The organism is Actinoplanes sp. NPDC023801, assembly GCF_040639655.1.
Taxonomy (GTDB): Bacteria; Actinomycetota; Actinomycetes; order Mycobacteriales; family Micromonosporaceae; genus Actinoplanes.
Map to the genome: position 1 here is coordinate 171,706 of NZ_JBFAAI010000010.1, position 56,674 is coordinate 228,379.

Here is a 56,674-nt window from a genome sequence, read left to right on the forward strand (position 1 = left end):
TTGATCAGCACGACGGCGAGCAGGGCCGCGGTGAGCGGTTCGAGCAGGGTGACCACCACGGCGACGCTGCCGGAGATGCGCCGCAGGCCGGTGTAGAACAGCGCATACGCCAGGGCCGTGGTGATCGCGCCCGCGTAGATCAGCAACGCGATCGGGCCGGCCTCGGGGGTGAAGGTCAGTCCTTCGGCGGCGGCGAGCGGCAGGATCGAGATCGCTCCGATGGTGCATGACAGGGTGGTCAGAGTCAGCGGCTCCACGCCCTGCATGGTGTGCCGGCTGATCGCGGTGGACGCGGCGTAGACGACACCCGAGCCGATGGCGGCGAGCAGGCCGAACCCGGCAGCGGTGGAGGCGCCGGGGTCCATGGTGGCGCCGGCGATCAGGATCAGCCCGAGGATCGCCGCAGCCGACGCGGCAAGGGTTGCGGTGCCGGGGCGCTGCCGGGTGCGCAAGGTTTCCCACGCGCTCAGCAGTACGGGTGCGACGCCGAGACTGACCACGGTGGCGATGCTGACGCCGCCCAGCCGGACCGCCACGAAATAGAGGCCCTGATAGGCGGCGAGGCCGACGCCCGCGGTGGTCACCGCGAGTGGTGCGGCCCGGAACGCCGCCCAGATCCGGCGGCGGGCCGGAAAACCGATGAGCAGCATGACGACGGCGGCGGCCGCGAGCCGGTAGAAGCCGATGGCCAGGGCTTCGAGCCCGGTCTGTTCGGCGACGACCTGGACGACGACGCCGGCGGTGCCCCAGAGGATCCCCGCGGCGGAAACCTGCAGCAGGCTGAGCCGTGCGCCGGACGCCGCCGAGGAGAAGGCGGACGAGAAGAAGGAAGTGAACACGTGCGCTCCGAAAGGAAGTGAGTCGTCAGAGAGCGGCGACGGAGCGCAAGGCGAAGCTGCCGATCAGCCGGAGCTGCATCGGCGCGGCGGCGCTCCGTTCAGGAGCGCGGCGGCGGCAGAACGCCGGGAAAGGGACTCACGCCGGGCAGCATAACCGCCCACCGGCGCAGGCCCATCGGCGAAGCGGCCCGGATCACACCCGTCCACCAGCCGGAAGACGACCCCACCGGTACGCCTGAGGGCGCCCGGCCGGTCGCGTGCGGGTTCAGGTGGGTAGGGCAAGCGCGGGGCCAGCCGGGCGTGCGGGTTCAGGGGCAAGGCAAGCGCGGGGCTCGCCGGGTGTGCGGGTTCAGGTCGGGCAGGGCAAGCGCGGGGCCAGCCGGGCGTGCGGGTGGGGGCCGGCCGGGCACGCGGGGTGGCACGTGCCCGGCCGGAGACGGAGCGGACGGTCAAGCAGCCGGGCCCGGCGGTGGGTCAGGCGGCTGGGGAAGCGGTGGTGGCCCACATGGCGGTGAAGGCGGCCGCTTCACCGGCGAGCCAGCTCTCGACGTCACCCGGGCGGGCGGACGGGTCCATGCGGTGGGTGATGCCCCGGCGGAGGTCGACCAGGACCGGCTCGGCGTTGGGCAGGATCTGGTCCATGTGGCGGGCCATCAGGTGGAGCATCGCGGTGGCGGCCTCGGGGCTCGGCGGTTCCTCGTCGAAGTGGATGCGGACGGCCTCGCGGCGGCCGTCCTCGTAGCGCAGGCCGAAATGCGGGTTGATCTTCACGGCCAGTGGGCCGACCGTGGCGATGGCGTCGCGGGTCTGCGCCAGGTTGACCTGCTCGGGGTTGCCGAGCGAGGTCAGATAGGCGCGGGCGCCGGCACTCAGCGCCTCGTAGAGCGGCTTCCAGCGGTCCTTCACCACATCGACCACGCCGCCGAGGTAGCTGCCGCCGGTGCGGAACGCGATGTCGGCCTTGAGCGCCTTCACCAGCTGACCGTGCGGGTTGAAGCCGCTGCGCCGTTCCCGCTGCCGGCGCAGTCCGCCGACGAACGTGGCCTTCGCCGGGCCGGTGCGGGAAACGTACCGGGTGAAGCCGAGCATCGTCGCGTACGGAGGGATCACGGGCACGGGGGTGGTGGTCGAGATCGTCACGTCGTCTCCTCGCTCGCACTGCGGAAATCGGGCCGCAAAGGGCCTCATGAGACCCGAAGATCCGCAGCTCAGGTCCCCTCTTTCGTACATACATTCTAATCGACGGGTACGACATTCCCAATGCGACGGACGTGGATGCGACGACTTCCTAGACTCGCCGGCATGTCGATCTCACCGCCTGTCGTCCGGGAACTCGGCGACGAGCTGCGGAACCTCGGCTGGGTCACCGATCTGATGGTCGCGGGGTCCCTGGCCACCGGTGACTATCTGCCCGGCGTCAGCGACCTCGACCTCGTCGCACTCACCGACGGACCGGTCGGCGAGAGCCGGCAGGCCGCGCTCGTGGCGATCCATCGTCGTCTCGACAGCGGGACCGGGGCGGGCCTCGATCTGGGCTGTGTGTACGTCGACGGCGCGACCGTGCCGGACATCGAGGCCCGGCATCCGACCTGGACCCACGGGCAGCTCGTGCACCGGATCCTCTCCGGGATAACCAGGGCCGAACTCGTGCGGTACGGATTCGCGGTCCTGGGCCGCGCGCCGGGTGACGTCTTCCCCGCGGTCTCCGGTGACGACATCCGCGCGTCGGCCCGCGACGAACTGACCGGTTACTGGGCCTGGGCCGCCCGGCGCCCGTGGTTGTGGCTGGATCCGGTGATCGCCGACCTCGGTCTGACCTCGATGGCCCGGGCCCGTCACGCGCTCGAGCACGGTGAACTGCTCACCAAGACACGGGCCATCGAGCGGGCGCACACCCCGGATCGGCTGATCGCCCAGCTCGCCGCCCGGCGCCGCGGTGAGGCCGTCACCTCGCCCCGGATCCGGACGGCTTTCGTCGCCTGGCGCGACGCGCGCCGGACGGTCGCCTACGCGAAACAAACTCACTGAGGCGGCATGCTGGCGGAATGGGGACGACAGAGCAGGATCGGGTACGAGACGTCCGCCGCCGCCTGGCACAGGACGGGCCGCCGTGGACGCGTGGGCCGGAGCTGGACTTCGAGACGGTCACGCTGCCGGAGCGGGACTGCGATCTGCTGCGTGACCTGCTGATCGCGGAGGGCGCCGGTACGGTCGTCGAGGTGGGGCTGGCCTACGGCAGTTCGGCGCTGGCGATCGGCGAGGCGGTTCTGAGCCGGCCCGGGCCCCGGCACGTGGTGATCGACCCGTTCCAGCGGGAGGCCTACCACGACGTGGGCTGGGATCTGCTTGCCGAGGCCGGTCTGGATGGGGTCGCCGAGCTGATCCGCGAGCCGTCGTCGCTGGCCCTGCCCCGGCTGCTGGCCGACGGCCTGGTCGCCGATGCGGCGTTCGTCGACGGCAGTCACCGGTTCCACGAGGTGTTCGTGGATCTCTACTTCCTCCGCAAGATCGTCAAACCGGGCGGCCTGATCGTCCTGGACGACGACTGGGCGCCGTCGATCCGGACCGCGGTCCGCTACTTCGAGCGGAACCTGGGCTGGACGGTCCTTCCGGAGGCGTTCGCGGCGGGCAGCCGGATCGCCGAGGGCACGAAAGCGGGCGAGCAGGTGCGGCGATCGAGCGGGGAGGCCGGTACGCCACGCTGCCGTGCCGTCCGTCTCCCGGCGGAGCTGGTCGAACCGGCCTTCGACGACTTCCGTCCGTTCGGCGCGGGTGAACCGCCGGCCGGCGACCGATGAGGCGGAGAATACGGCCATGGCATTGATCCGGTGTGACTTCTACTCCGAGGCGCTGGAGATGGGCACCTCGATGACGGTGATCCTGCCGGGCGGGGACGCCGCGGATCCACCGCCGGTCGTCTACCTGCTGCACGGGCTGACCGACGACGACACGGCCTGGACCCGGTTCAGCTCGGCCGAGCGATATGCCGAGGAGCTCGGCCTGGCGGTGGTCATGCCGCAGGTGCACCGCAGTTTCTACGCCAACGAGGCGTACGGCATGAGGTTCTGGGATTTCCTCTCGGCCGAACTGCCGGAACTGGTCGGGCGATTCTTCCGGGTGTCCGGGCGCCGTGAGGACACCTTCGTGGCCGGGTTGTCGATGGGCGGGTACGGCGCGATCAAGTGGGCGCTGCGGGAGCCGGAGCGGTTCGCCGCCGCGGCGACCCTGTCCGGGGCGCTCGATCTGGCGTACATCCAGGAGCACGATCTTCGCCCGCACATCCGTTCCCTGGTCGCAAGGGTGTTCGCCGACCGGATCGTCGCCGGTGGCGACGAGGACCTGATGCATCTGATCCGAACCTCGGACCCGTCCTCGCTGCCGCGGCTGATGCTGCGCTGCGGCAGCGACGATCACCTGGTGGCGCAGAACCGCCGGTTCGTGGCCGCGTGCAGCACCGCCGGGGTCGCACTGGACGCGGCGTTCGAGCCGGGCGAGCACACCTGGGATTACTGGGACCGGCAGCTTCCGGCCGTACTGGAGTGGCTGGTCAAGAAGCGAGGGTGACGGGGACCGGCAGGCCCTGGGTCACGTCGAGGACGGTGCGTTCGCCGAGTGGCCGGGCCAGTTCGGCGACGGCCGTGCGGTGGAAGCCGATGGCGGTGCAGGCCTCGTTGTCGGCGTGGCGTTTCTCGATCAGGTAGACGACGACGGCGTTACCGGATTCGACGACCTTGGCGGTGTAGTCGATGCCGCACGGCTCGGAAGCCGGCTGTGGTGCGCCGGTGAACCCGACCGTCAGCTGCCGGCCGCCGGTGCTGCCGGAGGCGGAGTCGATCGCCAGGCCGGCCGGGGTGTTGTACGGATCCCAGGACGGCGGTGCCACCTGGACCGTCCCGGCGCCGTCGGCGGCCAGCCGGGTCACCCGTACAGCCGAGCCCTTGATCGAGAATTCCCAGGCCGGCGCGGTGGCGGGGCCGCGCGTGGTCGACACCCGCATGGTGCCGAGGCGGGCGCCGGTCACCTCCAGGGCGACGCACTCCGGGCACTCGGCCCGGTTGGCGGTGATCCGGCCGAGCGCGTCCTCGGCGGAGAGCAGCCCGACCCTTTCGCGGTCGCCGTTCGGCCAGATCACCTCGCCGTCACCGGCCGGCGCGTCCGGCATCGCGCCGGTGACGACCAGATGCCCGTTGCCGAGGGCCGCCTTGGCGTTGTCGGCCAGGGCGGCCTCCCAGGCGCCGGTCTGCCCGGTGAGCTCACCGACCGGTACGAACCGTGGTCTGCCGCCGGCCGCGGCCACCGCCCGGTCGTAGCGTTCCAGAGCGGCCTCGGCCTGAGCCAGCAGGCGCGGTGCCTCGTCCGTCCGCGGCGCGGCCGGACCGGTCGGCGCGTCGGGGCCGGGCCCGCATCCACCGAGCAGCAGGGCCAGCACGATCCACATTCCCCGTCGTGTCATGCGGCTTGGACGTGGCCGGCCGGCCCCGAGTTCCGTCAGCCGTCGTCGCGGCTCTGTTCGGCCAGGAAGCGCTCGAGTTCGGCACCGAGCTCCTCGGCGGTGGGCAGCGGTGCGTCCGAGCCGGCGAGCAGGTTGCCCTGGCGGCCGCGTACGAACGCGTCGTACTGCGCCTCCAGCGAGGTGACCAGACGACCGGCCTGCTCGTCGTCGGCGACCTGCTTGTCGACCTCCTCGCGCACCTGCCTGGCCGACTCGCGCAGGGTCCCGGTGGGCAGAGCCAGGCCGGTGTTGGCCGACACCGAGTCGAGCAGCAGTTCGGCGGCCGCCGGGTAGGCGGTCTGCGCCAGGTAGTGCGGGACGTGTGCGGCGTACCCGAGGGCGTCGCGTCCGGACTGGCCGAGCCGGAACTCGAGCAGGTTGCCGACGCTGGCCGGCACCTGGACCCGCTGCAGCCACGGCTCGTGGTCGCCGAGCAGCCGCTTGTCGGTGGCGTGCGCGGTGACGCCGACCGGGCGGGTGTGCGGCACGGCCATCGGGATGGCGTTGAGGCCGACGGTCACCCGGACACCGAGCCGGTCGATCAGCCCGGTCACCGCCACGATGAACCGTTCCCACTGCAGGTCGGGCTCGGGCCCGGCGAGAAGCAGGAACGGTGTGCCCAGCTGGTCCTTGACCAGGTGCAGGCTGAGGTGCGGTTCCTCGTAGCTCTCGAAGTGGTCGGCCACGAAGATCATCGGGGGCCGGCGGGAGCGGTAGTCGAGCAGCTGGTCGAGGTCGAACGTGGCGACGACCTCGCTCTCCAGGTTCTCCAGCAGATTCTCCCGGGCCAGCTGGATCGCGCTGCCCGCGTCGACGAAACCGGTGAGCGCCTGGACGAGCACCGGGCTGTCCAGAGCCGGCAGGTCACCGGTCACCTCGTAGAGCCCGTGAGGGTCGAGCACGCTGAGAACCTCCATGCGAAGCGGCTTCTTTCCGGCGGTAACAGCCGGCCGCCGGCGTTCATTCCGGCACCCCCATCATCCCGCACCGGAACGCGAGGACGGTGACGTGCACGCACCCCGCACAATGGGTTTCAGATCCACTTCCCCGGCCCTCTCGGAGTGATCTTTGAAGCAACAGGATTCAGCAGAGACCACCGCCCCTCCCGGCACGCTGTGGGACCGGATGAAAGCCGACCCGCAGTACGCCCCCGAACACCTCGCGCTCGAAGCGGTGCGCCGCCTCGGCCCGGAAGCGGCCGCCTGGCACACCCGGATCCGCGAGGAACGCCCCGAACTCGACCCGGACGGCGTGGCGAACCTCGCCGTGAAGCACTTCACCACCCTGGCCCGGGTCTCCGGTGCCGTCTCGGGTGCGGCCGGTCTCCCCGGTGCCGTTCTCGACGTCGGTGTCCTGGCCTGGACCCAGGCCCGCATGGTGCTGCACGTCGCGGCCGCCTACGGCACCGACCCGGCCGCGCAGGAACGGGCCACCGACCTTCTCGTACTCCAGCGGGTGCACCGGGTGGCGGAGACCGCGCGGACGGCTCTCGGGGTGGCCGCCGGCCGCGAACGGGCCAGCCGGATCTTCACCGGCGACTCCGGGCGGCCGCTCGCCGGCGTACTCATGAAGGTCGGGTTGAAGCTGGCTCAGATGGCCGGTGTGCGGGCCGCCAAACGCGTGTTCGCCAAGATGGTGCCGGGCGCCGGCATCATCCTCGGCACCTGGGCCAACTCGGCGGCCACCAAGGATCTGGCGCAACGGGCCCGGGAGCATTACCGCAACGCCTAAGATCCTGCTCCCGCGACCCGATCCACCAGTCGTGCTGGGATATCGGAAGTCCGCCGTCGCCCTGTCCGCCGCCGTCCTGCCGTTGCTGCTCACCGGTTGTTCCTCCTCCTCGCCGTCCGGTCCGGCCGGGGAGGAGACGGCCGCCGCGGGCCGCGACTGGATCGTGGTGGACGAGGGCCGGGCGAGCGCGTCCCCGCAGGTCACGTTCGGTACGGCGGCGCCGGTCCCGTCGGAGACGCTGCCTCCGCTGCCCACCGGCAGCGTCCCGCCGCGCGCCACGCCGAGCAGCACCTGCACGCCGATGCAGCGAATCAAGACGATCAACGGGCTGGCCGTGGACCCGGGCAGCACCGACGCGCTGGTGACCTGGTACCACCCGGGCGGCAGCGACATCGTCGAGTACCGGATCACGGCGGTCAGCCAGAACCTGGTGGTCGGGCTGCAGAAGGAGTCCGGCTGGACCCGCAGCGCGCCGGACAAGTGCGGTGACGTCAGCGCCACCGTCGTCGGGCTGGACCCGAAGACGCCGTACATCTTCTCGGTCGACGTGGTGCTGAAGCGGGCCAACTTCAGCCTGGAGGGCACCTACGCCCAGACGATCGCCCGTTCCGGCGTGGTCAGCACCACGTAGGGGACTGTCACCGGGAGTCTCTAAGCTTCCCGGCATGGAGACGATCGCCGACACTGTCATCCTTGTGGCGATCGCCGTCGTCGGTGCGGCCCTGGCCCGCCGGCTCGGATTCGTCGCACCCCTGGTTCTGCTGGTCGCGGGCCTCGGGCTGTCCTTCGTGCCCGGGTTCCCGGAGGCGCAGCTCGATCACGAGCTGGTGCTGATCGGCATCCTGCCGCCGTTGCTCTACGTGGCCGCGCTGCAGACCTCGGTGCCGGCGTTCCGGCTCGCGCTGCGGCCCATCCTGCTGCTCGCGGTGGGCCTCGTGGTGCTCACCGCGCTGGTGGTGGGCTCCCTCGTACATTTCATGCTGCCCGAGGTGCCGCTCGCGGCGTGTGTGGCGCTCGGCGCGATCGTCGCGCCGCCGGACGCGGTCTCCGCGACCGCGATCGCCCGCCGGGTGGGGCTGCCCCGCCGCGTGGTGACGATCCTCGAGGGCGAGAGCCTGCTCAACGACGCGACCGCCCTGGTCATGGTGCGGGTGGCGATCGGTGCGCTGACCGGGTCGGCGATCGGGTTCATGGACATCTCGCTGCGGGTCGTGCAGACGGCCGGTGGTGGTCTGCTGCTCGGACTGGCGTTCGCGGCCGGCGCGGCCTGGCTGCACCGGAAGATCGACGACCCGCTGCTCGACGACGCGGTGGCGCTGCTCACCCCGTTCGTCGTGGTGATCGTCGCGGAGAAGCTGCACACCTCCAGCGTGGTGGCCGTGGTCGTGGCCGGGCTCTACCTGGGTCACCGCATCCCCTACCTGCTGTCGCCGACCTCCCGGCTGCAGATGGACGCGGTCTGGCGGTTGATCAACTTCCTGCTGGAGGGGGTGGTCTTCCTCCTGGTCGGTCTGCAGATGCGGCACGTGATCGAGAGCATCGAGACCAGCTGGGCGACGACCGCGCAGGTCACCGCCGTGGTGTTCGGGGCGCTGCTGGCCATCCGGTTCGTGTGGATGTACCCGGCGACCTATCTGGCCCGGCTCGTTCCACGGATCCGCAACCGGGAGCCACGGCCACCGGTCACCGTGCCGACCGTGATCGCCTGGGCCGGTATGCGCGGCGTCGTCACGCTCGCCGCCGCGCAGACGCTGCCGCCGCCCGGTGCCGACAACGCCCCGGACTACCCACGTGACCTGCTGATCTTCGTTGCGTTCGCGATCATCGTGCTGACCCTGCTGGTGCAGGGCACCACGCTGCCCTGGCTGGCCCGCCGCCTCGGCGTCCGCGAGGACAACAGCGCCCAGGACGCGCTGGCCGAGGCCGGGGTGCAGCACGCGGCCGGGCGGGCGGCGCTCGAGGCACTGGAGAAACACGCCGACGGGGCGCCCCCGACGGTGGTCGACCGGCTGCGGAGCCTGGTCGAGAGCCGCGGCAATAACGCCTGGGAACGGCTCGGCAGCCAGGACCGGGAAACCCCGTCGGCGGCGTACGGCCGCCTGCGGCGCGAGATGATCAGAGCGGAACGGCACGTCTTCAAGATTGCGCGGAACGAGGGGCGGATCCCCGAAGAGGTACTGGTCCGCGCTCAGCGTGAGTTGGACCTCGAAGAATCCCAGCTGCAACGGAGTGACGATTGACCTGTCAGCATCTCAAGGAGACGACCGAGCCGACGCCGCTGACGGCGTATGCGGAAGGCTGCCCACAGTGCCTCGCCGTGGGCAACCACGACTGGGTGCACCTGCGCCTCTGCATGGCCTGCGGACTGGTCGCCTGCTGTGACTCGTCGCCGAACCGGCACATGTCGGCGCACCACGCGGCCGAGAGCCATCCGGTGATGCGCTCGTTCGAGCCGGGCGAGACCTGGCTCTGGTGCTACGACGACGAGCAGCTCGGATGAGGATCCTGGTGGCCGGTGCCGGCGCGACCGGCGGCTACTTCGGCGGGCGGCTGGCCCAGGCGGGCCGGGACGTCACGTTCCTGGTCCGGCCGGGCCGCGCCGCCCACCTGGCCGAGCGTGGCCTGCGGATCAGAAGCCCGGAGGGCGAGACCGTCCTGCGGCCACGGCTGATCACCGCCGTCGACGGCCACTATGACGTCGTGCTCGTGGCGGTCAAGAGCTACTCGCTGGAGGTCGCGCTCAGCGACGTGACCCCCGCGCTGGGACCGCGAACCGTGGTGATCCCGCTGCTCAACGGCATCCGGCACATCGAGTCGCTGGTCCGCAGGTTCGGCATGGACCGCGCCTGGGGCGGAGTCTGCATGATCCACGCGACGCTCGACGAGAACGGTGACGTGGCCCAGATGAGCGGCCTGCATCGGCTCGCCTTCGGGCCGCTCGACGGCGGCGACGACGAGCGTCTGGAGGCGGTCACCGCGGCACTCACCGGTGCCGGTTTCGACGCGCGGGCCTCGTACACGATCGTGCAGGAACTCTGGGACAAATGGGTGCTGCTCGCCACGCTGGGAGCGGCCACCACACTGCTGCGCGGCTCGATCGGGGCGATCAACAAGGCACCCGGCGGCCGTGAGTTCCTGCACGCGCTCGCCGCCGAGGCCTCCGCGGTGGCCGCCGCGGCCGGACATCCGATCGAGGGCAAGGCGTCGGCCATGCTGGAGGCGACCATCGCCACCACCGAGCCGGCCACCTCGTCGATGTACCGCGACCTGATCCAGGGCCTGCCGGTCGAGGCCGACGCGATCGTCGGCGACATGGTCACCGAGGCCGCGAAACACCAGGTCAGCGTGCCGTTGCTGTCCGCTGCCCACACCGGCTTGGCGGTCTACCAGGCAAATCTTTGATCGTACGGCTACGCGAACCCCGGCTGTGCGGCCCGCGACGCACGCGGCACATCGGTCCTTGACGCGACCGCCGGGCGTATGCGGTGGTCCCGGTTACCTCTCAGGATGTGCGCTACCGCTGTCTCAGCGAAGCTGAGGCAGCGGTAGGTGGCGGCTGGAGTTCGTCAGCTGTTCGGGTGCGCCGTGCTGGGCGAGGGGATGCGGGACAGCACGTGCTCGGCCTCCCGCGAGACCCGGCCGGCGTCGGCGGCCCGCGCCCGGTCGTACACGGCAGCGGTCTGTGCGGCGATCGCCGGCCAGGCGAAGTCCGCGTGGACCCGCTCGCGGGCCCGCAGCGCCAGCGACCTGGCGAAGTCGCGATCGCCGAGCACCCGGCCGGTCACGTCGGCCAGGCCGGCCGGGTTCCCGGAGGGGAACTTCACCCCGGTCACCCCGTGCTCGACGATCTCGGCGAGGCCACCGGTGTCGGCGACGGCGATCGGCGTCCCGGCGGCCGCCGCCTCCAGCGCGACCATGCCGAACGGCTCGTAGATGCTCGGCACCACGTAGCAGTCCGAGGCGCCCATCAACGCGGTCAGTTCGTGCCCACCCAGGAAACCGGTGAAGGTGACCGCCGGATCGCCGGCGGCGAGGGCCTCCAGCTCGGGCCGGTGCGGTCCGTCACCGGCGATGACCACACGCAGTCCCGGCCGGCGTTCCCGGAGCAGCGGCACGGCGGCGATCAGGTCCTGGACGCCCTTCTCGTAGACGAGCCGCCCGGCATAGCTGACCAGAGGTCCTTCCCCGGCGTAGCGGGCACGGGCGGCGGCGACGGCGCGGGGCCGGGCTCGCCAGCGCAGCGCGTCGACCCCGTTGCGGACCACGTCGGCCCGCTCGGCGGGTACACCGAACAGCCGGCCCACCTCGTCGCGCATGTAGCCGGAGCACACGATCACCCGTACCGCCTCGCCGGTCAGCCAGCGTTCGACGTCGTCGATGGTGCGGTTGTGGGCGCCCGGAAGGTAGCCCTGGTGGCGGCCGGACTCGGTGGCGTGGATGGTGGCGACGAGCGGCACGTCCAGGTGTTCGCGCAGGGTGACCGCGGTGTGCGCGACGAGCCAGTCGTGGGCGTGCACCACGTCGAAGCCGCCGGTCCGGCAGGCGCGCAGGGCGGCCCGGGTGAGCGTGTGGTTGAACGCGACGGTCCAGGCCAGCAGGTCGCCACCGGTGACCGGGAACACGGGCGGGTCGTCGGGGGCCCGGATCACCCGGACGCCTTCGGTGTACTCCTCGAGCATCGCGCCCGGGACGTGCCGGGTGACGACGGTGACCTCGTGGCCGGCCTGGACGAGCGTGGTGGCGAGCGCGTGTACGTGCCGGCCGAGCCCGCCCACGAGCAGCGGCGGGTACTCCCAGCTCAGCATCAGGATGCGGCTCATCGCAGGTACCTCTGTCTGATCCGTAGGACCTCGGCGACGGAGCGGGCCGAGAACGGGACACCGGTCGCCCGGTGCGGGGCGTCACCGTCGGCGGTCTCGGAGATCGAGCCGACGCCGTACTCGGCCAGGTGTGCGTCGAGGGCGTCGAGCAGGCCGTCGAGGGGCCGGCCGGCGGCGGCGCAGGCGTCCGCGTACGGGCCGATCAGCCAGGTCCAGACCGGCCCCTGGTGGTGCGCCATGTCGAGACCGGCCGGGCGGTGCGGCTGGTAGCCGTACTCGCCGGGCGCCAGGGTGCGCGGGCCGAGCGGGGTGAGCAGGGACTCGCCCGCCGCATGGACGCCACCGGCGGGCCGGCCGCGCATCGGGCCGTGCGGCAGTGACCAGGCGAGCAGCTGGTAGGGCCGCAGGGACGGGTCGTCGTGGTGGGCGCCGGCCCCGAGCGGATACGCGGCGGCCGGCCCTTCGACGACGTCGTAGAGCCAGCCCTCGGGTGCCGGGAAGCGGGACAGGAACGACGCGTGGGCCTGCGCGTGCCGGGTCCGTGGCTCGGTGTCGTCGAGTCCGGCCTCGGCGAGCAGGTCGCACATCGCGGCCAGGGCGTTCACCCAGAGCGCGTTGATCTCCACGGGTTTGCCGACGCGCGGCGTGTCGGGCACCGGTACGGCCAGGCGCAGCAGTCCGTCGGCGGGATCGACGGTGAGCGGCCCGGAGCCGCCGAGCTGGTGCCGGAGCAGGCGGCCGAGCGGCGCGGCGAGTTTGGCGGCCAGGGCGCTGTCACCGGTCCGCGAGACGTGCCGGTCGACCGCGTGCACCAGCCACAGCGGGGCGTCCAGTGCGTCGTGCCGCAGCCAGGGTCCGTCCGGGGTCCGTAACTGACGAGCAGCGGCGCGGGTCCGGGCGATCAGCAGCTCGCGACCCTCGTCGGCCCGGCCGGTGTCCAGGAACAGTCCCTCGTAGGCGGCCATCGTGTCACCGGTCCAGCGGCCCTGCCCCGGATATCCGGCCACCACGTCGGGGCCGTCCGCGGTCCGGACGATGAACCGGTCCGCGGCGAGGACGAGCGTTTCGGCGTACCCCTCCGTCTTGGAGAGGGTGACCAGCCGGTGAGTGCGCTCGCGCTCCGCGGCGATGACCACCTGCGGCGGTGGCGGGGTCTCGCCGAGCGTGCCGGCCCACGCCGAGATCTCGAGGGTGCCGCCGGGGCCCACCTGCCGGAAGAAGGTGCCGGCGTGCCAGAGGTCCTCGACCTGACCGGCGGTACGCACGTCCAGATGCCACAGCCCGGCCGGCTGCCAGCCGGGACCGTGCAGGCGGTAGGCGCCGTCGATGACCACACCGCCGGAGACGGGTTCGACGACGAGGCCGGGACCGGAGGCGCGGCGGGTGGTGTGCGCGGTCCGCCAGGTGCACATCGCGGCGACGGCGAGCCCGACCGGCCCGGGCGCACTGATCACCCGGTGGACGACGGCGAGTGACGGGTGGCCGTGCCGCATCGCGAGTTCGCGTTCGACCACGACGTCGCCGATCCGCCACCGCCACCGCGGCAGACCCTGGTCGAGGGTGAAGGTCTGCAGGTGGTGGTGCCCGGCCGGTGCGATGGAGCCGGATGCCCATTCGTGCGTGCAGAGGGGCACCTTGGCGCCGGACGGCAGGGTGACTGTCAGGTCCAATGAGGCCAGCGCGACGTGGTCGAAGACGGTCAGCAAGGCGTGTTCGCGGCGGGTGCGCAGCCCGCTGACCGTACCGCTGGCATATCCGCCGAGTCCGTCGGTGACCAGCCATTCCCGACCCCGGCCCCCGTCGGCGGTGAGAGAACCGCAGACTTGCGGACCGAAGGTCATCTGATCAGAACGCGGCACGGTGCCTCAAATGCTCACTTATGAACGCGCTAAACCCCCGGACGGGGAGATATCAGCGACTAACCGGACAGTCGGGCCGACGGTAGCAGTGAAGTCCGAAAGAATGACCGCTGACGCGGCCGCTGGAGGGTTAGCCCGTCCTACGGACGGGAATAGGAAGCCCCCGTCGGTCTCGATCACAGGGACGACCGAGGGTAGGAGCACGGTATGCAGGTCTGGCCTGGTCACCGGTACCCGTTGGGTGCCACTTACGACGGGACGGGCACGAACTTCGCGATCTTCTCCGAGGTGGCCGAGGCGGTCGAACTGTGCTTGTTCGATCCGTCCGGCAACGAGCGGAAGGTGCTGCTGCACGAGCAGGACGCATTCGTCTGGCACGCGTACCTGCCGGGGGTGGAACCCGGCCAGCGGTACGGCTATCGCGTATACGGACCGTACGAGCCGCACCGGGGGCTCCGGTGCAATCCGCACAAGCTGCTGCTCGACCCGTACGCACGGGCCGTCGACTCGGACATCGACTGGCACCCGTCGCTGTACGCCTACGACTTCAGCAACCCGGACCAGATGTCGGATCTGGACTCCGCCCGGTACATGCCCAAGGGCGTCGTGGTGAACCCTTACTTCGACTGGGGCAACGATCGCCGGCCGGACATCCCGTACCACCACTCGGTGATCTACGAGACGCACGTGAAGGGCCTGACCCAGCGGCACCCGGAGATCCCGCGGGACATGCGCGGCACCTATTCGGCGATCGGTCACCCCGCGATCATCGAGCACCTGAAGAGCCTCGGCGTGACCGCGGTCGAGCTGATGCCGGTGCACTCGTTCGTGCACGACAACCGGCTGCACGACCTGGGGCTGCGCAACTACTGGGGTTACAACACGCTCAGCTTCTTCGCGCCGTACCACGGTTACTCGTCGACCGGCACGCTCGGCCAGCAGACCCAGGAGTTCCGGGGCATGGTCAAGGCGCTGCACGCGGCCGGCATGGAGGTCATCCTCGATGTGGTCTACAACCACACGGCCGAGGGCAACCACCTGGGTCCGACGCTGTCGCTGAAGGGCATCGACAACCGGACCTACTACCGGCTGGTGGACGATCAGCCGCAGTTCTACATGGATTACACGGGTACGGGTAACAGCCTGAACGTGCGCAGCCCGCAGAGCCTCCAGCTGATCATGGACTCGCTGCGTTACTGGGTGACCGAGATGCACGTCGACGGTTTCCGATTCGACCTGGCGTCGACGCTCGCCCGCGAGTTCTACGACGTGGACCGCCTGTCGACGTTCTTCGAGGTGGTGCAGCAGGACCCGGTGGTCGGCCAGGTGAAGCTGATCGCCGAGCCGTGGGACGTCGGGCCGGGCGGTTACCAGGTGGGCAACTTCCCGCCGAACTGGACCGAGTGGAACGGCAAGTACCGCGACACGGTCCGCGACTTCTGGCGCGGGGAGCCGGCGACGCTCGCCGAGTTCGCGTCCCGGATCACCGGCTCGGCCGACCTCTACCAGGACGACGGCCGCAAGCCCTTCCACTCGATCAACTTCGTGACCGCGCACGACGGGTTCACGCTCAACGACCTGGTCAGCTACAACGACAAGCACAACGATGCCAACGGTGAGGAGAACCGGGACGGCGAGAGCCACAACCGGTCCTGGAACTGTGGCATCGAAGGGCCGGCCACCGACCCGAAGGTGCTCGAGCTGCGGGCCCGCCAGCGGCGGAACTTCCTGGCGACGCTGATGCTCAGCCAGGGCGTGCCGATGATCTCGCACGGAGACGAGCTGGGCCGGACCCAGCAGGGCAACAACAACGCCTACTGCCAGGACAACGAGATCTCCTGGATCGACTGGGACAACGCCGACGAGCAGCTGCTCGATTTCGCCCGCAAGCTGACCGCGTTCCGCCACCGGCACCAGGTCTTCCAGCGCCGCCGGTTCTTCACCGGCCTGCCGGTGACCGCCCGTGGCGGCGGCGACCCGCTGCCCGACCTGGAGTGGTTCACCCCGGACGGACGGCCGATGGCCGGCGACGACTGGGGGAACGACTTCGGCCGGGCCGTCGCGCTGTTCGTCAACGGCGAGGGCATCCGCGAGCGCGGCCAGTACGGCCAGCGGCACGTGGACAGCTCGTTCCTGCTGTTCTTCAACGCGCACGACGCGCCGCTCGAGTTCTCCACGCCTCCCGCCGAGTACGGGGAGAAGTGGGAGATGGTCATCGAAACCGCCGAGCCGTCCCCGGATCGCCCGTCCGTCGTGGAGGCTGGACACAAGATCTGGGTGCCGGATCGGTCACTCATCGTGCTGGACAGGACGGTCTGATGCCCGCATCCAACCACCCCGCCGCCGCCCGTAAAAAGGAAGAGAACCCTCCTTCCGGTACTTATCGAGTTCAGGTCCGACCCGAGTTCCCCTTGAGCGCCACCGCCGAGATAGCCGACTATCTGGCCGATCTCGGGGTGAGCCATCTCTACTCGGCGCCATTGCTCACCGCGGCGCCGGGGTCCGAGCACGGCTACGACGTGGTCAATCATTCGCAGGTCAACCCGGCTCTGGGCGGCCCCGAAGGACTGAACCGGCTGCACGCCGCCCTGCAGTCCGCGAACCTCGGCCTTGTCGTGGACATCGTTCCCAACCACGCCGGGGTGGCGGTCCCGCACACCAACCCCACGTGGTGGGACGTGCTGAAGAACGGGCAGAAGTCGGAGTTCGCGGCGTTCTACGACATCGACTGGACGCGAGGGCGGGTCCTGCTGCCGGTCCTCGCCGACAGCCCCGACGCGCTCGACGACCTGCGCGTGGAGGACGGCGAGCTCCGATACTTCGACAAGCGCTACCCGATCGCCGACGGAACCGGGGAGGGTACGCCGCGCGAGGTCCACGACCGGCAGCACTACGAGCTGGTGAACTGGACCCGCGGCGACTCCGAGATCAACTACCGGCGGTTCTTCGCGATCACCGACCTGGCCGGGCTGCGCGTCGAGGACCCGGACGTCTTCGCCGCCACTCACGCCGAGATCCTGCGCTGGTACAACGAGGGCATCGTGCAGGGCATCCGGGTCGACCACCCGGACGGCCTGCGCAACCCCGACGAGTACTTCAACCGGCTCCGCGACGCCGCACCCGACGCGTGGATCGTGGTCGAGAAGATCCTCGAACCGGGCGAGAAGATGCCCGCCTGGCCGGTCGCCGGGACCACCGGTTACGACGCGATGGCCGAGATCAACGGTGTCTTCGTGGACACCGGCACGGAAGCCTTCTTCGACACCCTCGACCACCACCTGACCGGCGCCACCACCTCCTGGCAGGACCTGGTCCACGATGCGAAGCTGCAGGTCGCCACGCAGGTGCTCGCGGCCGAGCTGGGGCGGCTCGCGCGGCTCGTACCCGAGATCGAGGCCGCTCCGAGGGCCCTGGCCGAGCTGGCCGCGTGTTTCCCGGTCTACCGCTCGTACCTGCCGGCCGGCAGTCGCGACCTGGCGACCGCGCGGGCCGAGGCGGGCCGGCGCCGGCCGCAGCTGATCCCCGTGCTCGACCAGGTCACCGGCCGTCTGCGCAACGCGAGCGACGAGCTGGCGATCCGGTTCCAGCAGTTCACCGGCGCGGTGATGGCCAAAGGTGTCGAGGACAACGCGTTCTACCGGTGGACCCGGTTCGTGGCGCGCAACGAGGTCGGCAACGATCCGGCCAAGTTCGGTGTCACCGCCGACGAGTTCCACCTCTACGCCGAGCAGCGGGTCCTCGACTGGCCGTTCACCATGACTTCGCTGGCGACCCACGACACCAAGCGCGGCGAGGACGTGCGGGCCCGCCTCGCGGTGCTGGCCGAGGTGCCCGGCGACTGGACCGAGGTGGTGCGCCGGTGGGGCCGGTTCGCTCCGCTCCCGGATCCGGCGCTGGCCCATCTCATCTGGCAGGTCGCGGTGGGCGCATGGCCCATCTCCCGGGAACGACTTCAGGCGTACGCCCAGAAGGCGGCCCGGGAGGCCGGGACCGGAACCTCGTGGCTCAGCCCCGACGAGGGTTTCGAGAACGAGTTGCGGCAGATGGTCGACCGGATCTACGACGACCCGGCCCTGCACCGTGAGATCGCCGACTTCGCCGCCTCGATCACGCCGCCGGGCTGGTCGAACTCACTCGGACAGAAACTGGTGCAACTGGCCATGCCCGGGGTGCCGGACGTCTACCAGGGCACCGAGCTGTGGGACCACTCGCTTGTCGACCCGGACAACCGCCGCCCGGTCGACTTCGGTACCCGCCGCGAACTGCTCGGGCGTCTCGACGACGGATGGCTGCCCCCGGTCGACGAGACCGGTGCCGCCAAGCTGCTGATCACCAGCCGGATCCTGCGCCTGCGCCGGGAACGGCCGGAACTGTTCGCCGGATACCGCCCCGTCTACGCCGACGGCCGGGTTCCCGAGCACGTGCTCGCCTTCGACCGCGGCGGTGTGGTGGCGGTCGCCACCAGGCTGCCGGTGGGATTGTCACGCCACGGCGGCTGGGGAGACACCACGTTGTCATTGGACGGCCACAATTGGACGGAATTGTTCACCAACACCAGCTACGGTGGGAGTCGTCTGACGGTCGCTGAGCTGCTGCACACCTATCCCGTCGCTCTCCTGGTGAAAGAATGACTACCTTCTCGGTCTGGGCGCCGGACAAGCCCGTGAAACTCCGCCTGGGCGACCGCGACTACGAGATGGAGCCCGGCGAGGACGGCTGGTGGCACGCCGACGTGGCGTCCGACGCCGTCGACTACGGGTTCCTGCTGCCCGGCCAGGAGAAACCGCTGCCGGACCCGCGTTCGCCGTGGCAGCCCGAGGGCGTGCACGGCCCGAGCCGGGTCTACGACCACTCCGCGTTCGCCTGGACCGATCAGCAGTGGACCGGCCGGCAGTTGCCCGGTTCGGTCCTCTACGAGCTGCACATCGGTACGTTCACCGCGGAGGGCACCTTCGACGCGGCGATCGAACGGCTCGACCACCTCGTCGACCTCGGTGTCGACCTGGTCGAGCTGCTGCCGGTGAACGCGTTCAACGGCACCTACAACTGGGGTTACGACGGCGTCTGCTGGTTCGCCCCGCACGAGGCCTACGGCGGGCCGGACGGGCTCAAGCGGTTCGTCGACGCCGCCCACGCCAAGGGCCTCGGCGTGGTGCTCGACGTGGTCTACAACCATTTCGGGCCGAGCGGGGCGTACGCGCCGATGTTCGCCCCCTACCTCAGCAGCGGCAGCAACGCCTGGGGCAGCTCGGTCAACCTGGACGGACCCGGCTCCGGCGAGGTGCGGCGCTACATCGTCGACAGTGTCCTGATGTGGCTGCGCGACTACCACGTCGACGGGCTGCGGCTGGACGCGGTCCACGCCCTGCACGACGAGGGTGCCGTCCACCTGCTCGAGCAGATGGCCGTCGAGGTGGAAACGCTCTCCACCCGGCTGCGCCGTCCGCTGTCGCTGATCGCCGAGTCCGACCTCAACGACCCCAAGCTGATCACCCCGCGTGAGGCCGGCGGGTACGGCCTGCACGCCCAGTGGGACGACGACGTCCACCACGCGCTGCACACCATGCTCACCGGCGAGCGGCAGGGCTACTACGGCGACTTCGGGTCCCTGGACTGCCTGGCCACGGTGCTGAAGGGCGCGTTCTTCCACGCCGGGACCTGGTCGTCGTTCCGTGGGCGCAGGCACGGCCGCCCGGTCGACCGGCAGCGCACCCCCGGCCACCGGTTCGTCACCTTCCTGCAGAACCACGATCAGATCGGCAACCGAGCGGTCGGTGACCGGCTGACCGCCACCCTGTCGCCCGGCCTGCTGAAGGTCGGTGCCACCCTGCTGCTCACCTCCCCGTTCACCCCGATGCTGTTCATGGGCGAGGAGTGGGCGGCCAGCAGCCCCTGGCAGTACTTCACCTCCCACCCCGAGCCGGACCTGGCCGACGCCGTGAAGAACGGGCGGCGCAAGGAGTTCGCCTCGCACGGGTGGGACGAGTCCGAGGTCCCCGACCCGCAGGACCCGGCCACCTTCGAGCGCTCCAAGCTCGACTGGTCCGAACTGGGCAAACCGGGGCACGCCGAGGTGTACGACCTGCACCGCAGGCTCATCGCGCTGCGCCGGAGCACGCCCGGACTCAGCGATCCGTGGCTGCACGAGGTCGAGGTGTGGCACGGCGACCAGCACGTGGTGATCCGGCGGGGTCCCACCGTGGTCGCCGCCAACCTGGCCGGTACGGCCCAGACGGTGAGCGTCCGGGCCCTGCCCAGGTCGGTGCTGCTCGCCACCTCACCCGGTGTGGTCGTCGAACGGGACCGGCTCGTGCTGCCCCCGGAGAGCGCCGCGGTGGTCTCGGTCCGCTGACGTGCGGGCTTCCGCCATCATGTGTTCATGCATGTGGGTAAGTCGCGGAAGCGCAAGGGGAAGTCGTCGAAGTCGGACAGTTGCGGCAACGCCTGTGAATGCGGTGACCTCGGATGTGACTGTTTCTCACTCAGCCTCGTGCTGCGGTTGTTCGCGGCGCTGAGCCGTACACCAGGAAGCAGCCGTGCCGAACGAGCGGTGACCGGCGCCATCCGTGGCTACCGGAAGGTGTCGCCGAAACTGCCGACCCGGTGCCGGTACCAGCCCACCTGCAGCGCGTACGCGCTGATCGCCATCGAGAGGCACGGTCTCCGGGCCGGCCTGCGGCTGACCGCCGCACGTCTCGCGCGATGCCGTCCAGGTGTCCCGTTCGGGACCGGGGATCCCGTTCCCTGACGATGTCGTGCACCATGACTCGTCGGGGGACGAAAGGACGGGTCCATGGCTGACACCGACAACGGCGACGACGCGGCGGTGCCGCGCCCGGAACCGGCGCCGGACGAGCGTGGGCTGTGGGGTCTGTTGCAGCAGCTCACGCCGAAGCAGATGGCCCTGCTCCGCCGGTTCCAGACCGCCGCGGTCCCGCCGCCGCCCCCGCCGACCGTCGAGGAGATCGCCTCGAGCGACCTCGCCCAGCAGGCGGTGATCGAGCAGGCCCGGGCGGAGGCCGAGCACGCGGCGATCACCCGGCGCGACAACCGGTTCAAGGTGTGGCGGCTCGCCGGCCTCGGCCTGCTCATCGTGCTGACGCTCGCGATCTCGCTCGGCCGGCTGCTGATCGGCGGTCCGCCGTCGGTCGCCGAGCTCCGCGCCGACGCCGGCGTCGACGACTGGGACACACTGGCCATCGGGGTGAAGGACGACCAGTACGGGACGGCCTACTACGACCCGGGCACCAGGATCTGGTCGGGCTTCGACATCGACATCGCGTACATGATCGCCGCCGATCTCGGGTTCCGGCGCGAGGACGTGCGCTTCTACGGCTTGGAGAGTGAGGACCGGGCCCGGATGCAGGCCGCCGACCCGGCTACCGGCAAGCGGGTGCCGGTCCAGCTGGTGATCGCCAGTTACAGCATCACCGACAAGCGGAAGGAGGACGGCGTGCACTTCTCCCACCCGTACCTCTACACCGAGCAGTCGGTGATCACTCTCGCCGGCCACACCCCCGTTGTCGCTTTGAAGGATCTCGAGGGCCAGCGGGTCTGCAGCCTCTCCACCTCGACGAGCGCGACCACTCTGACCGATGCCAAGGCGATCGTGACCCAGAAGAACCGGGTGCGGGAGTGCTTCGAGGCGCTCGACAAGAAACAGGTCGAGGCCGTGAGCACCGACGCCGCCATTCTGGCCGGCTGGAAGCACCGGTTCCCGGCCAAGTACGAGCACTGGGACCTGGGTCTGGAGTCCACCGAGCGCTGGGGCGTCAACGTGGGGGAGAACCCGGCCCTGGAGAAACTCGTCAACCTCACGCTCTACCGTTCGTACGCCGATCCCGAGGACGACCGCTGGGAGACGGCGTACGAGAGCAATCTGCAGATCCAGATCGACCCCGCGAAGCAGACCCCGATCGCGGTCGGTCAGCAGCCGCCGGCACAACGACCGGACATCGGCTGGCAGCCCTGGGAGGATCCACTCGGATGAACGACGATCCGATGATCCGCACCGGCGCTGTCAGCAAGGAGCAGCGCATCCTGTCCCGGCCCGGCTACCGCGCCGAGCTCAACTGGCTGCTCGCCGTGCTGCCCGGGTTCCCGCTGCTGCTGCTCGTGCTGCGGCTGTGGTACCTGAGCCGGCAGGACCTGCCGACGATGCTGCTGCTGGTCCAGTACATCAACCCGCTCGGCATGATCGGCGCGCTCTTCATCACGCTGAGCTGGACCGTGCCGGCCGCCATCCTGCTGGTCCGGGTCCTCGGCGGCATCTCGCTCGTCAGTTCCCCGGGGCAGACCGCGACCTCGTTCCTGGCCGTCGCGGCGTTCCGGATGCCCGGCTGGGTCGTCGTGATCGCCGTCGGGATCGCCGCGTTCACCTGGCAGCTGCGCATGCTGCCGCTGCTGATGATGCTGGTCGTGGCGATCCTCGGACTGACCGCGGTGCAGGGCGAACCGGGCGAGCCGTGGCTGATGCGGTGGATCACGATCGGCGTGCCGGTTCTCGTCGCGATCCTCGTGTGGATCTTCGTGTGGCCGGGAGTGGTCGCCGCGATCCGAGCCGGAGACGTGGTGACCGCCGCTCTCCTGGCCCTCCCACCACTGTTCGGGCCGGTGCTCACCGGGTCCGTCCCGGAACGCTGGGCCCGGATCGCCACCCACTGGCCGGCCGTCGCGGTCGCCTTCGCCATGCCGTTCATGGTCGGGGTCGCCTTCCTGCGAGCGCCCGTCCTGCCGGACAGCGCCATCGAGGTCGCGACCGAGGGTGAGGCGGTCCGGGTGGTACGCGGGCAGCTGATCGCCGTCGACGACACGTCCACCACGATGGTCGAGGCCACCGGCGCGGTCACCTTCATCCCCAACGGCGAGGTCAAGTCCAAGACCCTCTGCCCGCAGGCGGCCGGCAACCCGGACAGCGGCCTCACCGTACGCGGATGGCCGGTCGAGGCGCCGGCACTGGAATGGATCGCGCCGACACGTACCGTGACCGAGATCGATCCACGATGCCTCGGCCGGGTCCTGAACCGCGGTTAGGGCCGGTTTTCCCTGACGACATGTGCGACATGCCGCCTACCACGTGCAGACAGGCTGGCGCCGACCTGGCAGGCTGCACGCCATGACCTTGCACCTCCGGTGGGCGGCCGTCACCGACCAAGGACACGTCCGCAGCAACAACGAGGACAGTCACTTCGCCAGTGATCGAGTCCTCGTTGTCGCGGACGGCATGGGCGGCATGGCCGCCGGCGATCTGGCGAGCCGGATCGCCATCGAAGCCATGGTCTCGCTGGACATCCTGATCCCCACCGAGCACCAGATGGACGCCCTGCACCGGGCACTCGAAATCGCCAACGGCCGGATCGCCGAAGTCGTGGCCACCGACCCCACGCTGGCCGGCATGGGCACCACGCTGACGGCGGTGCTCTTCAACGGCGATCGGGCCGCGATGGCCCACGTCGGTGACTCCCGGGCCTACCTGCTGCGCGACGGCCGGCTCAACCAGCTCACCAAGGACGACACCTACGTCCAGATGCTCGTCGACCAGGGCCTGATCAAGCCCGAGGAGGCGGCCGCCCATCCGCGGCGGGCCGTCGTCACCCGGGTCCTGCAGGGTGAACCGGTCACCCCGGCGTACGTGATCGTCGAGCCCCAGCGTGGCGACCGCTGGCTGCTCTGCAGCGACGGCCTCACCGGTGTCGTACCCGACCCGGTCCTCGAAGAGGAACTGCGTACGATCGCCGACCCGAAGTCCTGCGCGGAGAGACTCATCGATCTCGCACTGCGCGGCGGCGGGCCCGACAACATCACGGTGATCGTCGCCGACGTGACCGCAGGGGACTGAGCGGGTATTTTACTCCGGCCGCGATGTCCGCGGCCCGGACTCTGGTGGTGATCACGACGGCGCGACTGCTCGGCACGCTGGCGCTCACCCTGGGTGTGGTCGCCTTCGGCGAACTCGTCCTCGGCACGCCCCGCCTCTACACCGACACGGCGCAACTGGTCGCCGGTGTCATCGCGGCCACCGTCTGCCTGACGGTGGGCCGTGACCGCGCCGGCGTCCCGCGCCGCTGGCGGATGTTCGCCGCCTGCGGACTGGTCGTCTGGTCACTCAACCGGCTCTGGTGGGTGGTCCAGGATCTCGCCGGCGCCGACCGCGACCCGCCGCAGCAACTCACCGCCGCCGGGCTGTTCGTGCTGCCCGTCTGCATGCTCGTCGGCCTGCTCGGGGCCGTGCACACCCGGCCCCGCCCGGCGCCCACGTCACCGCTGCGCGACCAGCTCGCCCTCGTCATCGACAGCGTGCTCATCACCGGCTCGGTCGTCGCCCTCGTCTGGTCGCTGCTGCCGGTCGCGCCCGCGTTCCGCGGCCTGACCGTCTTCTACCTGATTTACCTGATCGGCGACCTGGTCCTCTTCACCATGGTGATGCTGCTGCTCACCACCCGGCCCGACTCCCCGGCCGGGCGGCGCCCGCTGCGGCTCGTCGGGTCGGCGCTGCTCTGCTTCGGCGTTGCCGACACCGTCCGGCTCCTGGGCAGCGGGCCGGCCTGGCTCGAAGGACTCGGCCACCTGCTCGGTCCCGCGTTCATCGCCATGGCGGCACTCAGCCCCGCCCGCCCCGCCCCGCAACAGCCCGACCCGGAAGTCCTCGAACGAGACTGGTTCCGGCTGCTGCTGCCGTACGGCCCGGTACTCGTCACCGGGGTGGTGCTCGTCGTCCGGACGGTCGCCGAGGGCGGGCTGACCCCGTTCGAGGCCTACCTCGGCTGGCTCGGCCTGGCACTCGTCGTCACCCGGCAAATGATCACCATCGTCGACAACACGGTCCTGTTCGACCGGGTCGCCACCGCCCAGCGGCGCCTGCACCATCAGGCCTACCACGATCCGCTGACCGGGCTCGCCAACCGGGCGCTCTTCCGGGAACGGCTCGTCCGCGCCATCGAGGCCCATCAGAAACGTGGCACGCCGGTGGCCGTACTCTTCGCCGACCTCGACGACTTCAAACTGATCAACGACACGTTCGGGCACGCCATCGGTGACCGTGTTTTGCAGGCCGTCAGTGAACGGATGCGCGCCGGCGTCCGCTCGCAGGACCTCGTGGCCCGGCTAGGCGGCGACGAGTTCGCCATCGTGCTGGATCAGGGCGGGGTCGCCGTTCCGGCACCCCGGCGCCGGAGGTCCTGGCGGCGCGGTGCCGAGGGAGGGTTGCGGCAGCGTCGATACGTGCTGTCCGCCGCGGGCGTACGGGTTTCCGAGGCGGCCTTCGCGGGAGGCGCCACGGTGTCACCGTCGTGGGACCTCCGCGACGAGAGCGGCCTCGCCACGCACGTTTCCGCCGTCCCGGATCCCGCCGTCCCGGATCCCGCCCTTCCGGATCCCGCTCTTCCGGATCCCGGCGACCCGGGTTTCGCCCCGCCGGCCGTCCGCGCTGCGGAGGCCTTCTCTTCAGGTTCCTTCACGCCTCCCTTCCCGTCGGATCCGGTCTCTTCGGCTGGGTCGGCGTCTTCCTCTGCTTTTGTTGGGCTGGGAGCTTCGGCCGGGTCGGCGTCTTCGTCTGCTTCCGCCGGTCCGGCGGCCTCGTCCGGTTCCGCAGGGCTCGGGTCGCCGGGCGGTCACGCTGCTCCCACCGGTACCGCCCCGCCGGCCGGGTTCGACCCGCTGTGGGCCGCGGAGGCCGAGGCCATCGGGCAGCGGGTGCTCGCCACCCTCCGCGAGCCCTACATGATCGACGGCCGCTCGGTCGGTGTCGGCGTCAGCATCGGCCTGGTCACCGCGGAACCCGGCGACAAGCTGACCGCCGACCTGCTGCTGCGCCGGGCAGACGCCGCCATGTATGCGGTGAAACGCCGTGGCAAGGGCGAACTGATCCGCTACACCGGTCCGCGGGACTCCGGCCCGCACGCCGAACTGCCGCAACTGCTTGCCGGCGCGCTGTCCGGCGGAAGCCCTGCCGCAGCTGGCTTCGACGTCCACTACCAGCCGATCGTCCGGCTCAGTGACGGCGCCACCGTAGCCGTCGAAGCCCTGGCCCGCTGGACCGACCCGGTCGCCGGTCCGGTCCACCCGGACGTCTTCGTCACGATGGCCGAGCGCACCGGCCTGGTGGCGGCCATCGACGACTTCGTCCTGGATCGAGCCTGCGCCGACGTCCCGAAACTCGCCGAGCGATACGGCCGGCCGATCGACGTCCACGTGAACGTCTCCGCGGGCCGCCTGGCCGGGCAGGGCCTGGAAGACGCTGTCCGGGCCGCACTTGCCCGGCACCGGCTGGATCCGGCCCGTCTGATCATCGAGATCACCGAGACGCTGCGGATCCCTGACCTGCCCTGCGCGGCCGGGCTCGTCGAGCGATTGCGGGCCCTGGGCGTACGGGTGGCGCTGGACGACTTCGGCAGCGGCTTCAACGCGCTGGCGCAGCTGCACGCCATCCCGGTCGACATCGTCAAGCTCGACTCCAGCCTGACCGACGTGGACGCCTCACCGGAACGGGCCGGTGCCCTGTGCCGCTCGGTGCTGGCCATCTGTGCCGAGCTCGGCATCACGGTCGTGGCCGAAGGGCTGGAGACCGAGGAGCGCGCCGGGGCCATGGCCGCCCTCGGCTGCCCCCTCGGCCAGGGCTACCTCTACGGAGCCCCGGCGCCGCTAACCCGCTGACCCGCTGCGTTGAGCCCGGAGCCCGGAGCCCGGAGCCCGGAGCCCGCAGCTCGGAGCCCGGAGCCCGCTCTGTGCTCGCCGCCCGCTGCGTCGGCCCGTAGTCTGCTGATCCGCTGATCGAGCCGGTCGGCATGGTCGCCGTGCCGGATCAGTGATGTCGTCGGCCAGGCCGCCGGGCCCGTTCAGCGGGATCGTGGGTTGACCCGGCGGGTCGGCTCCGCGGTTGTCGGGTCCTCCGGCCAGGGATGACGTGGGTATCGGCCGCGCATCTCGGCACGCACCTGTGGATAGCCCTGCACCCAGAAGGAGCCGAGATCCCGGGTCACCGCGACCGGCCGCCCAGCCGGTGACAACAGATGCAGAAGCACCGGCACCCGGCCGTCGGCCAGTCGTGGCGCCTCCCGCCAGCCGAATGCCTCCTGCACCTTCACCGCCAGCACCGGCGCGGCCGGGTCGCCGTAGTCCACCCGCACCTGCGAACCGCTCGGCACCGGCAGGCGCTCCGGGGCGACCTCGTCCAGCCGGCCCGCCACCGACCAGGGCACCAGCCGTCGCAGGCCACCGGCCACGTCGACGCGGGCCAGGTCGGCGCGGCGCCGGGCCGCACCGAGATCCAGCCAGTCCTCCGGGTTCTCCAGCAGCGCGGCGTCGGACACGTCCGGCCACGGTGCACCGAGCGCCGTGTGGGCGAACGCCAGCCTGCGCCGCAGGTCCTCGGCGTTCCGGCTCCACGTCAGCAGGCCCAGGCCCTCCCGGCGGAGACCGGTGACCAGGGCCGCCCTCAACAGTGACGGGTCGGGGTCGGACAACCGGGCCGAGACGAGAGTGATCGCGCCGAGCCGCTGCACACGCCGGGCGACCACGTCGCCGTCGGCCCAGCCGATCTCGGTCTCCTCGGCCAGCAGTGGCGCGGCCACCGAACGTGCGGTCCCCTCGTCCAGCGGCGCGGCGCTGCGGATCCGGGCGACCGGCGTCCCGGCCGGCCGGTCCGCGTTCGCCACGGCGATCCACTGCACGCCGGTCAGCGGGCTGCCGGCGGGCAGTTCGGCGGCGGTGCCCCCGGCCATCAGGTAGTCACGGCCGCCGGGCTCCCGGGCGCGCGCCACCCGTTCCGGATACGCCAGACCGGCCACCAGTCCCGCCGCCACGTCGTCGGTGAGCGGGCCCGTGGTGGAGCCGCCGATCCGAATTCCGCCGTGCCGGTTCATGCCGGCCGGCCCGGCCTCGGCGGAATCCCCGCCGCCGGTGCCGGAGCCGGTGGCCCGGTCGAGGGAGCGGGTGAGCCGCCGGACCTCGGCCCGCCAGGCCGGGTCGTTGCGGGCGGCGCGCCAGACCGTCACCACGTCGCCGGAGGTGGTGCGATCGTCGTCGAGGACGGCGACGATCTCGGCGGCCCGGGCGGCACCCAGCGTGGCCGCACCGTCGAGCAGGGCGCGAGCCAGACGGGGGTGCAGGCCCGCGCCGGCGAGGGCCCGGCCGCGTGGGGTGATCCGGCCGTCGTCGTCCACGGCGCCGAGATCGTGCAGCGTGGCGACGGCCGCCCGCAGCGCGCCGGGCGGTGGTGGGTCGGGCAGGGCCAGCCCGTCGCCGCCGGGATGTCCCCACAACGCCAGGTCGAGTGCGAATCCGGTCAGGTCGGCGGCGGCGATCTCCGGCTCCGGCTGAGCCGGCAACCGGTCGTGCAGCGCCGGGGACCAGCAGCGGTAGACCCGGCCCGGGGCCTCTCGCCCGGCTCGCCCGGCGCGCTGCTCGGCCGACGAGCGGGACACCGGCACCGTGGCCAGAGCGCCGAGGCCGCGGGCGTGGTCCATCCGGGGCACCCGGCTGAGCCCGGCGTCGACCACCGCGCGGACGCCCGGAACGGTCAGGCTGCTCTCCGCGACCGCGGTGGCCAGCACCACCCGCCGGCCCGGACCGGCGTTGAGCGCCGCGTCCTGGGCGGCACCGGACTGCCGGCCGTGCAGCGTGACGATCTCGGCGCCGGCACCGCCGAGGCGGGCCGCGACAGTCTCGATCTCGCGGGCGCCGGGCAGGAAGACCAGCACGTCGCCGTCGCCCTCGGCCAGCGCGCGCCGGGTGGTCGCGGCCACGTGGCCGAGCAGGCGTGGGTCGACCCGCAAACCGTGCGGCGGGGTGATCGTTCCGGGCGGTGGTGCCCAGATCACCTCCACCGGATAGGTCCGGGCGTGCGCGGTCAGCACCGGGGCCGGGAGGCCGGGACCACCCAGGACGGCGGCCAGCCGGTCGGCGTCGGCCGTAGCCGAGGTCGCCAGGAGCCGCAGGTCGGGGCGTAGCGCCGATCGCACCTCGACCAGGAAGGCGAGGGCCAGGTCGGAGTCGAGATGCCGCTCGTGGCACTCGTCGAGGATCACCGTGGTCTCCCCGGCCATCTCGGGGTCGGCCTGCAGACGCCGGACCAGCAGGCCGGTCGTGACCACCTCGACGACGGTCTCGCGGGAGACCCGGCGTTCCCCGCGCACCGCGAAGCCGACCCGGCGGCCGACCGGCTCGCCGAGCAGACCGGCCATCCGGCGGGCGGCGGCGCGCGCGGCGACGCGGCGTGGCTCCGCGACGATCACCCGGCTGCCCGGTGCGGCCAGCGCGAGGGGGACGAGCGTGGTCTTGCCCGTGCCGGGTGGCGCGACCAGGACCGCGGCCCCGGCATCGGCCAGGGTGGCGGCCACCTCGGGCAGCACGGGACGGACCGGGAGGTCGGGCAGGGAACCGGCGGGGATGAGCACGCGCCAAGTCTGGCCCATGCCTCCGACAGTTCTCGCGGTTGTCCACAGCGGCGTTCAGCCGGAATTCAGGTCACCGGCGCATCACGACCCGGTCGCGGCCCGGTCGCGGGGCGGAAAGCCCCGGTCAGCGTCCTCCGGAGCGTCGCCGGAGAGGTACGCGCAGCGTGCACCGGTTATCCACAGGCCTGGACGAGGGCGAGATTTCCGGCGGCCATCCGTGGCAGGGTGGCCTCACGAGCGAGCCTTGTTAATTCTTCGGTTCGCCGGTGCCCGTCCCGGTTGCGGGCTGCTTGACTGATCGACATCGACGAGGGGGTGACCGATGGGTGTGGTGGAGGCGTTCAACGCTCTGCCTGCTGAGCGGTTGGAAGCCGAGCTGCTCGCCTGTTGCGCGGCGCCGGCCTGGGCCGCTGCGGTCGCCGCGAAACGGCCGTTCGCCGACCGTGCCGGGGTGCTCGCCGCGGCCGACGCCGCCAGTCAGGGCCTGACCTGGCCGGAGGTGTTGCAAGGGCTGTCCGCGCATCCACGGATCGGCGAGCGGGCAGCCGGCGACTCCCGCGAGGCGGCCTGGTCGCGGGCCGAGCAGTCGGCCGCCGCGGGCACCGCTGACGACACGACCGCTGCGGAGCTGCTCGCGGCCAACCATGCCTACGAGAAGCGGTTCGGCCACGTCTTCCTGATCTTTGCGAGCGGCCGGTCGCAGGCCGAGATCCTCGCCGCGGCGCGGGAGCGGCTCGGCAACGACGAGGCGACCGAACGCACGGTGGTGACCGGTGAGCTGGGCCGCATCGCCCGGCTACGGCTTGAGCGGGTGCTCGATGCCCTCTGACGGTCTGGCGTCCGAGTTCCATGCCCGGATCTCGACGCACATCCTGGACACGGTGACCGGCGAGCCGGCCCGTGACGTCTATGTGCGGCTCGAGCGCCGCGACTCCGACGGCTGGTGCACGATCGCCGAGGGCCGCACCGACGACGACGGCCGCCTGCGTTACCAGGTGCGGCTGCACGAGTGGCAGGCCGGCGGTTATCGCCTGTTCTTCTATGTGGAGCCATATCTGGGTGGGGACTGCTTCTTCCCGGAGATCACGGTCGCTTTCCACGTGCACGACCCGAATCGGCACTACCACGTGCCGCTGCTGCTGAGCCGGTACGGCTACACCACCTATCGAGGGAGCTGACGAGAAGTTGGGGATCGCGCTCGGACCGAACCGCTACGGCAAGGCGGAGACACGCCTGGTGCGGGTGCACCGTGACGGTGACACGCACGGGCTGGTGGACCTCAACGTCAGCATCGCGCTCTCCGGCGACCTGACGGCGACGCACCTGACCGGCGACAACTCCGGTGTCCTGCCGACCGACACGATGAAGAACACGGTGTATGCGTTCGCCAGGGAGCACGGTGTCGGCGAGCCGGAGTCGTTCGCCCTGCTGCTGGCACGGCACTTCGTGGGCACCCGGTCGCAGGTGCACACGGCGAAGGTGTCGATCGAGTCGTTCGGCTGGGACCGGCTGGGCCCGCACTCGTTCCGCAGACGCGGCGACCACGTCCGTACGACCGTGGTGTCGGTGACCGGCGAGTCGACGCGGGTGGTGTCCGGAGTGACCGGCCTGGTCCTGCTGAATGCGACGGATTCGGAATTCCACGGTTTCGTCGAGGACGGCTGGACGACGCTGAAGCCGACCACGGAGCGCATCCTGGCGACGGCCGTGGACGCCCGCTGGCGGCACGCCGGTGACGACACGGACTGGGCGGCGTCGTTCGCCGGGGCGCTGGAGGCCCTGACAGCGGCGTTCGTGGGCACCTACAGCTATTCGCTGCAGCAGACCCTCTACGCGATGGGTGCCCGCCTGCTCGAGGAGCGTGCCGAGGTGGCCGAGGTGCGGCTGGCCCTGCCGAACAAGCATCACTACCTGGCCGATCTGTCCCCGTTCGGCCTGGACAATCCGAACGAGGTGTTCATCGCCGGTGACCGGCCCTACGGGCTGATCGAGGGCACGGTGACCCGTGACGACGCGCCCGCGCTGACCGAGGAGTGGTGGCTGTGATCATCATCGAGAACGTCGCCGTCGCGACGGTCGACGCGGACGGCACCGAGTTCCCCGACGGGCACGTGGTGGTCGGCGACGACGGCCGGATCGCCGCGGTGGGCGCGGGCCGGTCGGAGCTGGCCGGCGAGCGGGTGAACGGTGCCGGCTGCCTGGTCACGCCCGGTCTGGTGAACACGCATCACCACCTCTACCAGTGGGCGACCCGGGGACTCGCGCTGGACGAGACGCTGTTCGGCTGGCTCACCACGCTGTACCCGATCTGGGGCCGGCTGGACGCGGAGATCGTCGGCGCCGCGGCGGGCGCCGGACTCGGCTGGCTGGCGCTGTCCGGATGCACCACGAGCATGGATCACCACTACGTCTTCCCCCGTGACGGCGGTGACGTGCTGGCTGCCGAGATCGAGGCGGCCCGCTCCATCGGGATCCGGTTCCATCCGACGCGCGGGTCGATGGACCTGAGCCGCAAGGACGGCGGCCTGCCTCCGGACCACCTGGTCGAGGACACCGACGAGGCTCTGGCGGCCACCGAGGCGGCCATCGACCGCTGGCACGACCCCGCGCCGGATTCGATGCTGCGGATCGCAGTGGCCCCGTGCTCGCCGTTCTCGGTCACCACCCGGCTCATGGAGGAGGCCGCGGTGCTGGCCCGGCGCAAGGGCGTGCGGCTGCACACCCACCTGGCCGAGACCGACGACGAGGAGGAGTTCTGCCTCAAACAGTTCGGCTGCACCCCGGTGGAGTACGCGGAACGTGTCGGCTGGCTCGGCGACGACGTCTGGCTGGCTCACGGCGTGCACCTGGACGACGCGGCGATCGTCAAGCTGGGCACGACCGGCACCGGTGTGGCGCACTGCCCGAGCTCGAACGCGCGGCTCGGCACCGGTGCGGCCCGGGTGCGTGAGCTGGTGGACCACCGCGTACCGGTGGGGCTCGGGGTGGACGGCGCGGCCTCGCAGGAGGTCTCGCACCTCGGTGCCGAGCTGCGGCAGGCGCTCTACACCGCACGCCAGCGCGGCGGGCCGAAGGCGATGGACGCCCGGGAGGCGCTGCGTCTGGGCACCATCGGCGGGGCCCGGTGCCTGGGCCGCCAGGACGACATCGGTTCGATCGAGCCGGGCAAACTCGCTGACCTGGTGATGTGGCGGCTCGACGGACTGGGTCACGACGGGATCGACGACAGGGTTGCGGCGCTGGTCTTCGGCCCACCGGCCCGGGTCGATCTCGCCCTGGTCGGAGGACGCCGGATCGTGGAACGCGGCGAGCTCGTGAACGCCGACGCCGACACCTTGACGGCGAACGCCCGGCGGGCTCACCGGCGTCTCCTGGATGTTTCATAGAGAAGAACACCACAGGATCCGGGTAGTGGTAGGCGGGCCGGGAGCATGAATAATGCTCGATTACGGTACGGGGGAGTAACCACACTGAGAGGAATCGTCAACGATGACCGAGATCCTGTCCGACGAGGCTGTGGCGTTCGTCGCCGACCTGAACCGGCGCTTCCGGCCTCGCCGTAACGAGCTCCTCCAGGCTCGGGCCACGCGTCGCGCGGAGATCGCGGCCGGCGCCACGCTGGGTTTCCTGGCCGAGACGGCGGACATCCGCGCGGCCGAGTGGTCCGCCCCGCCCGCCCCGGCGGACCTGCAGGACCGGCGGGTGGAGATCACCGGTCCGACCGAGCGGAAGATGACGATCAACGCGCTCAACTCGGGTGCCAAGGTGTGGCTGGCCGACCTGGAGGACGCGAACACCCCGCACTGGTCCAACGTGGTCGACGGCCAGCAGAACCTCTACGACGCCATCCGGCGCACGATCAGGCTCGAGACCGAGAAGAAGACGTACGAACTGAACGGCGGCCCGTACCCGACGATCGTGATGCGCCCGCGCGGCTGGCACCTCGACGAGCGGCACCTGCCGGTGGACGGCGAGTCGGCCGTGGGAGCCCTGGTCGACTTCGGGCTCTACTTCTTCCACAACGCCAAGGAGCTGCTGGAACGCGGCTCCGGCCCGTACTTCTACCTGCCGAAGATGGAGTCCCACAAAGAGGCCGCCCTCTGGAACGACGTCTTCACGTACGCGCAGGAGGCATTGGGTGTTCCGGTCGGCACCATCCGCGCGACCGTGCTGATCGAGACCATTCCGGCCGCGTTCGAGATGGAGGAGATCCTGCATGCGCTGCGCCCGCACATCTCCGGGCTCAACGCCGGCCGCTGGGACTACCTGTTCAGCATCATCAAGTACTTCCGGGACAACCCGAACATGATCCTCCCGGACCGGGCGTCGGTGACGATGACGGCGCCGTTCATGCGGGCCTACTCGGAGCTGCTCGTCTCCACCTGCCACAAGCGTGGCGCGTTCGCGATGGGCGGCATGGCCGCGTTCATCCCGAGCCGCCGTGACCCGGCGGTCAACGAGGTGGCCCTGACCAAGGTTCGTGAGGACAAGGAACGCGAGGCCGGTGACGGTTTCGACGGCTCATGGGTGGCCCACCCCGACCTGGTGCCGGTCTGCAAGGAGATCTTCGACCGGGTGCTCGGCGACAAGCCGAACCAGCTCGCCAAGAAGCGGCCCGATGTCGCGGTGGACGCGGCCGATCTGCTCGACGTGGCCGGCACCGGCGGCGCGGTGACCCGCGCCGGGCTGCACAACAACGTCAACGTCGCCCTGCAGTACCTGGAGGCGTGGCTGCGCGGGAACGGCGCGGTCGCGATCCACAACCTGATGGAGGATGCCGCCACCGCGGAGATCTCCCGCTCCCAGGTGTGGCAGTGGATCCACAACGGCGTGAAGCTCGAGGACGGCACCCCGATCACCGCCGACCTGGTTGGCCGGATCGAGGACGAGGAACTCGCGAAGATCCGCGATGCGGTCGGTGACGAGGCGTGGACGGCAGGGCGTTACGACGACGCCCGCAAGCTGTTCGAGCGGGTCGCCCTGGCCGACGACTTCGCCGACTTCCTGACCAGCGCCGCGTACGACTCCATCGATTGATCGACCGGTGCGGCCGGACCGATGGCCGGCCGCACCACCCACAGGGGAAGGGCTACCGGGTGCGCCTGAACGAGACCGACTACGACGAGATCGACGCGAGTCTCGCCGCGCACGACGCCTTTCTGCAGGCCCGCTATCCGGGGGACCGCCCGGGCCGGCAGCCGGTGCACACCGTCTACGTCCCGGCCGACCGTCTGGACGACTTCCGCGACTGGGGCACCCTCGCCCTCGAGGCGATGGACCGGCACGATTTCCCCTGGCCGGACCCCACGGTCCGGGCCAAGCTCGCCCGCGAGCCGATCGAGGACCTGCGCGTCGACTTCGAGGACGGCTACGGCGTCCGCGACGACGACCAGGAGGACGCGGCCGTCCGGAAGGCGGCGGCGATCCTGGCCGGCGGCCCGCGGCCACCGTTCCTCGGCATCCGGGTCAAGTCCCTGGAGGCGTCCACCCGGCACCGCTCCCTGCGCACGCTGGATCTCTTCCTCGACAGCTACCAGGACCTCTTCACCATCACATTGCCCAAGGTCAGCGGTCCCGGCCAGGTGTCGGCGATGGTCGCCGTCTGCGAGAAACTCGAGCGATCGTACGGCCTGAGCACCGGCGCTCTGAGCTTCGAGATCCAGGTCGAACTACCCTCCGCGGTGCTCGCCGCCGACGGGACCGCCGCGGTGGCCACGCTGATCACCGCGGCGGCCGGCCGATGCACGGGTCTGCACTACGGAACGTACGACTACAGTGCCGCCGCCGGGGTGGCCGCCGCCTACCAGTCGATGGAGCATCCGGCCGCCGACTACGCCAAGGCGGTGATGCAGGCCGCGGCCGCGCAGACCGGGGTCCGTCTGTCCGACGGCTCGACGAACATTCTCCCGGTCGGTGACACCGCGCAGGTGCACGCCGCCTGGGAACTGCATCGCCGGCTGGTCCGCCGCTCCCTGGAACGCGGCTTCTACCAGGGGTGGGACCTGCACCCGGCACAGTTGCCGACCCGGTACGCGGCGACCTACGAGTTCTTCCGCGACGGCCGGGACACGGCGGTCACCAGACTGCACCGCTATCTTGACCGGCAGGACAGCGGTATCGCCGACGAACCGGCCACCGCACGGGCGCTCGGCGGCTATCTGCTGCGCGGCCTGGACTGCGGTGCGCTCGGCGACGCGGGATTTTCCCGTACCCGATTGACCGCCCTGACCGGACAAGACGAGGCCTGAAGGAGACGGCAGTGGGTTACCACACCGATTTCGCCGGGCAGGTGGCGATCGTTCCGCCGCTGAATCCGCACGAGGTGGAATACCTCGACCGGTTCGCCGAGACACGCCATGAGTCCCGCGCGGCGGGCCCCTATGCGGTGAGCGGGAACGGTCTCGATGCCGCCGACATGTACGGCGGTGCGGGACCACCGCCGGAGTTGCCCGGTTACTGGTGTCAATGGGTGCCGACGGCTTCCGGTGACGCGTTGATCTGGAACGGCGAGGAGAAGTTCTACGCGGCGGAATTCTGGCTCGCCTACCTGATCGACACGTTCCTCCGGCCGGGTGCGGCGATCCGTGCCGAGCCGGTACCCGGCTGGTTCCGGCCGTCCGCGTTCGAGCACTTCACCTGCGATCACGTGCTGAACGGCGTGGTCGCCGCGGAGGGCGAGGAGGAGGGCGACCGGTGGCGTATCGAGGTGCGCGACAACGTCGTCCACGTGATCCGTCTGGTGGATTGGCCGGCGCCCGCGGAAATCGATCCGCGTGATCCGGGCGACTGGGAGCAGGCTCAGTGGGACGAATTCGCGGCCCGGGCCCGGCACAACCAGGTTTCCGTGATCAGCGGATCCGGGCAGAAAATCGATCTCGGCCCGGCCGCCGAGCACGGTTTCGCGCCGATCGAACCGACGGGCTGACCATTCAGACCTTCGAGAAGAACGGGACGATCAGTAACGCGCAAAGGGTGAGCCAGGTGGCGAACTGCTCGTGCCCCCGGTTGCCCTCACGGATGGCCTTGTAGAGCAGCGCCGCTATCAGCGCGGCAAGGCCGGAGCCAGCCATGATCGACGGAGTGCCGGGTTCGGCGAACCACTCGGGCGCGAGGCTGACCAGCGACGCGGGATCAATGACCGCCAGTCCGGCGAAGGCGATCACGGCGACCGCGAGGATCGCCACGGCGAGACCGCGCAGCAGGATATTGGGGCCCACTTCCATCGAGGGCTTCGGGTTCGTCACGCCGGTTGCCTTCCGTGATGGTCCTCATCGGTTGGACCACCTTAGCGGCCTTGGCAAATCCGGTTTGGATCGAACCTTTCCAGGCTGTGGCGAGTACTACCGGGTGGGACGGCGCGAGATCCCGGAGGAGACGTTGCGGTGACGCAAAGTAACGCCGAGCATGTGTGTGAGCGACCATCGTGGCAGTGCCGGGCCTGCGGTGAGCCCTGGCCGTGCCCGCCGGCGCGGGCCTCACTGGCGGACGGGGCCGATCGCGTCATGCTGACCATGTACATGTGGGGCCATCTGGACCGGGCCATGACCGATCTGCCCCCGGGGCCGCCGGCGGAGCTCTTCGACCGCTTCCTGCGCTGGACCGACGGCCGTCTGGTCCAGGCCTGACCCACCCAGCTGTCGCGCACCGCTGTCTCAGCGCACCTGAGGCAGCGGCGGTGTCCAGCCGTGAAGTCCGGGCTGGCGTGCACCGTTGTCTCAGCGCACCTGATACAGCGGTGGTGTCTAGCCGCGAAGTCCCCGGCTGGCGTGCACCGTGGTCTCGGCGCAGCTGAGGCAGCGGTGGTGTGCGGCTGGGGGTGGGGTTCAGGCGGGGACGATCTGGTCGCGTACCCAGGACGGGTCCGGATTGACGTGGCCCTGGCCGCCGATCACCACGGTCGGCACGGTCTCGTCGCCGCCGGTGATCTCGCGGACCGTGGCGGCCGCCGCCGGGTCCTTCCAGATGTCCACCCAGCGCAGCCGGTCCGCGTCGGCACCGAGCCGGGCCCGCAGCCGCAGGCAGAAGACGCACCCGGGCCGCCAGTAGACGACCGGCCGGTCGTCGGCCGCGGCAGCCGTGGCGCGCGGGAACGCCAGCGGCGACAGCACGAAGCCGAGCACCAGGAATCCGGCCATCAGGAGGGCGGCGGTGCCGGGGGCGCCGTCGCTGATCTTGGCAGCGGCGATCAGCACTCCACAGATGGCTGTCAGAACCGCCGCGCTCCACCGTCGCAACATGGAGCGGCACGGTACTCCGCTACGGCCCGTGACGATATCCCCGACCGGCCTGATGCGCGCCGGTGCGAAACAAACCGCCGATAGGGTCGATCCATGGCTGATCTTGTAGTGCGTTCGTCGCGTGCCGTGACGCCGGAGGGCGAGCGGCCGGCGGCGGTGGTGGTGGAGAACGGGAAGATCGCCGCGGTGCTGCCGTACGACGCCGAGGTGACCGCCGCGACCGAGGTCGATCTCGGCGCGACCGCTCTGCTGCCGGGCCTGGTCGACACGCATGTGCACGTCAACGAGCCGGGCCGGACCGAGTGGGAGGGTTTCGCCACGGCGACCCGGGCGGCGGCGGCGGGCGGGGTCACCACGATCATCGACATGCCGCTGAACAGCCTGCCGCCGACGGTGAACCGGGACGCGCTGAAAGTCAAGCAGGCGGCCGCGGCCGGTCAGTGCCACGTCGACGTGGGCTTCTGGGGCGGCGCGATCCCGGGCAACGCCGCTGACCTGCCCGGCCTGCACGCCGACGGGGTCTTCGGTTTCAAGGCCTTCCTCGCCGATTCGGGGGTGCCCGAGTTCCCGCCGGTCGACGCCGGTCAGCTGGCCGCCGCCATGAACGCCGTCGACGCGCTGTTCGTGGTGCACGCCGAGGATCCGGAGCGTCTGCGCGATGCGGCGAGCTCGGCCGCGTACGCCGATTTCCTGGCCTCCCGCCCGCAGGACGCCGAGCATGCCGCGGTCGCCACCGCCGTCGCGGGGGCCCGGGCCGCGGACCGCCGCGTGCACATCCTGCATCTGTCCGCGGCCTCCGCACTGCCGTTGATCGCGCGGGCCAGAGCCGAGGGCGTACGGGTGACCGCCGAGACCTGCCCGCACTATCTGACGCTCGACGCGGCCGGCATCCCGGACGGCGCCACCGAGTTCAAGTGCTGCCCGCCGATCCGGGACGCGGCGAACGCCGACCGTCTGTGGGAGGCGCTGGCCGACGGCCTGATCACCTGCGTGGTCAGCGACCACTCGCCGTGCACGCCCCACCTGAAGCGGCGGGACACCGGCGATTTCGCGGCCGCCTGGGGCGGGATCGCGTCGGTGCAGCTCGGTCTTCCGGTGATCTGGACCGCGGCTGCCGGGCGCGGGCATACCCTCGCGGACGTGGTGAAGTGGATGGCGCGCCGCCCCGCCGATCTGGTGGGATTGCGGAACAAGGGCCGGATCGCCTCCGGCGCGGACGCGGATCTGGTGGCGTTCGAGCCCGACGCCGAGTTCGTCGTCGACGCGTCCGCCCTGCATCATCGCCATCCCGTCACGCCGTACGCGGGAAAGGCCCTGCGGGGTGTGGTCCGGACGACCTGGCTGCGTGGCCGTGAGGTGACGGGCGCGGTGGCCGGCGGCATGTTCCTGAGCAACAGCAAGGAGACCTGATGGACTTCACCGCACTTCCCGATCTGGCGTCGCGGGCCTTCGGCGGGGGAGTCGTGCACGTCAACGACGAGTTCTTCGCCACGGCCGACCATCTGGTGCTGCCGGAGCCGCCGAGGCACGCGCCGAGGACCTTCGATCACAAGGGACAGGTGTACGACGGCTGGGAGACGCGCCGCCGCCGCGAGCCGGGCCACGACTTCGCGGTGCTCCGGCTCGGTGCTCCCGGCGTCATCCACGGCGTCGACGTCGACACCGCGTTCTTCACCGGCAACTATCCGCCGTTCGCGTCGGTGGAGGCCGTCGAGCTGCCCGGCTATCCGGGACCGGCCGAGCTCGGGGCCGCCGACTGGATCGAGGTGCTGCCGAAATCGCCGTTGAAGGGCGACGGGCGCAACCTGTACCCGGTGGAGGACCGCCGCCGGTTCACGCACGTGCGGCTCAACATCTTCCCGGACGGCGGGGTGGCCCGGCTGCGGGTGCACGGTGAGGTGGTGCCCGACCCGGAGCTGCTGCCGAAGGTGTTCGACGTGGCCGCCGCCGAGTACGGCGCGACCGTCGTGGACTGCAGCAACATGTTCTACGGCAATCCGCAGCGGATGCTGATGCCCGGCCTGGCCCGCAACATGGGCGACGGCTGGGAGACGTCCCGGCGCCGCGACGACGGCAACGACTGGGTGCTGGTACGGCTGGCGGCCCCGGCCGTGCTCAAGTTCGCCGACCTGGACACCAGCCACTTCAAGGGCAACGCCCCCGGCTGGGCCACCCTGACCGGTTTCGACCGCGAGGGCGTCGCCGTCCAGCTGCTGCCACGGGTGGCGCTGCGGCCGGACACCCGGCACCGGTTCCCGCTGGTCAAGGGTCCCGAGGTGGTTCAGGTACGGCTGGACGTCTTCCCGGACGGCGGCATGGCCCGGCTACGCCTGCTGGGGCGTGCCGACCGTGAACACCTCCGTGCAAGACTCGGCCGGTGACTCGCACCGTCTCTCTGATCCTCGTCGATCCGGCCGGCGAACTGCTGGGCCGGCTGCCACCGTTCACCGTCGAGGTGCCCTGGTGGCAGGAGGTGTCCGATGTGGTGGCGGCCGCGGGCGTCGACGTCACCGTGCTGCGTCTGCTGCACGGCGACCGGCCGTCGCCACCCGGCGGGCATGTCACCTACCTGGCGATGACCCCGGAACGCCCGGAGGGGCTGCTCCCGGCCGGTACCGACCTGGCGCCGCATCCGCTGCGGGCGGCGTACGCCGAGCCGGCCGGTGCGGCAGCGTCCCTGGCGTGGGCGGCCGGCGCGCTGGACCGGATCGGACTGTCCGGGACGATTGCCCGGCAGCAGCGCACCTGGAACCTGTCGGCGATCTGGCGGTTCGACCGTCCGGACGGGCAGCCGGTGGCCTGGCTCAAGCAGGTGCCGCCGTTCTTCGCGCACGAGGCGGCCGTCTGCCGGCTGGTCGACGCCGTCTTCCCGGGCCTGGCACCCTACGTTCTTGCCGCCGGTGACGAGGGCCGTGCCCTGCTGACGCATGTACCCGGCGCGGATCAGTACGACGCCGCCCCCGAGTTCCGGCGGCGGGTGCTGACGGCCTTCCACCCGGTGCAGGAACATTTCGCCGGCCGGGTGGACGAGTTGCGGGCCGCCGGTGTCCCCGAGCTGTCCCTCGAGACGATCGTCAAGGTCGCGGAACCGCACCTCGCCGGCATCGCCGGGCTGGGTGAGCTGCTCGACGGCCTGCCGCGCCGGCTCGCGGACGTGGACGCCTGCGGCCTGCCCGACACTCTGGTCCACGGTGACCTGCACATGGGCAACGTGGTGAGCGACGGCGAGTCGCTGACCATCGTGGACTGGGGCGACTCGGTGATCGGCAATGCGGCATACGACGTGCTGCGGCTGCCCGGCGATCCGGGCCTGCTGGCCGGGTGGGCGCAACTCTGGCCGGGCCGCGAAGCGCTGCGGGCCGCCGAGCTGCTGCGGCCGGTGGAGTCGCTGCGCCAGGCGGTCGTCTACGCCGGGTTCCTGGAGAGCATCGAGCCGTCCGAGTGGCCCTACCACGCGGGTGACGTCGAGCGATGCCTGCGGGCGGCTGTCGAGCGGGCCGGCGGACATTCATAGACCTCACCGTGCCGGCGATATCTTCCGTACCGTGTCAGGCATGGAGGATGCCCGCCGGCGCTATCTCGATCTGATCCGCCGCGACGGTGCCGAACTCTCGCCCGCCCTGGCCGAGGCGTTCGCGACGGTGCCGCGCGAGGTTTTCGTCCCGGACGGTTTCCACCGGCGCGACGGGCGGCGTGTCCTGCCCGCCGACCCGGAGTTCCTGCCGACCGTCTACAGCGACGACGTGCTGGTCACCAAGTTGAACGGGGAGGTCCCGGTCAGCTCGTCCAGCCAGCCGTCGCTGATGGCCACCATGATCGAGGCGCTGGACGTGCGGCCCGGCCTGCGGGTCCTGGAGATCGGTGCGGGCACCGGCTACAACGCGGCGCTTCTCGCTTCGCTCGGCGCGACCGTGACCACCGTGGACGTTCAGCCCGACGTCGCGGCACGGGCCAGATCCGCGCTGGCCAGGGCAGGGATTGCGGGCGTACGGGTGGAAGCCGCCGACGGCTGGACCGGGGGCCCACCGGAACGCTACGACCGGATCATCGTGACCGTCGGCGTCACCGGGATCTCCCCGCACTGGCTGGACCGGCTGGAGCCGGACGGCCGGATCGTCGTCCCGGTCGCGCACGGAGGTATCCATCCGGTCCTCGACGTCCGCCACGGCCCGGCAGCGACCGTGGTGTGCTCGGCCGGGTTCATGGGCGCGGCCGGCCCGCTCGGCGCCCGGCATCCGCGCAGTCATCCGCCCGCGGCCACGGCGCTGGAGGATCTGACCGAGCGATCCCCGGCCCGCTGGCGACCGCCGCTCGACCCGGACGCGTACCGCAGTCTCTGGTATGCGGCCGCGGCCTGGCACTATCGGGTCAGCCACGCGTCGATTCCCGGCCGGGAGCAGAGTTACCTGGCGCTGCTCGACGACACGGGCCGGGCCGGTGCGGTCGTGCTGGCGGACGGTGCGATCCTGGCCTCGGGTGCGGAGGCGGACCGCTGGACCGCCGTCGGTATCGCCCTCGCCGACCGATGGCAGGCGCTGGACCGGCCGCCGATGCGTGCCTGGCGGACCACGTTCGCGCTGGCCGGCGACCCGGCCGCACCGATCTGGGCCCCGTCCCGGTGGACGTTGTCAGCGAGCACGTAGGTAGGTGAGCACCGCCATCACCCGGCGGTTCGTGTCGTCGGTCGGCGGCAGCCCCAGTTTGGCGAGGATGTTGCCGACGTGCTTGCCGACCGCGGGATCGCTGATGAACAGTTCCGCCGCGATGGCCGAGTTTGACCGGCCCTCGGCGATCAGGGCGAGCACCTCGCGCTCCCGGGCGGAGAGCCCGCCGAGCGGGTCCTGCGGCCGGCTGATCAGGCGGCGGACCACGTCCGGGTCGACCACGGTGCCGCCGGCGACCACGGTCCGCAGCGCCGCCACGAACTCGGCGATGTCGGCGACCCGGTCCTTGAGCAGGTAACCGACACCGTCGCCGGTCCCGATCAGGTCGGCCGCGTAGTCGTGCTGCACGTACTGGCTGAGGACCACGACCGGCAGGCCGGGGCGGTCGCGCCGGAGGCGTACCGCGGCCCGGAGCCCTTCGTCGGAGAAGGACGGCGGCATCTTGATGTCGGTGATCACCAGGCCGGGGTCGTGCTCCTGCACCGCGGCCACCAGCTCGTCGGCGTCCCCGACCGCGGCGACCACCTCGAACCCGAACCGGACCAGCACCCCGACCAGGCCCTCGCGGAGCAGGACGCCGTCCTCGGCGAGCACCACCCGGGTCACAGCTCGACCCGCAGCAGCGTCGGGCCACCGGCCGGGCTGGCCAGCAGCAGTTTCCCGCCGGCCGCGGCCACCCGGTCGGCGAGACCGGTCAGCCCGGTGCCGCGTGCCGGGTCGGCACCGCCCCGCCCGTCGTCGTGGATCTCCAGCGCGATCCCGTCACCGGCCCTGATCAGGCGGAGCTGGACCGTCGTGGCGCGGGCGTGCTTGGCGACGTTGGTGAGCGCCTCCGCCGCCACGAAGTACGTGGTCGTCTCGATCCGTTCCGGAAGCCGGCCGGTGATCTCGGCGGTGTCGACCGCCACCGGGATCGGCGAGTTGCCGGCCAGCTCGCGGAGCGCGGCCGGCAGCCCCAGGTCGCCGAGCGTCTGCGGCCGGATGCCGTGCACCAGGTCGCGCAGCACGACCATCAGCTCCTTGGCTTGGCGGTGGGCCCGGCCCAGCGGCTCCGCGGCCGGCGAGTCGCCGGGCAGGTCGAGCCGGGCCATGCCCAGCTGCAGGGTGAGGCTGGTGAGCCGGTGCTGGGCGCCGTCGTGCAGGTCGCGTTCGATCCGGCGCCGTTCGGCGTCGAACGCGTCGGCCAGCCGGGCCCGTGACTGCGCCACCTCGGTGAGCCGGTCGCGCAACCCGTCGCCGCCGCCGAGCAGCCGCCGGGCCAGAGCGCCGTGCCCGGCCGCCATCGCACCGGCCAGGTAGAGCACGGCCGGCAGCAGGACGATCCCGAGCAGTACGAACGGCACCGACCCGATGCCGCCGTTGATGACGTAGGTGCCGAACTGCCACTCGGCCAGCCCCGGGCTCAGCAGCAGCACCAGCTCGAAGACGATCAGCAGGGTCACGCCGAGGTACAGCGGGGGAGCGGCCAGCCCGAGCAGCGCGGCGTAGAGGACGGCCCGCCACGTGCTCTCCTCCTGATACCGCGCGACAAGCCAGGTGACCGGGCTGGCGGCGAGCGGGCGGTGGGGTCCGGGCAGCGGCCGCCGGTCGATCAGGTTGAGCCGGCGGCGTTCCAGGGCGGCCAGTGGCAGGGCCACCATCGGACCGCCGACGACGAGCAGGACGACCGCCACGAGCATGAGGACGAGGACCGCGGGCTGTGGGCCGCGTCCCTCGCTGATGTCCCGCACGGCCACCACCCAGGGCAGCAGCAGCATCCACACGACGGCGGCGACCGGGGCGGCGACCACCGCGGTGACCGTCAGGTGCAGGAGGGACCGCCACGGCCAGGAGGTGAACAGGTATCGGCGATCTTTCAGGGCACTGGTAAGCACGGGCTCACGGTAGTCAGCCGGTCACGGCCCGGCCCAGCCGTCGAGGGACACCATCCGGGGTATGGCTGGGTATACCTTTCTGCGGATGAGGGCTGCTTACGATGAGATCGCGGACTGGTACGAGACCGAGTTCCTGCCGTCGACGACACCGGGCGACCCGCTCGGCATCCGGCGGGCGATCACCGAGCATCTCGGCACCGGAACGGGCCGCTGCCTGGAGATCGGCTGTGGCACCGGGGTCCACGCGGCCCAGGTGCGGGAGCTCGGCTTGACGCCGTTCGGCGCAGACCTGTCGGCCGGGATGCTGGGCCACGCGTCCAGCCGTTTGCCGGTCACCCGCGCCGACGCGAGCCGGCTGCCGTTCGCCGACGCCTCGTTCGACGCGGCGATCACCGTGGTGGCGCACACCGACATGCCGGCCTACCCCGCCGTGCTGCGCGAGGCCCGCCGGGTGCTGCGCCCCGGCGGGCGGTTCGTCCACATCGGTGTGCACCCGGCCTTCTGCGGTGGATTCGCCGATCGCAGCGATCCGGCCGCGGTGGTCATCCGGCCCGGTTATCTGGACGGTCACTGGACGAAGGACTCATGGACTTCCAACGGTGTACGGGACAAGGTAGGCGCCAGTCACTGGCCCCTGCCCGGGCTGCTGAACGCCTTCCTCGCCGCGGGCCTCGTGTTCGAGGGCTTCAGCGAGGGCGGCGCACCGGTGCCGACGGTGTTCTCGATCAGGACATCAGCAGTATCGCGGTAGCTCCCATCAGCACCAGTAGCAGGACCGCGATGAGCAGGCCCTTCTCGGCGGAGTCGGTGGCTTCGGAGACCGTGGTCGTGGTCATGGGCTCACTGCTCATGCGTCTCGCTCCTCCGCGGGGGGATGGCGGTCGCCACTACCGGATGCGAGCGGCGGCCGGGAGGCTTACCGTGAGGGCGTCGTCGACCTCGAAGGGGCTGCAGTGCCGCCGCAGGAATGGCTTCTCTCCGCTGCCGAACGCGGCAACCCGGACACCTCCATACCCATATGGAACACCGGAAACACGGTCGAGCCACTCATTCACGGGCAAAGTTACTTCGATCGGTTGGTTGCCGAGGTCGAGGCGCTCGAGTCCGGGGATCACCTGTTCTTCACCGACTGGCGTGGTGACCCCGACGAACGCACCAGCGACAACGGTCCGACCGTTGCGGAGCTGTTCTCCTCGGCCGCCAAACGCGGAGTGATCGTCAAAGGCCTGCTCTGGCGCTCACACGTCGACAAGCTCGCCTACAGCGAGGAGGAGAACCGGACGCTCAGCGACGACATCGAGGCGGCCGGCGGCGAGGTCCTCCTCGACCAGCGGGTCCGGCGCGGCGGGTCGCATCATCAGAAGCTCGTGGTGCTGCGCCACCCGGGCCGGCCGGAACTCGACATCGCGTTCGCCGGCGGCATCGACCTGTGCCACAGCCGCCGCGACGACGCGGACCACCACGGTGACCCGCAGGCGGTGCGGATGGCGAAGGCGTACGGCCCGAACCCGCCGTGGCACGACGTGCAGCTGGCCCTGCGTGGTCCGGTCGTCGGCACGCTCGACCAGTCGTTCCGCGAGCGCTGGTGCGACCGGGTGCCGCTCGACCAGGACAGCCCGATCGCCACGATCACCGACAAGCTGCGGCACGAGGACATGAGCCCCGATCCGCTGCCCGAGCAGCCGCCCGACCCGCCCGCCCGCGGTCCGCACACCGTGCAGGTGCTGCGGACATATCCGGCGATGCGACCGCGGTACGGCTTCGCCAAGCTGGGCGAGCGCAGCGTGGCCCGCGGTTACACCAAGGCGATCAAGCGGGCCCGCCGGCTGATCTACGTCGAGGATCAGTACCTGTGGTCCAAGGAGGTCGCCCAGCTGTTCGCCGAGGCGATGAGCGACAACCCCGACCTGCACCTGGTAGCCGTCGTGCCCCGGCACCCGGACGTGGACGGCGGGTTCGCCCTGCCGCCCAACCAGGTCGGCCGCGAGCAGGCCATCGACCTGTGCAAGCGGGTCGACGCCGGCCGTGTGCACGTCTTCGACCTGGAGAACCACGCCGGTACGCCGATCTACGTGCACGCCAAGATCTGCGTGATCGACGACGTGTGGTGCAGCATCGGCAGCGACAACTTCAACCGTCGCTCGTGGACCCACGACAGCGAACTCTCCTGCGCGGTCCTCGACGACACCCGTGACGACCGGGCCCCGGCGGACCCGGCCGGGCTCGGCGACGGCGCCCGTAAGCTGGCCCGTGACCTGCGTCTGACCCTTCTCCGGGAGCACCTGGACCGGGCCGACGGCGACGACGCCGACCTGCTCGACCCGGAGAGCGCGGTCGCGGTGATGACCGAGGCCGCCGACCGCCTGCGCGACTGGCGTGACGGCGGCCGGACCGGCCCGCGCCCGCCCGGCCGGCTGATCCCGCACGAGACCGAACGGCTCCCGTGGCATCAGCGGCTGTGGGCGCTGCCCGCGTACCGGCTCGTCTACGACCCGGACGGCCGGCCCTGGCGGGCTCGCCGGGCCGGCTCCTGGTGAGTGCTCAGAGCACCCACTCGTCGTTGCGGATGATCTCGATGGTGCCCTTCGGGCCGGTGCCGGTGACCGTGATGCCGTCGCCGCCGATCACCACGTCGGTGTGCACGGCCGAGGTGTTCAGTCCCCGCTCCTCGCGCTCCGCCACGCTCATCCCCGGTCCGCCCGGCACGGCGAACGGGAAGCTCGAACCCCAGGCGACGTGACAGCCCGCGTTCTCGTCGAACAGCGTGTTGTGGAAGACGATGCCGGCCTTGGCGATCCGGCTCTCCGAGTCGACGAGCGACACCTCGCCCAGCGACCGCGCGCCCGGATCGGTCTCCAGCTGGGCGCGCACCGCCTCCACGCCGGAGTCGGCCGACACGTCGACGATCCGGCCGCCCGCGAACTCGGCCCGCAGCCCGCGCACCAGCTGCCCGTTCAGCACCAGGGGCTTCGTCAGCCGGATCACCCCGTCCGCGCGGCGACGGTCGGGGCTGGTGAACACCTCCTCGGTCGGGATGTTCGGCATGTACGGGATTCCCGCCGAGTCGATCAGGCCACCGCCCGTCCAGCGGCAGCCCGGGATCAGCCCCACGGTGAGGTCGGTGCCGTCACCCACGTACCGCACCGAGGTCAGCTCCAGCGCGTCGAGCCGGGACCCGCGGTCGGCCAGTGTCGCGGCCCGCTCCCGCCACGCGGCGGCCGGGTCCTCGGCGTCCAGGCGCATCGCGGTCGACACGGCATCCCACAGCCGATCGGTGTCCGGCTCGCCGAAGATCTGATGGGCCCAGCCCGGGTTGGGCGCACCCACCACGGTCCAGCGGAGCCGGCCCAGCACGTTCTCCCGCATCGAGCGCATCTCCTCGATCGGGAACGCCGCGGCCCGCACCGGATCGGCGCCGTCGAGCACGTGCGGATCGGCGTCACCGATCAGCGCGATCGAGGCGACCCCCTGCTCCGACCACTCCCGGATGCGCTGCAGCGCCCAGCCGCGGCTGGTGGTCAGCGACTCGAGGCTGGCATGGTCGACGGCGGAGCGGCGCATCGGGCCGTCCGACCAGATCGGCTCCACCCAGGCGGCCCCCGCCGCATACGCCGCCTCCACGACCGCACGCGCGATCTCGAGGTGGGCGGTGTCCGTACGGAGAATCACTCCCTGCCCGGGCTGGATGTTGACACCAGCCCGGACCACGACGTCGGCGAATCGCTCGATCCGGTCCATGCCGGTCAGCCTAGTTAGTCCACGTGCGGTACGCGCGCCGCCGGCACGACTCCGAGACGTCCCTTCTGGAAGTCCTCGAAGGCCTGCTTCAGCTCGGCCCGGGTGTTCATCACGAACGGCCCGTAGTGGGCGATCGGCTCCCGGATCGGTTGCCCGCCCATCACGAACAGGTCCAGCTCGGTCTTCGCCTCCACCCGGATCGCCTCGCCGTGCCCGTACGTGGCGAGTTGTCCGAGGCGGATCGGCCGCATGTCGGTGCCCGCGTAGCCCTCGCCGGCGAGCACGTACACCAGGGCGTTGTAGTCGGTCTGCCAGGGCAGGTCGAGGCGTGCGCCGGGCTGCAGGGTGATGTGGGCCAGGTTGATCGGGGTGAAGGTCGACCCCGGCCCGCGGTGCCCGGCGATCTGACCGGCGATCACCCGGATCAGGCCGCCGCCGTCCGGCGTGGTGAGGAGCGCCGCTTTCGTACCGCGGATGTCCTGGTATTTGGGGTCGATCATCTTGGCGGCGCGGGGCAGGTTGACCCACAGCTGGAGCCCGTGGAAGAGCCCGCCGCTGGTGACCAGCTGCTCCGGCGGCGCCTCGATGTGCAGGATGCCCTTGCCGGCGGTCATCCACTGGGTGTCGCTGTTCGAGATGGAGCCGCCGCCACCGAGCGAGTCCTGGTGGTCCATGATCCCGTCGATCATGTAGGTGACCGTCTCGAACCCGCGGTGCGGGTGCCACGGGGTGCCCTTCGGCTCACCCGGCGCGTAGTCGACCTCGCCCATCTGGTCCAGGTGGATGAACGGGTCGAGCTCGGACATCGGCACCCCGGCGAAGGCCCGGCGCACCGGGAACCCCTCGCCCTCGTAGCCCTGCGGCGCCGTGGTCAGCCGCCGCACGGCGCGGAACTCGGTCGACACCGGGTCCAGATGCGGAAGCCGGGGCAGGACGAGGACGTCTTCAACAGTGATGGCGGGCATGGCTCATACCTTCCTGATCTTGGCGAAGACGCGGCCGATCACGGCCAGTTCCTCGTCGTCCAGATGGTCGATGAAGCGCTCACGGACGGTCTCCAGGTGGGCCGGTGCCGCCGCACGCAGCGTCGCCAGCCCTTCCTCGGTCAGCACGGCCTCCTGGCCGCGCCCGTCGTCGGGGCAACTCTCCTTGCGCACCAGACCCCTCTTGACCATGGAGTTGATCTGGTAAGTGATCCGGCTCGGCGACAGCACGAGCCGGTTGGCCAGCTCACCCATGCGGATCCGCCGGTCGGGCGCGTCGGCGAGCGCGACGAGCACGTGATAGTCGTTCATGCTCAGCCCGGTGGCGGCCCGGAGCTCGTCCTCGAGGCGGGTGTGCAGCGCCCAGGAGCTCTCGATGAAGGTGCGCCAGTGCGCCAGTTGCGTCCCGGTCAGCGGTTCGGCCATGCCCGGAACCGTACTCCTTAAAATCTGAAATTCAAATCTGAAGGAAAAGAGCGCGGCTAGGGTACGTACGTGAAGATCCGCCAAGCAGTGGTCGCCGACGCCGACGAACTGGTCCGCCTCCGGGCGATCATGCTCGGCCATTTCAGCACCGCGAACTGGAACGACGACTGGCGCGAGCCGGCCCGCGCCTCCCTGGCCCGCCGCCTCGCGGATCCGCGGCCCACCCTCGCGGCCTTCGTCGCCGAGCACCCTGACGGGCCCGGCCTGGTCTCCTGCGCGGTTGGCCTCATCGAGGAACGCCTCGGGAACCCGTTCAACCCCGACGGCCGCGTCGGTTACGTCTTCAACGTCTCCACCGACCCGGCCATGCGCCGCCGCGGCTACTCCCGCGCCTGCATGGAGGCACTCCTGCAGTGGTTCCGCGACCAGGGCGTCCGCGCCGCCGACCTGACGGCCTCGCCGGACGGCGAACCCCTTTACGCCTCTCTCGGCTTCACCCGCAAATCCGACCCGGCGATGCGCCTGCGCCTGTAGAGCGCCCACCCGGCCGCGGCCCGGCCCGTTTACCGTGAGGCGGTGACCGAACTGACGACCGCCCGCCTGTGCCTGCGGCCCTTCCGTGCCGGAGACGCGCCGGCGGTGCACGCCTACGCCGGCGACCCCGAGGTGGTCCGCTACATGGACTGGGGCCCGAACACCGTCGCCGACACGGAACAGTTCGTCGCCGAGGCGATGTCGCCGGCCGACGGCGTCCACCCGTTCGCCGTCGAGCACGCCGGCCGGCTGATCGGCGCCGTCGAACTCCGGGTCACCAGCCGCGTCCATTCCCGCGCCGAGTTCGGTTACGTCCTGGCCCGCCCGGCCTGGGGGCACGGCTACGCCGGCGAGGCGGCGGCGGCGGTACTCGGCTTCGCCTTCGACCGGCTGGCCCTGCACCGCGTCGCCGCCACCTGCGATCCCGCCAACACCGGCTCACGCCGGGTCCTGGAGAAGATCGGCCTGCGGTACGAGGGGCACCTGCGCGACTACCTGCACATCCGTGGCGAATGGCGGGATCGGCTGCTCTTCGCCGCCGTCCGGTGCCCCTGATCGGAGGTCGTCGCGGGGATCTCCGGTCAGGCGGCGGGCGTCTTGAGAGCCTGGGCCAGCCGCTCGCGGGCCACCTCGAAGTCGACCCCCCGTTCGGCCAGGATCAGCATCGCCAGTCCCTGCCCCTCCCGGAGGATGCCCAGTGCGATGTGCTCCGGCGCGATGAAGTTGTGCTTGAGCCGGATCGCCTCACGCAGCGACAACTCGAGCACCTTCTTGTTACGTGCCGAGAACGGCCGGTGCCCTGTGGCCGCGGTGACCGTGAGCCGCCCGAACAGCCCCTTCTTCTTCGGCGCGGGCCGGGGCAGTCGCAACGCCCCGGCCCCGAAGTTCTCCTCGATGGCGGCGCGCACCGCGTCCAGGTCGATGCCGATCGACTTGAGCACCGCGGCGTCCTCGGCGTCCCGGTCGGCGATGGCGGTGGCCTCGCTCCGATCCCCGACGTGCCGGATGATCGCCGCCCGTACGTAATCCTCGTCGGTCTCCCCGCCCTCACCGCGCAGCGCCTCGCGAACCGCGGCCCGGTCCCCGGAGACCAGCGACAGCAGGGTGTGCTCGGTGCCGATCGTGTCGTGGCCCAGTTGCCGGGCTTTCTCCTGGGCGCCGATCACGACGTCGCGGGCGGCCTTGGTGAATCGTTCGAACATCTCAGTCCTCCCGTGGATCCGGCATCGGCATCAGGCGGGCGTGCTTCTTGTGCACACCCTGGCGGGTCACCTCGAGGGCGTCGGCGATCTCCTGCCAGGACCAGCCCTTGGCGCGGGCGTTGGCGACCTGCAGGTGCTCCAGTCCTTCGAGAAGGCGGCGCAGCGCCACGACCGCCCGTAGGCCGACCCTCGGGTCGGCGCTGCTCGCGGCGGCCGCGAGGTCGGTAGCTTCGGTCATGTTTGTCAACCTACGTTGACGGAGCTTTTCTGTCAACTGCGGTTGACGACTCTCGCGCCGTAACGCTGCGCGCCGCACTCCCGGCACCCGCATACAGAGACAGGCCGGCCCGTGGGCCGGCCTGTCTCTGCATTGGTCGGTAGCGCCGCAGATGCGGCGCCTCGCATGGTGCTGGGTGCTTCTATCTGGCGCCTGATACGCCTCACCCGGCGCCAGATACGCCTGGTGCCTGGTGCTTTTGCCTGGCGCCGACTAAGCCTCGCCCGGCGCCGGGTGCTTTGCCTGGCGCCGAATGCGCCTTACCCGGCGCCGGATGCGCCGATGGGTCGCCGCCCCTGATCGGTGTCGGACACGAGGCGGTCAGCGAAGCCGCTCAGGCGCCGCGGCCGGTCTTTTCCTGCAGCTCATCGATCTTGCGCGAGGCGTCCGCCTTGGTCAGGCCGTCGGGGACATCCTCGTGTGCCTCGGACGCGAGAGTCCGCAGGTAGGACTCCTGAGCCCCGGTCGCTGGCTGGTCCCCGGTGGTCCAGTCGTCCGGGTCCTTGATCGCGTTGCCCGCGTCCGTGGCGTCTGTGGCATTCGTCCGGTCGGCCATGTCGCCGTCCTTCCCCTTGAAGATCTCGAACGCATGTGCCATTACCCGCCGCCGTACCACTCCATGCCACAAACCCCCGGAAGTGAACCCGCCCGTCCTTCCGGCTCCGGGTGGTTGCCGCACCCACCGCCGGAGGACCAGGTCAAGGGCCGCCCCGACATACGCGGTGACCCGCCGCCCGGCCCCGCCGCAAGCCATGCCACCCCGCGGTGCGTGGTGATCCGCGCCGCAGGTCACCACGCTTGGCGGTGTGCCTGGGGTTTGTGGTGATTCGTGCTCGTATCGGTATCTGCGCCGCGGTTCACCACGCCTGACGGTGCGCCAGCGTGCGTGGTGATCTGTGCCCGTATCCACGCCGCAGGTCACCACGCGGGTAGGGGCCAGGTTTGCGTGGTGAGTTGCGCGTCGATGTAAGCCGCGGGTCACCACTTCGCAGGCGCCTGAGCTGTGCTTGCGGCGTGCGGCAGGGCGCTGCGCTGTCCGTCGGTTGCCGCCGCCCGCCTGTTGCGGACCGCAGATCGCCGGGCGGCCGAGAGCGGCGACGGGGCGGCGAGAGCGGCGTCGAGCGGCGAGAGCGGCGACGGGCGCCGAGGGCGGCGAACGCGGAATGGCCGGCCTCAAAGGGCCGGCCATTTCCGCATGTATACGCCGGGGGAGTGTCAGTCCCAGGCGGGCAGGGTGCCCAGGGAGACGGTCAGCTCGACCGGGTGGTGCACCGGAGCGGCGACCGTGAACCGGGCACCGAACGGGTCGCGCAGTTCAGCGAGGGCGGTCAGGCCGGCTTCCGACGGCTCGGTGATGATCGCACCGCCGAGGCGTTCGCAGTGGTCGGCCGCGTACTGGATGTCCTCGACCTGGAAAGCCGCACGCCACCAGGCGCCACGGTATCCGGGGGCGAGGCCGGCGACGGCGTCGTGGCCCTGGTTGAGCCATTCGCCGGTGCCGAAGTCGTGGCGCAGCAGCCAGCCGAACGCCGAGCCGTAGAAGCGGGCCGCACCGTCCGGGTCGTCGGTGATCAGTTCCGGCCAGGACATCGTGCCGGGTTCACCGCCGACCTGTGCGCCGGCGAAGTCGTACGCCTGCCAGAGGCCGATGATGGCACCGTTCGGGTCGGCGACGATCGCACGCCGGCCGCCGTGGGCCTCGGTGGGGTGGCTCAGGCAGTGGCCGCCGGAGAGGGCGACCTGCTCGAGCGTCTCCTCGAGGTCGGGTGTGCTGAGATGGGTGAGCCAGCCGTCAGGCCGGTCGTACCGGCTGCGGGTGAGGCCGGCCACGGCGCGCCCGTCGAGCTTGAACCGATCACCCGCCGACTCCCAGCCGAACAACTCTGCGTAGAACTGTGCCGCGCGTGCGGGGTCCGCACTCGCCAGTTCCACCCAGCAAGGTGTCAAGGGTGCATAGCCTCTGATCCGCATGAGCCGCTCCATGGTGGACATCCCCAGTTACCTTCGTACTCTACGGCACTGATAACGCTTCGTCACCACCGGCCGGTTCATTGTCCGGTTTAGAGCAGTATTAAGTTACTCCTGGTAAGCAGGCGAGTGATCCAGGTGACGCATCACCGGTGTTGCGGCTATTCCGTGCAGCACTACGGACACGACGACGACGAATGCCGCGGTCGCCCAGACGAGTTCCGTACCGACGAAATCGGTAAGTGTGACTGCATACGCTAGGTAATAGAACGTGCCGACACCACGGATACCGAACGTGGCGATCACCCAGTGTTCCGATGTGTTTCCGGGTGCACCTCGGAGGGCCACGAAACCGGACAGCGGACGGATCACGAAGATCAGGGCCAGACCGGTCAGCGCGGCCTGCCAGGTGAGCGGCGTCAGCAGTCCGCCGACCACCGCGCCGCCGAGCAGCAGGAGCAACAGCACGGTCAGCAGGCGTTCGATCTGCTCGGCGAAGTCGTGCAGCACCTGGTGGTACTCGTGCGACCGTTCCGCCGCCCGGATCGCCCGCGCCGCCACGAACACCGCGAGAAACCCATAACCCCCGACGACCTCGACCAGCCCGTACGCCAGAAAAGTGGCCGCCAGTGCCAGAAACCCTTCGGAGTGGCGGGCAAGTCGTAGTGAGTCCCGCTTCGCCCGGAAGAAGAGCTTGCCCAGCAACCGTCCGATCACGATGCCGCCGACCAGCCCCACCGCGCCCTTGTAGAGGACGTCGCTCAGCATCCACTCGCCGAACCAGCCGGCCGGATCCAGGCCGTGTGCCGCGATCGCGATCGCCGCGTAGACGAACGGGAACGCCAGCCCGTCGTTCAGCCCCGCCTCCGAGGTGAGCGCGAACCGGACCTCGTCCTCCGAGTCCTCCCGGTCGGTCGGCTCGCCGACCTGCACATCCGAGGCGAGCACCGGATCGGTGGGTGCCATCGCCGCACCCAGCAGCAGCGCGGAGGCCGGCACCAGGCCCGCCCACCACCAGCCGAGCAGTGCCACCGCGGCGATCGTCACCGGCATCGCCACGATCAGAAGGCGGAACGTGGACGCCCAGCGCCGGCGGCCGAACGGCCGGTCGATTTTCAGCCCGGCGCCCATCAGGGCGACGATCACGCCCACCTCGGTGAGGTGTTCGGTCAGTTTCGGATGTGCCAGCGGATCGGCCGGGGGCAGGCCCAGCGGCAGCCCGAAGACCAGCATCCCCAGTCCCAGGAACGTCATCGGCATGGACAGCGGCCGGCGTTCCAGCAGCCGGGGCAGGATGCCGGCCAGCAGCGCACCGGCACCGAACAGGGCATAGACCACATCGGACACCGGAATGTCCGGCAAAGTCATGCCCGCGCTTTACCCGCCAAGAGCATCTCGAACCACACCGTCGATCCGCGGACCGTCGGGTCGGTGCCCCACGAGTCGCTGAGTTCCTCGATCAGGCCCAGGCCGCGGCCCCGGCTGGCGAGAGTGTCGGCGTGCGCCCGGATGACGCTGCCGCGGGTACCGGTGTCGGCCACCGACACGAGGAGACGTTCGGCGTTCAGGTCGATGTGCACCTGGGCCGGGGTGCCCGCGTGCAGCAGCGCGTTCGTCGTCAGCTCGCTGGTGCACAGGATGGCCGCGCCGACCACCGACTCGGGCACGTTCCACTCCCGCAGCCGCGCCGTCATCCACTGCCGGACCCGGCTCGGCCCCGTCGGCTCCGCCGCCACCTGCATGGTCGCCGACCGGCTGGCGGCCAGCGCATGCTCCACCGCGAGGACCGCCACGTCGTCGTCGGTCGTCCCCTGCACCGCGGCCGTCGACAGCGAGCACAGGTTGCGCGGATCGCCGCTCGGTGACGCGGCCGCCGCTGCGACCAGGGCGTCCAGTCCTTCGCTGAGCGGCCGGTCCCGCCGCTCCACCACACCGTCGCTGAACAGCAGGATGCTGTCGCCCGGTTCCAGCCGCACCGAACCGGTCTGCCAGCGCCCGCCCAGGCCGAGCGGCGCGCCCGGCGGCACCTTCACCAGCTCGGCGGTGGCCGGCTCACCGGCCCGCCCGGCCCGGCGCAGCACCGGCGGCGGATGACCCGCACTCGCCAGCGTGATCGAACCGTCCGACGGGTCGAGCACGCCGTACACCACGGTCACGAAGATCTCTTCGTTGCGCGACTCGGCGCCCAGCGAACCGACCAGCCGATCCAGCCCGGCCAGCACGCTCGGCGGCGACGGGTCGGTCAGTGCCATCGCCCGCAGCGCGGCGCGGACCTGCCCCATCACCGCGGCGGCCCGCACGTCGTGCCCGGCCACGTCGCCGAGCACCATCGCCAGCCGGCCGTCGAGCAGGTGGAACGCGTCGTAGAAGTCGCCACCGGCCGCGTTGCCGTCGACACCCACGTCGTAGCGCGCCGCGATCCGGAACGTCTCCAGCTCGGGAAGATGCTCGGGAAGCATGCTGCGCTGGAGCAGCTGGGCCGTACCGTGCTGGGCCTCGAACCGCCGGGCCCGCTCGGCTGCCTGTGCCACCAGCTCGGCCGCGGCCTTGAGCAGGGCCCGCTCGGCCGGCAGCCAGACGTGCGCCCGGCGGAAGCCCACGGTCAGCGCGCCACGCAGCGACGGTGTCCGCAGCGGCAGGGCGGCCAGGGCGCGGACCCGGCGCTCGTGCCGATCGGAGGCGACCGCCGCGAGCGGCTCGCCGTCGGCGACGAACGTGGCCCGCCCGGTCTCCGCCGCCGCCACCGCGGGTGCCGCCGGATCGGCACTGACGCGCCGCCAGACCGGTGGCAGACGTTCGTCGACCTCGTCCAGCATCTCGCCGCGGATCCGGCGGACGAAGCGATAGGCCAGTCCCTCGTCCACGGCGAAGACGCAATGATCAAGATCAAAGGATTCCATCGCGTACGTCAGAACGACTCTCGTGACATCGTCGATGGTGAGCGCCCCGGCGAGCCGTGCGGTCAGCTCGCCCAGACTCTGCAGCCGGTGCACCACGTGCGTGGTCTCGGCGGCCACCGTGAGGACACCGGCCACCGCACCCCGTGACGTGCGGACCACCGAGTGCCCGCGGGTGTAGAACGCCGGCTCGGCGTGCCCCGTCGCGAACTGCACCTGGCTTTCGGGCACGAGCACCGGCCGGGCACTGCGGTGCACCTGCTGGATCACGTCGCCCAGACCCGGCTGCTCCCACGCGGCCCCGAACGCCAGTGCGGCCGGCCGGCCGAGCGCGAACGGATGCAGCGCGTCGAGCACCTCGGCATAGGCGTCGTTGTAGATGACCACGAAGTCGTCACCGACGGTGAGCAGCATCGGCACGGGGGAGGAGAGCATCAGCTCGACGGCCGCTCGGACCGCCGGATCCCAGCCCGTGATCGGGCCGAGCGAGGTGGCCGACCAGTCGAAGGCGTGCACCATCGCCGCGCAGCCCAGGCCGGTGTGCTGTGCTCCGGCCGCCTGCACGGGCAGCGTGGTGATCGGAGACGGGTGGATGCCCCCCGACCCGAACCCTTCCGAGCCGACCATGCGGAAAGCCTATCCCGTGTGGTCCGTTTGTACGATGCCCCACCGGCCGTCCGTCCGGTTATTGACCGTTCCCCGGTACTAGAAGGCATTGATGCAGAGCAACCTCCGCCTTCT

General features: G+C 71.1%; 53 protein-coding genes and 1 pseudogene (1 of these 54 cut by a window edge). 32 read left to right on the plus strand and 22 right to left on the minus strand.

Annotation, left to right across the window (positions count from 1 at the left end; genetic code table 11):
- A protein-coding gene (locus AB0G04_RS19960) for an EamA family transporter (protein ID WP_360984369.1) crosses the window boundary here: on the minus strand, positions 1-839 show its 5' portion. It extends 232 nt beyond the left edge of the window; the window shows 839 of its 1,071 coding nt (coding positions 1-839); the start codon lies at positions 837-839; its stop codon lies off the left edge, out of view.
- Between the two features lie 474 nt (positions 840-1,313).
- Positions 1,314-1,928, minus strand: coding sequence for a hypothetical protein (locus AB0G04_RS19965; protein ID WP_360984659.1), 615 nt, complete (start codon positions 1,926-1,928; stop codon positions 1,314-1,316).
- A gap of 213 nt (positions 1,929-2,141) precedes the next feature.
- Here AB0G04_RS19965 and AB0G04_RS19970 point away from each other — a divergent pair, with 213 nt between their 5' ends.
- From AB0G04_RS19970 to AB0G04_RS19980, 3 genes are read left to right on the plus strand one after another with little or no spacing between them, the layout of a single operon-like run.
- Entirely contained in the window at positions 2,142-2,867 is a 726-nt protein-coding gene (locus AB0G04_RS19970; RefSeq protein ID WP_360984371.1) for a nucleotidyltransferase domain-containing protein, read from the plus strand.
- A gap of 17 nt (positions 2,868-2,884) precedes the next feature.
- Complete coding sequence (locus AB0G04_RS19975) at positions 2,885-3,637, plus strand: class I SAM-dependent methyltransferase (protein WP_360984374.1); 753 nt, start codon at positions 2,885-2,887, stop codon at positions 3,635-3,637.
- Between the two features lie 16 nt (positions 3,638-3,653).
- Entirely contained in the window at positions 3,654-4,403 is a 750-nt protein-coding gene (locus AB0G04_RS19980; protein ID WP_360984377.1) for an alpha/beta hydrolase family protein, read from the plus strand.
- On the opposite strand, the gene AB0G04_RS19985 is transcribed toward AB0G04_RS19980, so the two are convergent.
- Positions 4,387-5,292, minus strand: coding sequence for a hypothetical protein (locus AB0G04_RS19985; protein ID WP_360984380.1), 906 nt, complete (start codon positions 5,290-5,292; stop codon positions 4,387-4,389). The two genes, AB0G04_RS19980 and AB0G04_RS19985, sit on opposite strands and share 17 nt — an antisense overlap.
- A gap of 35 nt (positions 5,293-5,327) precedes the next feature.
- Positions 5,328-6,233 (minus strand): PAC2 family protein, encoded by a 906-nt coding sequence (locus tag AB0G04_RS19990; RefSeq protein WP_360984662.1) that lies wholly within the window; start codon positions 6,231-6,233, stop codon positions 5,328-5,330.
- A gap of 223 nt (positions 6,234-6,456) precedes the next feature.
- Here AB0G04_RS19990 and AB0G04_RS19995 point away from each other — a divergent pair, with 223 nt between their 5' ends.
- From AB0G04_RS19995 to AB0G04_RS20015, 5 genes are read left to right on the plus strand one after another with little or no spacing between them, the layout of a single operon-like run.
- Positions 6,457-7,062, plus strand: coding sequence for an EcsC family protein (locus AB0G04_RS19995; protein ID WP_360984665.1), 606 nt, complete (start codon positions 6,457-6,459; stop codon positions 7,060-7,062).
- Positions 7,063-7,093: 31 nt separating this feature from the next.
- On the plus strand, positions 7,094-7,693 hold the full coding sequence (locus AB0G04_RS20000) for a fibronectin type III domain-containing protein (RefSeq protein ID WP_360984383.1): 600 nt from the start codon (positions 7,094-7,096) through the stop codon (positions 7,691-7,693).
- Positions 7,694-7,727: 34 nt separating this feature from the next.
- The gene (locus tag AB0G04_RS20005; protein ID WP_360984386.1) at positions 7,728-9,302 is read left to right on the plus strand and encodes a Na+/H+ antiporter; all 1,575 of its coding nucleotides are present in this window, start codon (positions 7,728-7,730) and stop codon (positions 9,300-9,302) included.
- A complete protein-coding gene (locus AB0G04_RS20010; protein ID WP_360984389.1) occupies positions 9,299-9,562 on the plus strand; it encodes a UBP-type zinc finger domain-containing protein in 264 nt (87 codons plus the stop codon). Before AB0G04_RS20005 ends, AB0G04_RS20010 begins: the two co-directional genes overlap by 4 nt.
- Positions 9,559-10,464 carry a ketopantoate reductase family protein gene (locus AB0G04_RS20015; protein WP_360984392.1) on the plus strand — a complete coding sequence of 302 codons (906 nt, stop codon included), beginning with the start codon at positions 9,559-9,561 and terminating at the stop codon, positions 10,462-10,464. The genes AB0G04_RS20010 and AB0G04_RS20015 overlap by 4 nt, the downstream gene beginning before the upstream one ends.
- A gap of 164 nt (positions 10,465-10,628) precedes the next feature.
- Here AB0G04_RS20015 and AB0G04_RS20020 read toward each other — a convergent pair whose 3' ends face one another.
- Both AB0G04_RS20020 and AB0G04_RS20025 read right to left on the minus strand, forming a co-directional pair.
- A complete protein-coding gene (locus tag AB0G04_RS20020) occupies positions 10,629-11,882 on the minus strand; it encodes a glycosyltransferase family 4 protein (RefSeq protein ID WP_360984395.1) in 1,254 nt (417 codons plus the stop codon).
- The gene (locus AB0G04_RS20025; protein WP_360984668.1) at positions 11,879-13,723 is read right to left on the minus strand and encodes an amylo-alpha-1,6-glucosidase; all 1,845 of its coding nucleotides are present in this window, start codon (positions 13,721-13,723) and stop codon (positions 11,879-11,881) included. The genes AB0G04_RS20020 and AB0G04_RS20025 overlap by 4 nt, the downstream gene beginning before the upstream one ends.
- Positions 13,724-13,948: 225 nt before the next feature.
- On the opposite strand from AB0G04_RS20025, the gene glgX reads away from it, so the two are divergent.
- The 8 genes from glgX (at position 13,949) to AB0G04_RS20065 (ending at position 26,392) form a co-directional block, all read left to right on the plus strand.
- A complete protein-coding gene (gene glgX, locus AB0G04_RS20030) occupies positions 13,949-16,060 on the plus strand; it encodes a glycogen debranching protein GlgX (protein WP_360984397.1) in 2,112 nt (703 codons plus the stop codon).
- A complete protein-coding gene (treY, locus tag AB0G04_RS20035; RefSeq protein ID WP_360984399.1) occupies positions 16,060-18,372 on the plus strand; it encodes a malto-oligosyltrehalose synthase in 2,313 nt (770 codons plus the stop codon). Before glgX ends, treY begins: the two co-directional genes overlap by 1 nt.
- Positions 18,369-20,093: a malto-oligosyltrehalose trehalohydrolase gene (gene treZ / locus AB0G04_RS20040; RefSeq protein WP_360984402.1), complete on the plus strand. Its 1,725-nt coding sequence runs from the start codon at positions 18,369-18,371 to the stop codon at positions 20,091-20,093. Before treY ends, treZ begins: the two co-directional genes overlap by 4 nt.
- A gap of 27 nt (positions 20,094-20,120) precedes the next feature.
- Complete coding sequence (gene yidD / locus AB0G04_RS20045; RefSeq protein WP_360984405.1) at positions 20,121-20,489, plus strand: membrane protein insertion efficiency factor YidD; 369 nt, start codon at positions 20,121-20,123, stop codon at positions 20,487-20,489.
- A 45-nt stretch (positions 20,490-20,534) separates the two neighbouring features.
- Complete coding sequence (locus tag AB0G04_RS20050; protein ID WP_360984408.1) at positions 20,535-21,731, plus strand: transporter substrate-binding domain-containing protein; 1,197 nt, start codon at positions 20,535-20,537, stop codon at positions 21,729-21,731.
- Positions 21,728-22,774, plus strand: a complete 1,047-nt coding sequence (locus tag AB0G04_RS20055; protein WP_360984411.1) for a hypothetical protein — start codon at positions 21,728-21,730, stop codon at positions 22,772-22,774. Before AB0G04_RS20050 ends, AB0G04_RS20055 begins: the two co-directional genes overlap by 4 nt.
- 82 nt (positions 22,775-22,856) lie before the next feature.
- Positions 22,857-23,579, plus strand: coding sequence for a protein phosphatase 2C domain-containing protein (locus AB0G04_RS20060; RefSeq protein ID WP_360984414.1), 723 nt, complete (start codon positions 22,857-22,859; stop codon positions 23,577-23,579).
- A 23-nt stretch (positions 23,580-23,602) separates the two neighbouring features.
- Positions 23,603-26,392, plus strand: a complete 2,790-nt coding sequence (locus AB0G04_RS20065) for an EAL domain-containing protein (protein WP_360984417.1) — start codon at positions 23,603-23,605, stop codon at positions 26,390-26,392.
- Positions 26,393-26,574: 182 nt separating this feature from the next.
- Here AB0G04_RS20065 and hrpB read toward each other — a convergent pair whose 3' ends face one another.
- Positions 26,575-29,133, minus strand: coding sequence for an ATP-dependent helicase HrpB (gene hrpB, locus AB0G04_RS20070; protein ID WP_360984421.1), 2,559 nt, complete (start codon positions 29,131-29,133; stop codon positions 26,575-26,577).
- A gap of 322 nt (positions 29,134-29,455) precedes the next feature.
- Here hrpB and uraD point away from each other — a divergent pair, with 322 nt between their 5' ends.
- From uraD to AB0G04_RS20105, 7 genes are all read left to right on the plus strand, one after another.
- Positions 29,456-29,962, plus strand: a complete 507-nt coding sequence (gene uraD, locus AB0G04_RS20075) for a 2-oxo-4-hydroxy-4-carboxy-5-ureidoimidazoline decarboxylase (protein ID WP_360984425.1) — start codon at positions 29,456-29,458, stop codon at positions 29,960-29,962.
- A complete protein-coding gene (gene uraH, locus AB0G04_RS20080; protein ID WP_360984428.1) occupies positions 29,952-30,311 on the plus strand; it encodes a hydroxyisourate hydrolase in 360 nt (119 codons plus the stop codon). Before uraD ends, uraH begins: the two co-directional genes overlap by 11 nt.
- 7 nt (positions 30,312-30,318) lie before the next feature.
- Positions 30,319-31,179: a factor-independent urate hydroxylase gene (gene pucL / locus AB0G04_RS20085; protein WP_360984431.1), complete on the plus strand. Its 861-nt coding sequence runs from the start codon at positions 30,319-30,321 to the stop codon at positions 31,177-31,179.
- A complete protein-coding gene (locus AB0G04_RS20090; protein WP_360984434.1) occupies positions 31,176-32,519 on the plus strand; it encodes an 8-oxoguanine deaminase in 1,344 nt (447 codons plus the stop codon). The genes pucL and AB0G04_RS20090 overlap by 4 nt, the downstream gene beginning before the upstream one ends.
- A gap of 103 nt (positions 32,520-32,622) precedes the next feature.
- On the plus strand, positions 32,623-34,170 hold the full coding sequence (gene aceB, locus AB0G04_RS20095; RefSeq protein ID WP_360984437.1) for a malate synthase A: 1,548 nt from the start codon (positions 32,623-32,625) through the stop codon (positions 34,168-34,170).
- 59 nt (positions 34,171-34,229) lie between these two features.
- Complete coding sequence (locus AB0G04_RS20100) at positions 34,230-35,381, plus strand: aldolase/citrate lyase family protein (protein ID WP_360984440.1); 1,152 nt, start codon at positions 34,230-34,232, stop codon at positions 35,379-35,381.
- 11 nt (positions 35,382-35,392) lie between these two features.
- On the plus strand, positions 35,393-36,058 hold the full coding sequence (locus AB0G04_RS20105) for a hypothetical protein (protein WP_360984443.1): 666 nt from the start codon (positions 35,393-35,395) through the stop codon (positions 36,056-36,058).
- Between the two features lie 4 nt (positions 36,059-36,062).
- Here AB0G04_RS20105 and AB0G04_RS20110 read toward each other — a convergent pair whose 3' ends face one another.
- Positions 36,063-36,377, minus strand: a complete 315-nt coding sequence (locus tag AB0G04_RS20110; protein ID WP_360984446.1) for a hypothetical protein — start codon at positions 36,375-36,377, stop codon at positions 36,063-36,065.
- A 258-nt stretch (positions 36,378-36,635) separates the two neighbouring features.
- Here AB0G04_RS20110 and AB0G04_RS20115 point away from each other — a divergent pair, with 258 nt between their 5' ends.
- On the plus strand, positions 36,636-36,758 hold the full coding sequence (locus AB0G04_RS20115) for a hypothetical protein (protein WP_360984449.1): 123 nt from the start codon (positions 36,636-36,638) through the stop codon (positions 36,756-36,758).
- A gap of 198 nt (positions 36,759-36,956) precedes the next feature.
- On the opposite strand, the gene AB0G04_RS20120 is transcribed toward AB0G04_RS20115, so the two are convergent.
- Positions 36,957-37,370, minus strand: coding sequence for a glutaredoxin domain-containing protein (locus AB0G04_RS20120; protein ID WP_360984452.1), 414 nt, complete (start codon positions 37,368-37,370; stop codon positions 36,957-36,959).
- Positions 37,371-37,463: 93 nt separating this feature from the next.
- Here AB0G04_RS20120 and allB point away from each other — a divergent pair, with 93 nt between their 5' ends.
- From allB to AB0G04_RS20140, 4 genes are read left to right on the plus strand one after another with little or no spacing between them, the layout of a single operon-like run.
- Positions 37,464-38,780, plus strand: coding sequence for an allantoinase AllB (allB, locus tag AB0G04_RS20125; protein WP_360984455.1), 1,317 nt, complete (start codon positions 37,464-37,466; stop codon positions 38,778-38,780).
- Entirely contained in the window at positions 38,780-39,751 is a 972-nt protein-coding gene (gene alc, locus AB0G04_RS20130; RefSeq protein WP_360984458.1) for an allantoicase, read from the plus strand. The genes allB and alc overlap by 1 nt, the downstream gene beginning before the upstream one ends.
- Entirely contained in the window at positions 39,748-40,884 is a 1,137-nt protein-coding gene (locus tag AB0G04_RS20135; RefSeq protein ID WP_360984461.1) for an aminoglycoside phosphotransferase family protein, read from the plus strand. The genes alc and AB0G04_RS20135 overlap by 4 nt, the downstream gene beginning before the upstream one ends.
- Before the next feature lie 40 nt (positions 40,885-40,924).
- The gene (locus tag AB0G04_RS20140; RefSeq protein ID WP_360984465.1) at positions 40,925-42,013 is read left to right on the plus strand and encodes a methyltransferase domain-containing protein; all 1,089 of its coding nucleotides are present in this window, start codon (positions 40,925-40,927) and stop codon (positions 42,011-42,013) included.
- Here AB0G04_RS20140 and AB0G04_RS20145 read toward each other — a convergent pair.
- Together AB0G04_RS20145 and AB0G04_RS20150 are read right to left on the minus strand one after the other, a co-directional pair.
- Positions 41,999-42,640, minus strand: coding sequence for a response regulator transcription factor (locus AB0G04_RS20145; protein WP_360984468.1), 642 nt, complete (start codon positions 42,638-42,640; stop codon positions 41,999-42,001). The genes AB0G04_RS20140 and AB0G04_RS20145 overlap by 15 nt on opposite strands.
- A complete protein-coding gene (locus AB0G04_RS20150) occupies positions 42,637-43,908 on the minus strand; it encodes a sensor domain-containing protein (RefSeq protein WP_360984471.1) in 1,272 nt (423 codons plus the stop codon). The genes AB0G04_RS20145 and AB0G04_RS20150 overlap by 4 nt, the downstream gene beginning before the upstream one ends.
- A gap of 85 nt (positions 43,909-43,993) precedes the next feature.
- Here AB0G04_RS20150 and AB0G04_RS20155 point away from each other — a divergent pair, with 85 nt between their 5' ends.
- Positions 43,994-44,659 carry a class I SAM-dependent methyltransferase gene (locus AB0G04_RS20155; protein ID WP_360984474.1) on the plus strand — a complete coding sequence of 222 codons (666 nt, stop codon included), beginning with the start codon at positions 43,994-43,996 and terminating at the stop codon, positions 44,657-44,659.
- On the opposite strand, the gene AB0G04_RS20160 is transcribed toward AB0G04_RS20155, so the two are convergent.
- Positions 44,634-44,759, minus strand: a complete 126-nt coding sequence (locus tag AB0G04_RS20160) for a hypothetical protein (protein ID WP_360984477.1) — start codon at positions 44,757-44,759, stop codon at positions 44,634-44,636. The two genes, AB0G04_RS20155 and AB0G04_RS20160, sit on opposite strands and share 26 nt — an antisense overlap.
- Before the next feature lie 102 nt (positions 44,760-44,861).
- On the opposite strand from AB0G04_RS20160, the gene AB0G04_RS20165 reads away from it, so the two are divergent.
- Entirely contained in the window at positions 44,862-46,445 is a 1,584-nt protein-coding gene (locus AB0G04_RS20165; RefSeq protein ID WP_360984480.1) for a phospholipase D-like domain-containing protein, read from the plus strand.
- Between the two features lie 4 nt (positions 46,446-46,449).
- On the opposite strand, the gene AB0G04_RS20170 is transcribed toward AB0G04_RS20165, so the two are convergent.
- Genes AB0G04_RS20170 through AB0G04_RS20180 form a run of 3 tightly spaced genes read right to left on the minus strand, consistent with a single transcriptional unit; the run spans position 46,450 to position 49,055 of the window.
- Complete coding sequence (locus AB0G04_RS20170; protein ID WP_360984483.1) at positions 46,450-47,646, minus strand: aminopeptidase; 1,197 nt, start codon at positions 47,644-47,646, stop codon at positions 46,450-46,452.
- Positions 47,647-47,660: 14 nt separating this feature from the next.
- A complete protein-coding gene (locus AB0G04_RS20175) occupies positions 47,661-48,611 on the minus strand; it encodes a pirin family protein (protein ID WP_360984486.1) in 951 nt (316 codons plus the stop codon).
- A gap of 3 nt (positions 48,612-48,614) precedes the next feature.
- Positions 48,615-49,055: a MarR family transcriptional regulator gene (locus tag AB0G04_RS20180; protein WP_360984489.1), complete on the minus strand. Its 441-nt coding sequence runs from the start codon at positions 49,053-49,055 to the stop codon at positions 48,615-48,617.
- Between the two features lie 69 nt (positions 49,056-49,124).
- Between AB0G04_RS20180 and AB0G04_RS20185 the strand changes: the two genes are divergently transcribed.
- Positions 49,125-49,589, plus strand: coding sequence for a GNAT family N-acetyltransferase (locus AB0G04_RS20185; RefSeq protein ID WP_360984492.1), 465 nt, complete (start codon positions 49,125-49,127; stop codon positions 49,587-49,589).
- 42 nt (positions 49,590-49,631) lie between these two features.
- Positions 49,632-50,144, plus strand: a complete 513-nt coding sequence (locus AB0G04_RS20190) for a GNAT family N-acetyltransferase (protein WP_360984495.1) — start codon at positions 49,632-49,634, stop codon at positions 50,142-50,144.
- 26 nt (positions 50,145-50,170) lie between these two features.
- Here AB0G04_RS20190 and AB0G04_RS20195 read toward each other — a convergent pair whose 3' ends face one another.
- From AB0G04_RS20195 to AB0G04_RS20225, 7 genes and pseudogenes are all read right to left on the minus strand, one after another.
- The gene (locus tag AB0G04_RS20195; protein WP_360984671.1) at positions 50,171-50,530 is read right to left on the minus strand and encodes a Clp protease N-terminal domain-containing protein; all 360 of its coding nucleotides are present in this window, start codon (positions 50,528-50,530) and stop codon (positions 50,171-50,173) included.
- Between the two features lie 108 nt (positions 50,531-50,638).
- Positions 50,639-50,791, minus strand: a pseudogene (locus AB0G04_RS20200) (Clp protease N-terminal domain-containing protein); the annotation flags it as partial.
- A 1-nt stretch (position 50,792) separates the two neighbouring features.
- Complete coding sequence (locus AB0G04_RS20205) at positions 50,793-51,029, minus strand: helix-turn-helix domain-containing protein (RefSeq protein ID WP_360984498.1); 237 nt, start codon at positions 51,027-51,029, stop codon at positions 50,793-50,795.
- Between the two features lie 373 nt (positions 51,030-51,402).
- The gene (locus tag AB0G04_RS20210) at positions 51,403-51,624 is read right to left on the minus strand and encodes a DUF3072 domain-containing protein (protein WP_360984674.1); all 222 of its coding nucleotides are present in this window, start codon (positions 51,622-51,624) and stop codon (positions 51,403-51,405) included.
- Between the two features lie 659 nt (positions 51,625-52,283).
- Entirely contained in the window at positions 52,284-53,039 is a 756-nt protein-coding gene (locus AB0G04_RS20215; protein ID WP_360984501.1) for a VOC family protein, read from the minus strand.
- Between the two features lie 105 nt (positions 53,040-53,144).
- The gene (locus tag AB0G04_RS20220) at positions 53,145-54,404 is read right to left on the minus strand and encodes a cation:proton antiporter (RefSeq protein ID WP_360984504.1); all 1,260 of its coding nucleotides are present in this window, start codon (positions 54,402-54,404) and stop codon (positions 53,145-53,147) included.
- Positions 54,401-56,560, minus strand: a complete 2,160-nt coding sequence (locus AB0G04_RS20225; protein WP_360984507.1) for a SpoIIE family protein phosphatase — start codon at positions 56,558-56,560, stop codon at positions 54,401-54,403. The genes AB0G04_RS20220 and AB0G04_RS20225 overlap by 4 nt, the downstream gene beginning before the upstream one ends.
- Between the last annotated feature and the right edge of the window lie 114 nt (positions 56,561-56,674).

Excerpts from the sequence above, each read along its gene's own strand:
- AB0G04_RS19965 (WP_360984659.1), bottom strand. The coding sequence starts at position 1,928 with ATGCTCGGCTTCACCCGGTACGTTTCCCGCACCGGCCCGGCGAAGGCC.
- AB0G04_RS19970 (WP_360984371.1), top strand. The coding sequence starts at position 2,142 with ATGTCGATCTCACCGCCTGTCGTCCGGGAACTCGGCGACGAGCTGCGG.
- AB0G04_RS19975 (WP_360984374.1), top strand. The coding sequence starts at position 2,885 with ATGGGGACGACAGAGCAGGATCGGGTACGAGACGTCCGCCGCCGCCTG.
- AB0G04_RS19980 (WP_360984377.1), top strand. The coding sequence starts at position 3,654 with ATGGCATTGATCCGGTGTGACTTCTACTCCGAGGCGCTGGAGATGGGC.
- AB0G04_RS19985 (WP_360984380.1), bottom strand. The coding sequence starts at position 5,292 with ATGACACGACGGGGAATGTGGATCGTGCTGGCCCTGCTGCTCGGTGGA.
- AB0G04_RS19995 (WP_360984665.1), top strand. The coding sequence starts at position 6,457 with ATGAAAGCCGACCCGCAGTACGCCCCCGAACACCTCGCGCTCGAAGCG.
- AB0G04_RS20005 (WP_360984386.1), top strand. The coding sequence starts at position 7,728 with ATGGAGACGATCGCCGACACTGTCATCCTTGTGGCGATCGCCGTCGTC.
- AB0G04_RS20015 (WP_360984392.1), top strand. The coding sequence starts at position 9,559 with ATGAGGATCCTGGTGGCCGGTGCCGGCGCGACCGGCGGCTACTTCGGC.
- AB0G04_RS20020 (WP_360984395.1), bottom strand. The coding sequence starts at position 11,882 with ATGAGCCGCATCCTGATGCTGAGCTGGGAGTACCCGCCGCTGCTCGTG.
- AB0G04_RS20025 (WP_360984668.1), bottom strand. The coding sequence starts at position 13,723 with ATGACCTTCGGTCCGCAAGTCTGCGGTTCTCTCACCGCCGACGGGGGC.
- glgX (WP_360984397.1), top strand. The coding sequence starts at position 13,949 with ATGCAGGTCTGGCCTGGTCACCGGTACCCGTTGGGTGCCACTTACGAC.
- treY (WP_360984399.1), top strand. The coding sequence starts at position 16,060 with ATGCCCGCATCCAACCACCCCGCCGCCGCCCGTAAAAAGGAAGAGAAC.
- treZ (WP_360984402.1), top strand. The coding sequence starts at position 18,369 with ATGACTACCTTCTCGGTCTGGGCGCCGGACAAGCCCGTGAAACTCCGC.
- yidD (WP_360984405.1), top strand. The coding sequence starts at position 20,121 with ATGCATGTGGGTAAGTCGCGGAAGCGCAAGGGGAAGTCGTCGAAGTCG.
- AB0G04_RS20050 (WP_360984408.1), top strand. The coding sequence starts at position 20,535 with ATGGCTGACACCGACAACGGCGACGACGCGGCGGTGCCGCGCCCGGAA.
- AB0G04_RS20055 (WP_360984411.1), top strand. The coding sequence starts at position 21,728 with ATGAACGACGATCCGATGATCCGCACCGGCGCTGTCAGCAAGGAGCAG.
- AB0G04_RS20060 (WP_360984414.1), top strand. The coding sequence starts at position 22,857 with ATGACCTTGCACCTCCGGTGGGCGGCCGTCACCGACCAAGGACACGTC.
- AB0G04_RS20065 (WP_360984417.1), top strand. The coding sequence starts at position 23,603 with ATGTCCGCGGCCCGGACTCTGGTGGTGATCACGACGGCGCGACTGCTC.
- uraD (WP_360984425.1), top strand. The coding sequence starts at position 29,456 with ATGGGTGTGGTGGAGGCGTTCAACGCTCTGCCTGCTGAGCGGTTGGAA.
- uraH (WP_360984428.1), top strand. The coding sequence starts at position 29,952 with ATGCCCTCTGACGGTCTGGCGTCCGAGTTCCATGCCCGGATCTCGACG.
- aceB (WP_360984437.1), top strand. The coding sequence starts at position 32,623 with ATGACCGAGATCCTGTCCGACGAGGCTGTGGCGTTCGTCGCCGACCTG.
- AB0G04_RS20115 (WP_360984449.1), top strand. The coding sequence starts at position 36,636 with ATGCTGACCATGTACATGTGGGGCCATCTGGACCGGGCCATGACCGAT.
- AB0G04_RS20120 (WP_360984452.1), bottom strand. The coding sequence starts at position 37,370 with ATGTTGCGACGGTGGAGCGCGGCGGTTCTGACAGCCATCTGTGGAGTG.
- allB (WP_360984455.1), top strand. The coding sequence starts at position 37,464 with ATGGCTGATCTTGTAGTGCGTTCGTCGCGTGCCGTGACGCCGGAGGGC.
- alc (WP_360984458.1), top strand. The coding sequence starts at position 38,780 with ATGGACTTCACCGCACTTCCCGATCTGGCGTCGCGGGCCTTCGGCGGG.
- AB0G04_RS20140 (WP_360984465.1), top strand. The coding sequence starts at position 40,925 with ATGGAGGATGCCCGCCGGCGCTATCTCGATCTGATCCGCCGCGACGGT.
- AB0G04_RS20155 (WP_360984474.1), top strand. The coding sequence starts at position 43,994 with ATGAGGGCTGCTTACGATGAGATCGCGGACTGGTACGAGACCGAGTTC.
- AB0G04_RS20160 (WP_360984477.1), bottom strand. The coding sequence starts at position 44,759 with ATGAGCAGTGAGCCCATGACCACGACCACGGTCTCCGAAGCCACCGAC.
- AB0G04_RS20170 (WP_360984483.1), bottom strand. The coding sequence starts at position 47,646 with ATGGACCGGATCGAGCGATTCGCCGACGTCGTGGTCCGGGCTGGTGTC.
- AB0G04_RS20175 (WP_360984486.1), bottom strand. The coding sequence starts at position 48,611 with ATGCCCGCCATCACTGTTGAAGACGTCCTCGTCCTGCCCCGGCTTCCG.
- AB0G04_RS20180 (WP_360984489.1), bottom strand. The coding sequence starts at position 49,055 with ATGGCCGAACCGCTGACCGGGACGCAACTGGCGCACTGGCGCACCTTC.
- AB0G04_RS20205 (WP_360984498.1), bottom strand. The coding sequence starts at position 51,029 with ATGACCGAAGCTACCGACCTCGCGGCCGCCGCGAGCAGCGCCGACCCG.
- AB0G04_RS20210 (WP_360984674.1), bottom strand. The coding sequence starts at position 51,624 with ATGGCCGACCGGACGAATGCCACAGACGCCACGGACGCGGGCAACGCG.
- AB0G04_RS20215 (WP_360984501.1), bottom strand. The coding sequence starts at position 53,039 with ATGCGGATCAGAGGCTATGCACCCTTGACACCTTGCTGGGTGGAACTG.
- AB0G04_RS20220 (WP_360984504.1), bottom strand. The coding sequence starts at position 54,404 with ATGACTTTGCCGGACATTCCGGTGTCCGATGTGGTCTATGCCCTGTTC.
- AB0G04_RS20225 (WP_360984507.1), bottom strand. The coding sequence starts at position 56,560 with ATGGTCGGCTCGGAAGGGTTCGGGTCGGGGGGCATCCACCCGTCTCCG.